The sequence below is a fragment of the Sphingomonas sp. Leaf25 genome (assembly GCF_001421635.1).
Taxonomy (GTDB): domain Bacteria; phylum Pseudomonadota; class Alphaproteobacteria; order Sphingomonadales; family Sphingomonadaceae; genus Sphingomonas.
Map to the genome: position 1 here is coordinate 150,842 of NZ_LMKU01000006.1, position 51,554 is coordinate 202,395.

Below are 51,554 nucleotides of genomic sequence, written 5' to 3' on the forward strand. Positions count from 1 at the left end.
CGCCGTCGGTGGCGATGCCCAGACCCAGCAGTCCGGCGGCGCGGGTCACGACGCGGGTCAGTTCCTCGACCGTATAGAATTGCAGGCGGACCGGGATGCCGAAGCGGTCGCGAAGCGGCGTGGTCAGCAACCCCTGCCGCGTGGTCGCGCCGACCAGCGTGAAGCGCGGCAGGTCGATCCGTACCGACCGCGCCGACGGCCCCTCGCCGATCATCAGGTCGAGCGCGCGGTCCTCCATCGCCGGGTACAGCACTTCCTCGACCGCCGGATTGAGCCGGTGGATCTCATCGATGAACAGCACGTCGCCATCCTCGAGGTTGGTGAGCAGCGCCGCCAGATCCCCCGACTTGGCAATGACCGGGCCGGAGGTGGCGCGGAACCCCACCCCCATCTCGCGCGCGACGATCTGCGCCAGCGTCGTCTTGCCGAGGCCCGGCGGCCCGAAGAACAGCACATGGTCCAGCACATCGCCCCGCCCGCGCGCGGCATCGATGAACACGCGCAGATTCTCGCGCGCCGCCTTCTGCCCGACGAATTCGTCGAGCGCCTTTGGGCGAAGGGCTGCATCGACGTCCTCGGGACGGCGAAGCGGGGTGGTCATGCGGTCGTCGGTCACAGGTGTTCCCTAGACGTTCGCGGGGTGGCGCGTCGAGGGGGTTGGTGGCGGGGGGAATGGCGGGAATTGGGTGGAAAGCGGACGTGGGTTATGCGCTCGATGAGGGAGTGTCGTATCCGCCAAATGGCCCGAACACGGTTCGGTAGTCAGCCATGCTCTCGTAGAACTCCGCTTGGCTGGGCATGGCCGCACGTTGCTCCGGCCAATGCGATGAAACGAACATATCGTAATCTGCGGCTGGCATCTGGTTAACCGTCGTGGGACCTTCAGGAACTGAATACCCCATCGCTTCAATGGCTTGGATTGCAGCCCACGCCGCCGTTGATGGATCGTCGCCACGGCAGAACACCTGAACGTATGCGCCAATCAGCGGTGTCGGGAGCTGCTCCGTTCCTGCCCGAACATCCAGCGGCACAATCCACACCGGCATGTCCGCCAGCGGATGCGGTCTTTCCTTCTTACCAAACAGCCGCATTACACCCCCGATCTCGCATTTGTGGCTGTGTTCGATGAACGTCCGCTATAGGCCATCCCGCCGTTCCCAACCTACCGCGACGCCTTCCTCAGCGCCAGCCGCACCAGCGCGTCCAGCGTCACGCCCGGCCCCAGTTCCTCCGCCGCCTTGCCGACCGCCGTGGCCGCTTCGGCGGGGCGGAAGCCGAGGTTGAGCAGCGCCGATACCGCGTCGCCTTCCACGCCGCCTTCGGCTGCCGCCGGGGCGATCGTGCCGGGGCCGAGCGCGATGCCGCCGACCTTGTCTTTCAGTTCCATCGCGATGCGTTGCGCGAGTTTCGGGCCGACGCCGTTGGCACGCGCGATGCTGGCCTTGTCGCCGCGCGCGATCGCGGTGCGGACCTCGTCGGGCGACAGCGTCGAGAGGATGCCGAGCGCGACGCGCGCGCCGACCCCTTGCACGCCGGTGAGCAGGCGGAACCAGTCGCGTTCGTCGGCGCTGGCGAAGCCGACGAGGCGGATGAAATCCTCGGCGACGAGCATTTCGGTGTGGATCGTGACGGAACCGCCGACCGGCCCCAGCGCCTGCAACGTGCGCGACGACGCGCCGACGAGATAGCCGACGCCGCCGACGTCGATGACGGCATGGTCGATGCCGGAGACGGACAGCGTGCCTTTCAGATGCGCGATCATGGTGTGCCTGTCTGGAATTTTTGGCGGTACGGGCGATGCGCTCGCATCCCTACCTCGTCACCCCGGACTTGTTCCGGGGTCCACGGTTCCGCGTACATGGCGGGGTGAGTATTTGCGGCGCGGTGGACCCCGGCACAAGTCCGGGGTGACGGTTGGGAGCGAGGCGCGGTTATCGTCCGCCTTCGGTCGGCAGCGGCCTGTCGCATCACGCCCCGATCCCAGTCGATCGCCGCGCGCGGGCGTGGGCGCTGGCCAGATGGTGGGCGTGGGTGATCGCCACCGCCAGTGCGTCGGCGGCATCCGGCCCGGTCAGCTTCACGCCGGGCAGGAGATGGCCGACCATCGCCTGAATCTGCTTCTTGTCCGCGCCGCCGGTGCCGACCACCGCCTTCTTGACGACGCTCGGATGATATTCGCCGATCGCGAGGCCGGCGGTCGACGCCGACAGCAGGACGACGCCGCGCGCCTGCCCGAGCTTGAGCGTCGACTGCGCGTTGCTGTTGCCCAGCACCTCCTCGACCGCCGCGCCGTCGGGGCGTTCGGTGCGGATCACTTCGCCCAGTGCCCCGAACAGCAATGCCAGCCGCCGGGGCAGTTGCATCGACGGGTCGGTGCGGATCTGCCCGTTGGCGACATGGCTGAGGCGATTGCCATCGGCGCGGATCAGCCCCCAGCCAGTGGTGCCGAGGCCGGGATCGAGGCCAAGGATCAGCATGGCAACCCTCCCCGTGAACCGGGGAGGATGGCGATGCTCAACCCAGCTTCTCCATCACTTCGTCGGAAACCTCGTAGTTTCCCCATACCGTTTGCACGTCGTCGTCGTCGTCGAGCGCGTCGATGAGCTTGAACAGCGTGGCGGCATCGTCCTCGCCGACCGAGACCATCGTCTGCGGCCGCCAGGCGAGCTTGGCGCCCTCGGCCTCGCCCAGCACCGCTTCCAGTGCCTTGGCGACTTCGTGCAGGTCGGCGACGGCGGTCCAGATTTCGTGGCCGTCCTCGCCCGACGTGACGTCCTCGGCACCCGCTTCCAGCGCGGCCTCGAACACCTTCTCGGCGTCGCCCACCTTGGCGGGATAGCTGATGAGGCCCACGCGGTCGAACCCGTGGCTGACCGATCCGGCGGTGCCGAGGTTGCCGCCGTTCTTCGACACGGCGGTGCGCACGTTGGTCGCGGTGCGGTTGCGGTTGTCGGACAATGCCTCGATGATGAGCGAGACGCCGGCCGGGCCGAAGCCTTCGTAGCGGATTTCCTCGTAATTCTCGAGGTCGCCCTTCGACGCCTTGTCCACCGCGCGCTGGATATTGTCCTTGGGCATCGACTGCGCCTTGGCAGCGTTGATCGCGGCGCGCAGGCGCGGGTTCATGTCGGGATCGGGCAGGCCCATCTTGGCCGCGACGGTGATTTCGCGGCTGAGCTTGCTGAACATGCCCGAACGCTTCTTATCCTGCGCGCCCTTGCGGTGCATGATGTTCTTGAATTTACTATGGCCTGCCATCGGTGCCTCTTGAGGTTTATCGCCCGCTCTAGCCCCGGGCGGCGTGTTGCGCCAGCGCGTCGATCTTCGCCTCCAGCGCGGCCAGCCGGTCGATCACGTCGGTGTCCAGCTTGGCGTGGAGCGCGAGGATGTCGATCTCGGCGCGCAGATTGGTTTCATAGTCGAGCCGCGCCGCCAGCCGGTCCTTTTCCGACTGCCGGTTCTGGCTCATCATGATGACCGGCGCCTGGATCGCCGCCAGCGTGGAAAGCATCAGGTTGAGAAAGATGTAGGGATAGGGATCGAACGCCAGCCCGAAATGCGACAGCACGTCGGAGTTGAGCAGCATCCAGCCGAGCAGCACCACGGTGAACGCGATGATGAAGCCCCACGACCCGCCGACCGCCGCCACGCGGTCGGCCAGCCGGTCGCCGAGCGTCGATCGCGCGTCCGATTCGTCGGCGGCGTCACGGCTGACCGGCGCGCCGCGTTCGATCGCGGACAGGACACGGGCCTCTTCCTCGCCATGCGGATCGCCATGCCCCTTGAGCAGACGGGTCGCGAAGTGAAAGACGCTGGCCATGGTCCCGCCCCCTTCCCTGCCTAGATGCCGAGCGCGGTCTTGTAGGTTTCGAGCAGCATGTCCGCTTCGTCGCGGTGATGCTTTTCCATGCGACGCAGGCGGATGATCGTGCGCATCGTCTTCACGTCGAACCCGGTCGACTTGGCTTCGCCATAGACGTCCTTGATGTCGTCGCTGATGCCCTTCTTCTCTTCTTCCAGCCGTTCGATACGCTCGATCAGCAGCCGCAGTTGTTCGGCGGAGACGTTGTCGGTCATGGGGTTCCCTTGGATACCGGAGCAAATGGTGAACGGGCGCGCCTAGCCGATCGGCGCGCGCGTCTCAATGGGGGCGTATTGGCGGTTACTTCGGCGGGGAAATCGCGGGCGGATCGCTCGCCGGGACGCTGTTATCGAGCGCCTCGTTCCGGGCCACGCTGGCCTTCATCCGCGCGATCTGTTCGTCACTGGCCGGCTGCTGATGGTCGGCCTTCCAGGTGGCATAGGGCATGCCGTACACCGCCTCGCGCCCCTCGTCCTTCGACACGCCGGCAGCTTCGCCCAGCCAGTCGCCGAGGCAGTTGCGGCAGAAACCGGCCAGCCCCATCAGGTCGACGTTCTGCGCGTCGGTGCGATGTTGCAGGTGGCGCACCAGCCGGCGGAACGCGGCGGCCTGTGCCGCTTCGTCGATGAAATCGATTGTTGCCATGACTCGGCCCTCCAAGGTTGATCGCGCCGCAATAACCCTTAGAGGCAGGCGCGCAAACGTCGGAGAGTGACAATGACCAAGGCCATCAGCCCCCGTTCGCGCAAGGTTCGCGTACTTGCCACGCTCGGTCCCGCCAGCAACACCCCCGAGATGATCGCCAAGCTGTTCGAGGCGGGGGCCGATGCCTTCCGCGTCAACATGAGTCATGGCGACCAGCAGTCGAAGGTCGCGGTGATCGCGGCGATTCGCGGGCTGGAGCGCGAATATGGCCGCCCGACGACGATCCTCGCCGATCTTCAGGGACCGAAGCTGCGCGTCGGCCGCTTCGCCGAGGGCCGGGTGACCCTCGAAACCGGACAGGTCTTCACCCTCGACCGGTCGAGCGAGCCGGGCGATGCCACCCGCGTCGAACTGCCGCATGACGAGATTTTCGCGGCGATCACGCGCGATGCGCGTCTGCTGCTCGACGACGGCAAGCTGGTGCTGCGCGTCACCGATCACAACGCGGACACGATCGTGACCGAGGTGGTCGTCGGCGGCGCGCTGTCGAATTCGAAGGGGCTGAACGTTCCCGACGTGGTGCTGCCGATGGCCGCGCTGACGCCCAAGGACATTTCCGACCTGCATTTCGCGGTCGATCAGGGCGTGGACTGGATCGCGCTGTCGTTCGTGCAGCGGCCCGAGGATCTGGCCGAGGCGCGCAAGCTGATCCAGGGCCGCGCCGCGCTGCTCGCCAAGATCGAGAAGCCCTCGGCGGTCGCGCGGCTTGAAGAGATCGTCGAACAGTGCGACGGCGTGATGGTGGCGCGCGGAGATCTGGGCGTCGAACTGCCGCCGCAGTCGGTGCCGCCGCTCCAGAAGCGGATCGTCGAGACCGCGCGCCGGCTGGGCCGGCCGGTCGTCGTCGCGACGCAGATGCTCGAATCGATGATCTCGTCGCCCTCGCCGACCCGCGCCGAAGTGTCCGACGTCGCGACCGCCGTCTATGATGGCGCGGACGCGATCATGTTGTCGGCCGAGAGCGCGGCGGGAAGCTGGCCGGTCGAATCGGTCGCGATGATGAACGACATCTCGCATGCCGTCGAACGCGATCCGGCGCATGGCGACCGCGTCCACTTCACCGTGCTGCGCCCCGACCCGACCACCGCCGACGCGCTGGCCGAAGCCGCCAAGAACATCGCCGCCACCGTCGATGCCAAGGCGATCCTGTGCTTCACCAAGTCGGGATCGACCGCGCGCCGCATCGCGCGCGAACGCCCGGCGGTGCCGATCATGGTGCTGACCCCGCAGATCGACACCGCGCGGCGGCTGGGGCTGCTGTGGGGCGTCCATGCCGTCCACACCCGCGACGTCGAATCGTTCGAGGAAATGGTTGCCAAGGCCAAGCGCATGGTGCTGCGCCACAAGCTGGCCAATGCCGGCGACCGGGTGGTGGTGTGCGCCGGCGTGCCGTTCGGGACGCCGGGGTCGACCAACGTGCTGCACGTCGTCCAGATCGTCGGCGACGAGCTGAAGAACTACGCCAACAACCACGAGGGTTGATTCGAACCGCGCCCCTCCCTGACAAGGGAGGGGTTGGGGGTGGGTTGGCCTGCGACGGTACGTATCGGTATCCCCGAAACCTACCCACCCCCGGCCCCTCCCTTGTCAGGGAGGGGAGCAATCCTGCCTTACGCCGCCTCGCTGCCCTCGACCCGGACGTCGACGTCGAGTGCCTCGTCGCCGGTGCCCATGCGCACCCCGGCGATCGGTGCGGCACCGGCGGCGTCGAGCGCCACCGCGACGCGGATATGGTCGAGCCCCGAGCGCCCGCCGACCGCCGGGTCGAACGCATACCAGCCGCCCGCGACATAGGCTTCGGCCCACGCATGCGGCGCGGGCGTGCGGCGTTCGTCGTCGCCCGACAGGCTGTAGCCCGAGACATAGCGCGCCGGCACGTCCGCCGCGCGCGCGGCCGCGACGAAGATCTGCGCCATGTCGCGCGGCGACAGCCGGTCGTCGGCGGCCGCTTCCGCCGCGCTGCGGATCGCGCGTGCCGGGCGACGGTCGAGCGGCCAGCGCGTGTGGATCGCGCCGGCGAGGTCGGTCATCGCCGCCACGCTGTCACCGCCGCCCAGCGCGAGGATCGCAGCGTCGGCGCGGGTGAGCGGCGTCTCCCGGCGAAACAGGTCGGCGGGGAAGGGTTCGATCGTCCCTTCGATCGCGCCATCGTCCTCGGTCAGCAGCACCTCGCCCGACACCGTCAGCAACAGCCCCTCGACCGGCCCTTCGGCATAGAGCATCCGCGTCAGATTGCCGTAGCCGTCGACGCTCTCGCGCAGCCGGGCGTCGCAATCGACATCGATCCGCCAGTGGATGACCGTCTGGTGCGTGGTGTCGCCGGGGAACAGCCGCAGCAACTGGACGATGCGCGCCTGCGGTTCGGAGAAGCGATAGCGCGTCTCGTGATGGACCGACAGCCGCATCAGATGAAGCGGAACTGGCGGGCGATGGCGGCGTCGAGCATCGCATTCTCCCGGATGAAGGCGGTCAGATATTCGTGCAGCCCGCTCACGATCACTTCATGCGCGCGGGTCTTCTGCATCCGCGCGAGGCGGGCGCGCGCCATGCGATCGGCCTCGCCCTGAAAGCCGGTGCGCTTGCCGAGCAGGTTGAGCATCTCGACCGTCTCGTCGACGCAGGCGGCTAGGCTGCGCGGCACCTCGCCCCGGCACAGCAGGAGTTCGATGACATGCGCGGGTTTCAGCCCCTCGCTGTAGAGCCAGCGATAGGCGGTGACGGCGGACACCGTCTGGAGGATCGTGGTCCACTGGTCACGATCGATCGCGCCGCCGACGCGCTCCCCCTCGGGCAGCAGCAGGTGATATTTCACGTCGATCAGCCGCGCGGTATTGTCCGCCCGTTCGATCGCGGCGCCGAGCTGGATGAACCACGTCGCCTCGTTCTTCATCATCCGCTGCACCGCGCCCTCGAAGCCGCGCGCCTCGGCCTTGATCGCTTCGACGAGGTTGAGAATATCCTCCTCGCCCTCCTCCGTCGGGCCGTTGAAGACGATCCATGCTCGATTGATCGCGGTCCATGCGTCGCGGGTCAGCGCGGTACGCACCGCCTTGGCATTGTTGCGCGCGGCGTCGAGGCACCACAGGATCGATCCGGTGTGGCTGCGGTCGCAGGTCAGGAAGCGCGCGACCGCCCCCTGCCCGACCGCCTGCCCGCTGGCGGCGAAACTTTCCTCGGTATAGCTGACCGCCAGTGCGCTGGCCCAAGCGGCATCGCCGGCGGGACGCGACGACAGCGCGTCGAGCCGTACCGTCGCCTCGACCAGCCGGGCGAGGAAATCAGCGCGCTCGACATAGCGGCCCAGCCAGTAGAGCGACGCGGCGGTGCGCGAGAGCATCGCCATCAGCGGCCTCCCTGACGTTGGGTCATGCCGCCAATCGACTGGACCTGTGCCGGTGGGCCGTCGTCGAGCAGGACAAAACTGTCCTTGGTGCCGCCGCCCTGGCTGGAGTTCACGACCAGCGATCCTTCCTTGAGCGCGACGCGGGTCAGGCCGCCGGGCACGACCTGCACGTCCTTCGCGCCGGTCAGCACGAACGGACGGAAATCGACGTGGCGCGGGCTGAGCCCCGCATCGGTCAGCGTCGGCACGGTCGAGAGCGCCAGCGTCGGCTGCGCGATATAGCGCTGCGGCTCGGCGATGAGCGCGCGGCGGAAGTCCTCGATCTCTTGTTTGCTCGCGGTCGGGCCGACGAGCATGCCATAGCCGCCCGATCCGTCGACCAGCTTCACCACCAGTTCGTCCAGATGGTCGAGGACATATTTGAACGCTTCCGGCTCGCGGCAACGCCATGTCTCGACATTGGGGAGCAGCGGCTCGCTGTCCGAATAGAAGCGGACGATCTCGGGCATGTAGCTGTAGATCGCCTTGTCGTCGGCGATGCCGTTGCCCGGCGCGTTGACCAGCGCGACATTGCCCGCGCGATATGCCGCGATCAGCCCGGGGACGCCCAGCAGCGAATCCGGGCGGAACACCACCGGATCGATATAATCGTCGTCGATCCGGCGATAGATCACGTCGACCCGCACCCGCCCCGATACCGTCTGCATATAGACGCAGTCGTCGTCGATCAGCAGGTCGGCCGGCTCGACCAGTTCGACGCCCATCGAATCGGCGATGAAGCTGTGTTCGTAATAGGCCGAATTGAAATGGCCCGGCGTCAGCACGACGCACACCGGATGCGCGCCCGCACGTTCGGGCGCGACCGAGCGCATCGTCTCCAGCAGTCTGTCGGGATAGCTGTCGACCGCCGCCACGCGGAAATTGCGGAACAGTTCGGGGCACAGCCGGATCATCGCCTCGCGATTCTCCAGCATGTACGACACGCCCGACGGGGTGCGGGCATTGTCCTCCAGCACGAAGAATTCGTCGGGGCCGGTGCGCACCAGATCGATGCCGCAGATATGCGCCCACACGCCATGCGGCGGACGGATGCCGGCGATTTCGGGGCGGAACTGGCTGTTGCCGAAGATCAGGTCGGGGGGGAGCACGCCGGCCTTCAGGATGCGGCGTTCGCCATAGATGTCGTCGAGGAAGGCGTTGATCGCCTGCGTCCGCTGAACCAGCCCCTTGGACAGCCGCGCCCATTCGTCGGGCATGAACACACGCGGCACGATGTCGAACGGGATGATCCGCTCCGCCGCCTCGCTGTCGCCATAGACGGCGAAGGTGATGCCCAGTTGGCGGAAGGTCGCTTCGGCCGCCTGCAATCGCCGGCGCAACTCGCGCGGCGGGACACCCTGCATCCACCGCGCCAGCCCGGCCAGTTCCTCGCGTGGCGAGTCCGGCCCGCCATGCCCCCAGATTTCGTCGAACGCCTGCCCCATCCATCCTCCAAAACGCCGACTGCGGCTTTGGTTGCATGCTGCATTGCGGCAGGAGCAACGGCAAGGCCTATTGCGTGACGAGGCCGGTCAATGTCGCCGGAGTCAAGACCTGCGGCAGCACGCTCGGCTGCGTCGCGCCTGCCGGATACCATAGATACAGCGGCACGCCGGCACGGTTGTGCGCTTCGATGAAGCGGCCGAGTGCGGGATCGCCGTCGGTCCAGTCACCGACCAGCACCGCGACCTTGGCCTTGCCGAAGGCATCGGCGACGGCGCGCGTCTCGATCGCGGCTTTTTCGTTCACCTTGCAGGTCAGGCACCAGTCGGCGGTAAAATAGGCGAATACCGGCCGGCCTTGCGCGCGCAACGCGGCGAGGCGCGCCTCGCTGAATGGCTCTGCCCCGGCGATCGTGGCCGAAGCACCGGGCGCGGCACGGCTGACGAGCAGCGCGAGGGGGAGCGCCAGCACCAGCGCGGCGGCGGTCGGCCACCACGCCCGCGTCAGACTACGAAGCTGACGCCGTCCGGTCCACCACAGACCCAGCGCGAAGAGCAGCAGCGCGGTGAGGCCCAGCGTCATGCCATCGACCCCCGCCTGCCGCCCGAGCAGCCATGCCAGCGCCAGCGCGGTCGCGAACATCGGCACCGACAGCCCCTTGCGCAACCGGTCCATCCACGCTCCGGGCTTGGGCAAGCGTCGGCGCAACGCGGGCACGAACCCGAGCAGCAGGAACGGCAGCGCCAGCCCCAGCCCCAGCCCGGCGAACACCGCCATCGCCGCGACCGGCGGCAGGATTAGTGCCGATCCCAGCGCCGCGCCCATGAACGGCCCGGTACACGGCGTCGCGACGAAGGCCGCCAGCGCGCCGGTGGCGAACGCCCCGCCGCGCCCGCTGCGCATGCCGACCTGCGGCGTCGGCAGTTCGAACAGCCCGGCGAGGTTCAGCGCGATCCCGCCGGTCAGCAGCAGCAGCAGCAGCACGATACGCGGATCGGTCAACTGAAACGCCCATCCCGCTGCCGCCCCGCCCGCGCGGATCGCCAGCAACATGCCGCCCAGCGCCATGCAGGTCGCGACTGCTCCGGCGGTATAGGCGACGCCCTCCGCCCGCGCCTTCGCATCGCTTTCGCCGGCGCGGGCGAGGCTCAGCGCCTTGAGGCTCAGGATCGGGAACACGCACGGCATGACGTTGAGCAGCAACCCGCCGAGCAGCGCCCCGCCGAACGCCAGCAACGCGGTCTGCCACCAGCCGCCCTCACGCGGAACGGCGACCACGCCCGGCGTGGCGCGGATCGCATAGCCCTGCCCGTCACCGGTCGCGAGCACGCCTTCGACCACCGGCGGCGTCCCTGCCCCCTTTGTGGAGAGGATGATCGCATCGCCATCGCGCACCACCGATTGCGGCGCGGCATAGTCGATCGCGCCTTCGGTCTGCGCGAAGAAATACGCATCGTCCGGGGCAACGTCCGCCGGAAACGGGATGCGCAAGCGGAAAGCGTCACCACCCTGAAACACCGCCGGCGATCCGATCGGCCGGGGCAGCGCGCGGCGCCAGCCGTCGAACGCCTGCCGCCGCTCCACGCTGACCGCGCCGTCGCCGACGATCAGGTCGGTCGCCAGTTCGGCCTTTTCGGGCACGCAGATTTCGCGGGTGCAGACCAGATAGTCGATCGACAGTCGCACCGGCAGCGGCGTTCCCGCCGACAGCCCGGCGGGTACGCGCAACTCGGTCAGGATCGTCCACGGCCGTTCGTAGACATAGTTCATCAGCCCGGCGACCAGCAGCCGTTCGGGCACCGGATAGCGCAGCGCCCCGACGCTTGCTCCGGTGGGCAAGGTCCAGTCGAGCCGCGACTGGCTGCCGACCGCGCCGGGGTTCTGCCAATAGCCGTGCCAGCCGGCATCGGGTTCGGACACCAGCGCCAGCGCGACGCTTTGTCCCGCCACCGGCCGATCGCTTTCCGCGACCAGCCGCATCGCGACGTGGCGCACCGGCGCGGTCTGTGCCGCCGCCGGCAGCGCCGGACCCAACAGCAAGAGCAACAGGATGATTCGCTGCCAGAGCGTTCTTGCCGGTGTCATGGACGCGGAGTAGCGGAAGTCACGGACGGATGCACCGTCCCCGGAGTTGTCGATGCGTCTCGTTCCCCTCGCCGCCGTGCTGCTGGCGACCGCCGCCCCCGCGCTTGCCCAGACGGCGGCCCCCGCCGCGCCGCTTGCCGATCCGGTGACGGTGCCGCCGGGCTATCCGGCGACGCCGCCCAAACTGATCGTCGCGATCTCGGTCGATCAGTTCTCCGCCGACCTGTTCGCCGAATATCGCGGGCGCTTCACCGGCGGCTTCACCCGGTTGATGCAGGGCGCGGTGTTCCCGGCGGGCTATCAGAGCCATGCCGCGACCGAGACGTGCCCGGGCCATTCGACGATCCTCACCGGATCGCGGCCGGCGCGCACCGGGATCATCGCCAACGACTGGATCGACCAGAAGAGCGGCCGCGCCGACGGCAAGGTCTATTGCGCCGAGGACGAGCGTATTCCGGGATCGACCTTCGATAATTACACCGTGTCCGACGTACATCTGAAGGTGCCGACGCTGGGCGAGCGGATGAAGGCGGCGGACCCGCGCACCCGCGTCGTCTCGGTCGCGGGCAAGGACCGCGCGGCGGTGATGATGGGCGGCCACAAGGTCGACGAACTCTGGTGGTTCGGCAAGACCGGCTTCGTCAGCTATGCCGGGCGCGCCATGCCGCCGGTGGTCGCGCGCGCCAACGCCGCCGTGGCCCGGCGGATCGCGACGGCGCAGGCCCCGCTCGACCTGCCCGATTATTGCCGCCCGCTCGCCCGCGCGGTGCGGGTCGGCGACAAGACCGTCGGCACCGGCCGCTTCGCGCGCGCGGCGGGCGACGTCGCCAATTTCCGGCGCTCTCCCGAATATGACGCGGCGGTGCTGGCGCTCGCTGCCGGGCTGATCCAGGACATGAAGCTGGGTCAGGGGCCGCAGACCGACATCATCTCGATCGGCGCGTCGGCGACCGACTATGTCGGCCACGGCTATGGCACCGAGGGCAGCGAGATGTGCCTGCAACTGACCTCGCTCGACCAGTCGCTGGGTGCGTTCTTCCAGATCCTCGATGCGACCGGCGTCGATTATCAGGTGGTGCTGACCGCCGACCATGGCGGCAGCGACGCGAGCGAGCGGCTGGCGGCGCATGCCGTGCCCGACGCGGTGCGGCTGGACGGCGAGCTGACGGTCGACGGCATCGGCAAGGCGATTGGCGCGAAGCTCGGCATCGCCGGCCCGGTGCTGCTCGGCGGGGTCAATGGCGATGTGTGGTATGACGTGAAGCTGAGCGCGGCGCAGAAGGCGGCGGTCGAGCGCGAGGCGATCGCGCGGTTCGCGGCACATCCCCAGACGCAGGCGGTGTTCACCCGGGCACAAATCCTCGCCACGCCGATGCCACAGCACACTCCCCCCGAAACCTGGTCGCTGCTCGAGCGGGCGCGCGCATCCTACAATCCCGAGCGGTCGGGCGACCTGCTGGTCGCGATGAAGCCGCGCGTGCTGACCGTGCCGCATCCGGTGGCGGGCACGTCGGTGGCGACGCACGGCAGCTTCTGGGACTATGACCGCCGCGTGCCGATCCTGTTCTGGCGCAAGGGCGCCGGCGGTTTCGAGGAACCGTTCGGCGTCGAGACGGTCGACATCCTCCCCACGCTCGCCGCGACGATCGGGCTTCGGGTTCCGGCGAGCGAGATCGACGGCCGCTGCCTCGACCTCGATCCGGGCGAACCGTCGATCTGTCGCTAAGGCCGGATCGACTTTCGACGAAGTGCCGACCCGACCTGCTCCCCTCCCTTACAAGGGAGGGGTTGGGGGTGGGTCGGCCGGTTGTGGCGCGCCTATTTTTCCTCGCGGGCCAAACCCCCCCCCCCCCCCCCCCCCCCCNAGGGAGGGGAGGTGCGATGGGCCGGCGTCAGGCTGAATATCGATCGGTCCTAATCGCGCAGCCAGCCAGTGTCGGTGCCGAAGAAGGCCGGCAGCCGCCACCGCGCGGCCTGCGCGGCGGTCAACTGGTGGGTGCGCGGTTCGCGCGTGGCGGGGGATGCGCCCTGCCCGCGCGAGCGATATTCGGCGAAATACGCGGTATCGAGCGTGGTCGTCTTGCCCGGCGTCCATTCGGTCCAGCCCGCCGGGATCACCGGCGCATCCAGCCGCGCGTCAAGCAGGATCACCCGCGCATGGGGCCGCCACGCGCGGCCGAGCGCAATGTTGCGTGCGCCCGGCGCGGCGGTGAAGCGCGACCGATCGAACACATAGGCGCTGCCCTCGTCATCGGGCGCGTTGCGGCTTTGCGCGGTGTACCACACGGTTTCATGCGCGAGTCCGTGGAGCTGGCAGCGATCGAAATAGGCGTTGGCGTCGCCAAAGATGAAATCGACATGCCCCTCGATATAACAGTCGCGGAAATACTGCCGCGTCGGCCGGCGGTTGGGGCCGCGATTGGCGTAGAGCGTGTCCTGATGGCCGAGCAGCCGGACGCGGCGCACCACCGCCCGGTCACCGGTGAGTGCCAGCGCCACCGCCTGCGACGGCAGATGCGCAGGGTTCAGCCAATAGTCGTTCTGGATCGTCAGGTTGGTCGCGCGGAACCCGTCACCGCTGACGGTCATCGACGCCGACTTGAGCGTGCCGCCGACCGTCGCCGACGCATCGCCGTACACCAGCACGACATCGGCGGGGGTGCGGCCGGTGCCGCGCAGCCGCACGTCGTTGCCCCGGATCACCAACTTCTCGCGGTATCGGCCCGGCGCGATCAGGATCGTGCCGCCGGTCGTCGCCAGCGCATCGATCGCGCCCTGCACGCTGCGATACGCCCCCGGCCGGTCGGGCGAGACATGGACGACCCGCAGGGCGGCGGGCTGTGCGGGCGCGGCGACGGCGATCGTCGCCAGCGTGAGGGCAAGCGGGGCAAGGCGCATCGTCCGCTCCCTCAGCGCAGCGGCAGCAGGGCGGGCTGCGTCGGGTAGAGCATCGGCCGCATCTCGGGCACCGCCCGTGCCAGCGCGCCGGCCATCAGCGCCGCGACATGGTCGGCACCGGCGCGACCCAGATGGGTGCGGTCGAACGACAGCTTGCGCTGGGCGAAGGGGGTATCGTTCGTCTCGGTGGTGGCGGCCACGGGCGGCGCGGCGGTGGGCGGCAGTTGCGCGAAGCGTTCGGCCCATCGTTCGCCGTTCCCGTTCAGCTCGGCCAGCGTAAGCGCGTTCAGATCGATCAGCGGCACGCGCATTTCCCGCGCGACGCGGCGGACGGCGTCGGCCCAGGGAGCAAGGTCGTTGTCGATCCTGCCGTCCTTGTAGATGCGGCGGCTGAGCGGCGTTACCAGCACCGGAACCGCGCCCGCCGCGCGCGTTTCGGTGACATAGGCGCGCAGGTTGGCGGGAAATTCGGTGGCGAGATCGGTCGAGCGGCCGGGTTTGCCCGGCTGGTCGTTATGGCCGAACTGGATCACCACCCATGTCCTGACGAACCCCGGCGTCCGCATCTCAGACAGCGCCAGCGCCCATGATCCTTCGGCGCGATAGCTGCCCGACGATCGCCCGCCGCGCGCGAGGTTCACGCAGGCGAGGAACGAGGCGACATGCTCGGCACAGAAGCTGCCGCCCCAGCCGCCGCTGACCGCCGTGGTCGAATCGCCGACGAGGATCACCTTCGACGCGCGGATCGGCACCACCGGCGGCGCGGCGGCGGGTGCGACCTGACCGGCGGTCAGCGCGGCGGCGATCAGCAGGGCAAGCATCGGCCAGCCCCTTCAGAGCGCGGTGAAGCGGAAGTCGCGGAAGCGCGCGGTGCCGCTGCCCGCCGAATACAGGCCGGGGCGCAGCATCAGGAACCCGCCACGGACATTGTGGTGATAACCCGATACCTCCATGCCGCGATCGAACCGGCTCCATGTCCGCCCGCCGTCGCCGCTGGTATGGAAGGAGACGATGTGCCGGTCGTTGGTCACGCGCATCCGCATCCGGCTGCCGTGCGGATTGGCGGGGCGGCCGCGTTCGATGCCGTACTGGTGGGTGACGAAGCGCTTCTCGTCGAAGCTCAGCCCGCAATAGAGCTTCTCGTCGTAGAACAGGATCAGCCCGGCGGTGCCGCCGGGCGCGATCTCGATGTCGCATTCGAAGCGATAGCCGGTGTCGCCGGCGATCAGCAGCAGCGGCGCGCCGTCCGACGGCGCCTTGCCCTTCGCGTCGAGTAGCAGCGCGCCGCCCTCGACCCGCGCCCGCGCGCGGTCCTCGGGCGTCGGCTTGAAGAAATTCCATTTGGTGCCGAGCGCCAGTTTCGCAAAATCGTCGGACAGCGGCTGGCCGTGACGGACCGCGCTGCCGCCCCGGGGCTTGGCGATCGGTTGCGACAGGTCGCCGCCCGTCATGCGGAACCAGCCGTCGGGCGTCCATTCGACCGGATCGAGCAGCGTCTGCCGCCCGAGCGTCCAATAGCCGTTCTCATAGCCGTGATAGACCGACCACCAGCTCGCGTCCGGCCCCTCGATCAGCGTGGCGTGGCCGCGCGACCACCATTTCTCGTCGAGCGAGGTCGTGCGGACGATCGGGTTGCCGGGATGATGTTCCCACGGCCCGTGGATCGACTTCGATCGCGCGGCGATCACCATATGGCCGGTCGGCGGCCCCGCCGTGCCGCCGACCGCCGTGACGAGATAAAAGTACTTACCGTGGCGCATCACCTTCGGCCCCTCGGGGCTGAACCCCTCGACATCCCAAGTATCCGGATAGCGCCATGGGTCATAGACATGCTCGACCTTGCCGACCGTCGCGAGGCCGTCGTCGGACAGGCGGATACGGTCGCCACCCGACAGGAACAGCCAGCGCGACCCGTCCTCGCCGACCGCATGGCCGGGATCGATATGATCGGTCAGTTTCAGGTCGACGGGTTCGGACCATGGCCCGTCGATCCGGTCGGCCCAGATCACCCAGTTGGTCGTCGGATTCTTGGTCGGGATATAGAGGTAATAGCGGCCCTTGTGCTTGGTCAGTTCGGGCGCCCAGACCGATCCGATGTTCGTGGTCAACGCGGCGGTGCGCGGAGTCCAGTTGATGAGATCGCGCGAATGCCAGATGACCAGTCCCGGATAGGAATCGAAGGTCGAGAAGGTCATGTAATAATCGCGACCGTCCTTCAGGATGGTCGGGTCGGGATGGTCGCCCGCCATCAACGGGTTGAGGAACCGCCCGTCGCCCAGATCGGCGATCCGCTGATGGTCATAGCCCCGTTTATAGTCCGGCGCGCGGCCCTGCGCCGATGCCGTGCCACCGATCGCGGTCGGCAGGCTGGCGACCGCCCCGGCCGCGCCGAGGGTGCGAAACGCATCGCGGCGTGAGATCATGAGACTACTCCTGACTGGAACGGACGTTCGGCGAAATTCGGGTCGCGACGGTGGATCCGTCGCCGGTGGACCCCGGGAAAGCCCCTCCGCCGGCGGGGCGCCGGCGGAGGGAAGGCAGTCTCCGGGGAGAGACATCAGAACCGCAGCCGGGCGCCGACGCGGTAGATCGGACCCGACGCGCTGTACTGCGTCACCGCGTCCTGACCCTGATAGGCGTAGCGCTGGCTCGGCTGGTTGGTCAGGTTCAGCCCTTCGGCGCTGACCGACAGCCAGTCGGTGAATTTGTAGCTCATCGACGCATCGACGTTGGTCGTGTCGCGGCTGAAGATGAAATCGTTGACCAGCGGTGAATCGCACGGCGTCCCCGCCACCGAAGGGTTGGCCGGGCTGTTCTGCAACCCCGGAGCGCACGATCCGCCGGCGATCGGATAGGTCTGCGAATAGCCCTTGCGATAGGCGACCGAGACGCGCGCGCGGAACTTTGCCGTTTCATAGGCGAGCGTGCCGTTGACCGACTGTGGCGAGACGCCGAGGAACGGGGCGGTGCCGGTGCTCGCCGGGATGGCGGCGAGGGTGCCCGACGCCGCCCGGCCCGGATCGAGGATATAGTTCAGCTCGGACTTGATGTACGTGTAGTTGAGCTGGAGGCCGAGGTTCTTGAAATACCACGGCAGGAAGTCGAGTTCCTGCTGATAGCTGATCTCGACGCCGCGCAGATAGCCGCCCGGCGCATCGGCGAACTGTCGGGCGACGAACGGGTTGTTGGCGTTCAGATAGGCGAGCTGGATCGGATCGGTGATCTGCGCGCGGATCGCCTCGATCGTGGCGGCGTCAGTGAATTGCGACAAGGGACCGGCGAACGAGATCGTCTGCGGGAAGCTGGAGATCTGTTTGCTGAACCCGGCGACGCTGACGAGGCCGCCCGGCGCGAAATACCATTCGATGCTGGCATCGAGGTTGGTCGAGCGGAACGGATTGAGGCGCGGGTTGCCGATCGTCAGCGTGGCGCCGACCGCATCGCCGGTGTTGGGGATGCTGAGGCCCGTGATCGACGGCGACAGATTGCCCAGCAGCGGCCGCGCCATCACCCGCGACGCGCCCAGCCGCACGAGGAGGTCCTCGACCGGTTCGTACACCACGTTCAGCGACGGCAGGAAATCGGTATAGCGGTTGGTGCCGACGATGCCGCGCCCGGCCGGGGTCGTCCCGTTCGACGTCACGTCGGTGATCGCGACGCGCGTGCCGGCGTTGCCGCGGAACGGCCGCCCGAACAGCTCGCTGGTCCAGTCGGCCTGGACGTAGAAGCCGGTATCCTTTTCGAGCACGTCGAAATTCTCGCGCCCGCCGTTGCGCCGGTCGGTAAGGCGCCAGTCGCCCCATTTGTTGACGCAGTTGCAGGTGAAGTCGAACAACTGGTCGAACGCGCCGATATTGGGCGTGTAGAAACTGGTGACGGTGCCTTCGGGCACGTCCAGCCCCTGCCCGAAGTCGATGACCTGTCCCACCGATGCCGCGCTGGCCCCCGCCTCGCGCAGCGTCGGGTTGAGCAGGTCGTTGTTGCGTTCGAACTGGCGCGTCGCAAAGGCATATTCGCGGTAATTGCCGCCGAAGCCCACGTTGAAGCTGTCGTTGACCCGCCAGTCGAAATCGATCTTGCCCTGTTTGTAGGTATTCTTGGTGAAGCGCAGATAGCGGCGGATGCCCGAGAAGCCCTTGACCGTATCCCAGTTGTTCGGATCGGCCGCATCGAAGCCGAAATTGACGAGCGGCATGTCGCCACCGTCACGCGCGTCGAACACATAGCGTTGCGGCGAATCCATCCGGTTGAATTCGACCAGCAGCCCTTCGGAATTGTTGGTCGATTCGGACGCGCCGCCGATGAACACCGCGCGGAAATTGTCGCTGAATTCATGTTCGAGCTGGAGCGAACCCTGCCGGAACTTGGTGGTATAGATCGACTGGTCGACCGCCGAGCGGAAGTCGACGTTGGTCGCGACCATGTAGTCGACGTTGCCGTTGGTGACGTTCACTTCCTCCAGCCGCACCGCCGGCCGCCCGATCAGCGACCCGCGATAGGCCAGCCGATTGCTCGACGCGATATAGCCGACCGAATTGGGGTTGTTGTAATAGTCATACGGGTCGAGGTTGAACGGATTGGTGCTGAAGATGTTCGACGTCGTCGGATTGTTGGCCGCGACCGTCCCCGGCACCACCGCCGAGGGGGCGAGCACCGATGCGACCCGCTGCCCCTGCGCATTGAGCGCGGTCGCGAACGCCGGGGTGGTGCCATAGAGTTGCTGGCCGCAATCCTGTGCGGGAACCAGGCTCGACCCCGCATTGGGCGTGCAGATGCCGGGATAGAGCGCGCGTGCCGCCTGCGGCGTCAGGGTGTTGCCGGCGGTGTTGTACGCGGCGTTGGTGTTGTTGCGGTTCAGCCCGACCGGCGACACCTGATAGATCGAACTGCGGTTCTTGAAGCGCGAATAGAGGCCATCGATGCTCAGCCGCGTCTTGTCGCCGATCTGCCACTGGTACGACGCGGTCAGGCCAAGGCGCTGATATTCGACGTCCTGCTGCTCGATCGAGGGCAGCGCGGGGAAGCGGACCGTCGAATTGTCGACGCGGCCCGGCGTGTTGAACGGCGCGCCGGGATAGAGCGCGGCATAGGCATTGGGGTTCGATCCGGTCAGCGCCGCGATCGCATCGGGGTTGGTGATGGCGGTGCCGAAGCCGGTGCCGGTAGGCGCGGCGAAGCCGGCGCGCTGCGGATTCTCGTTCCCCGCCCAGGTCGATCCGCGATAGACATAGTCCGACTGGCCGGCGCCGCGACGATATTGGTCGATCGCGTTGCGCGATTCGCTCCATGCCGCCGATACCAGCAGGCCCATCGTGCCATCGGCAAAGGTCTTGGAGGCAAGGCCGGCGAGGCGCGGCGTCCATTTGCCGATATTGTCCTGATAGCTGCCCTCCGCCGACAGCGCGAACGCGCCCTTTTTGTAATCGAACGGCCGGCCGGTCTGGAGATCAATCGTGGCGCCCAAGGACCCTTCGTCGGTTTCGGCCGAGGGCGTCTTCTGCACCTTGAGCGAACTGAACAGCTCGGAAGCGAAGGTGTTGTAGTCGAACGAGCGGCTGCGATTGGGGCTGGTGCCCGAATCGTTCGAGCCCGCCGTCGCCAGCGCTTCGAGGCCGTTCAGCCGGGTACGGTTGAAGTCGCCGCCGAGGCCGCGCACGGTGATCGACCGCCCCTCGCCATTGTCGCGGTCGATCGACACGCCGGGCAGGCGCTGGAGCGATTCCGCCAGATTATTGTCGGGGAAGTCAGCAATATCCTCGGCATTGATCGAATCGATCTGGACCGCCGCGTCGCGCTTCTCGACGATCGAGGTGCGCAGCGATGCGCGGTAGCCGGTGACGATGATCTCGCCGGCGTCGCCGCCATCGTCGAGCGCCTGCATCTCCTGCGCCTGTGCGCCCGGCGCGTTGCTCGCCTCGGGCGATCCGGGCGGCGGTGCCGGCCGGTCCTGCGCCGAGGGCAGTGGTGCCTGGGTCATCGGGGCGATGGCAGTGCCGTCCTGTGCGACGGCGGTGCCGGCGATGGCCAGCGCCAGTCCCGACGCGCCGAGGCGGAGCATCCTGCGTGCGATCATGATTCCAATCCTCCCCTTTTTATCTTTGGAAACCGGTGTCATCTGCGAACCATAAAATCGAGATAATCTTCGAGATTGGTGCGGCCGTCGCCGTTACGATCGGCGTTGCCGTCGGGTCGTTTCGGGTCGAGGCCATTGGCGCGTTCCCACCCGTCGGCCATGCCGTCGCCGTCGCTGTCCCTCGCCGCCGGTCCGCCGCGCAGGGTCGGCCAGCCGCCGGCATCGGCTTCGGTATCGATCTGCCGGCCGGTGCCACGGCGCACCCCGTCGATGATCGCCGCGTCGACGGAATCGCGCGCGCGGCTGGCCCCGGCATCGGCCAGCACCCGCTCGACCGCCGCCATCGCCGCGCCGGTCGCGACCGGCGGCATGTCGACCGGCGCGGACAAGCGGTAGGCCCCGCCGGTCTCGCCCGACACCAGCGACCAGGGATCGGCGGGCACCGCGCCCGCCATCGCATTGTCGGCGAACCATGCCTGCGCATGGCGGTTGCTTTCGGCAAAGGCGATCCGTCCCTTGCTGTCGGGGCCGGGTAGATAGGCGTTGGCGACGAAATTGTAGCGCGCGACGCTTTGCGTGTCGGCGTTGTAGCCCGAACGGCCGCCACCCCAGTTATAAAAGACGTTGTTACGGAAATCGAAGTCCGCGCCGCGCGGGTCGGCTTTGGCGGGGGCGTAATTGCCGGGGCGCGGCATCCGCGCGGCATGGTTGGCCCAGAGATTATGGTGGAAGCTCATCCGCGATCCGCGACCGCCGCGCACCAGGCTGCCATAGCCGTGCTCGCCCTTCACATGACCGGCACGGCGCAGCGAATCGGCGATCACGCTCCACTGGACGGTCAGGTCGCCGATGCTGTTGGCGGCATCGCGGTAATTGGCGGAGGCGGACAGGGTTTCGTCGACCGACCAGCTTGCCGAGACATGGTCGAGGAGGATGCGCGTGCCGCCGCTGATCCAGATCGCGTCGCCCTGCGACTTTGATTCGGCCCCCAGTCGCGAGCGGAGGTAGCGGACGATCACGTCGTCGGCCGCGATCTGCAACGTCTGGCCGCGCAGGGTGATGCCGTCGCCCGGCGCGGTCTGTCCGGCGATGGTGATCCGGCCGTGCCGCACGACCAGCGGCGTGCGGAGCGCGATGGTGCCGGCGATGTCGAACACGATCGTTCGCGGCCCTTCGGCCTCGACGGCGGCGCGCAGGCTGCCCGGTCCCGCATCCGACAGCGTGGTAACGCGCAGCACCTTGCCGCCACGCCCACCGGTGGAGAAGCGCCCGGCACCTTCCGCGCCGGGAAATGCCGGCACCGGCACCCCGGCCGGAGCGGACGCGGGCACGGTGGCCGGACCTGCGGCGAGCATGAGGATGGCGGACGCGAGCGTCATTGTCTCTCCCAATCGGTTCCACGCCCCATCGCATGGGGTCTATTGCTGGAAACCGGTGTCATTGCACCGGTAACCGGGGGAGTTGTCAAGGGCGACAATCGCTTACAATGTCATCTGGTCCGAATTTTTCCCGCCACCGGGCCATTCGCCAGCACGGCATAGCCGCCGACCTCGCGCTCGTCGTCGATCACGCGGCCCGTGCCCTCGCGCACCTCGGCGACGATCCGGTGGTCGACCGCATCGCGGTCCCACGGCCGCGCGCCGGCCTGTGCGATGACCAGCGCCTCGACCTGCCCGGCAGGGATCGCGCGCAGGCCGCTTGGCCAGACGACCGGGCGCGGCCGGTCGATCACCTGCGGCCGGCGGACGGTCGGCAGGATTGCGATGCGGTGCATCGGCTGGCCATCGGCATGGACCGCGCGATTGTCGGCCATGTGCAGCCCGAGATCGCCGTCGCCCTCGACGATCAGGAACGGCAGGCCGCGCCGGGTCGAGCGGCCGCCGCGCACGACATTGCCGACGATGCTCATCCCACCGGTGACGAACGCGCGGTCGCCCCATTCGACCCCGTTCAGCGCATAGTGGAGACAGCGGTTGCCGGGATCGTAGATCAGGTTGTTGACGCACGCCACCCGCGCCCCGCCCTTCACCAGCGGATGGCGTTCGTGATTATGCGCGTACAGGTTCTGCGCGACGAGGATGCCGGTGGTATTGTCGTGGATCAGCGACCCCTTGCTGTGTTCGCCCTTCGCGTGCGACGCATGCGACAGCCCCTCGGCGATGATGTTGCGGGTAAGCGTGATGTTGCGCGAGGTATGCGCGCGCCATGCGTCCGGTGTCGTGCCGCCGTCGAAACGCGGTCCCGAGGCCGACAGATTTTCGTCGGTCGCCCATGCGAACGAACAATGATCGATGACGACGTCGTGCGCGGCGGTGCAGGACAGGCCGTCGACTTCCCAGCCGCTTTGGGGGGCGGCACCGTCGGCACCGGCGCGAACGCGGATGTGGCGGACGATCACGTCATGCGTCGCGACCGAGATGCCGCCGCGGATGAGTGTGATGCCCGGCGACGGCGCGGTTTCGCCGGCGATGGTGACGAACGGTTCGCGGATGCGCAGCGTAGCTCGCTTCAGATCGATGATCCCGCCGACCGCGAACACGATCCGCCGCGCGCCGGGCACCGCCAGCGCGGCGGCCAGACTGCCCGACCCGTCGGCGGCCAGCGTCGTGACGGTGAGCGTCCGCCCGCCCGCCCCGCCGCGCGTGGCGGTCCAGCCGGGCAGCGGCGTTTCGGCCGGGCTGCCAGCGGGGAGTACGGTGCCGAGGGCGAGAAGCGGGACGCCACCGATCAGATGGCGGCGGCGGATCGGCAGCGCGGCGACCGACAGCGGCAGCGATGACATGGCGGGTTCCCCTCTGGCGACGTTGTTACTCGGATCGCCGTCCGGTTGCGTCACGCGGGGTTCAATATGTCCGTATCGTTCAGCTTGTCCACCGGTAGCAAAGGGTGCCACCTCTGACCCGTTATTGTAACGATTTGTTTCTACGCTAGGTTCGACCGATCGCGAAGAGACGGAGGAAGTAATCGACGAACCGTCTCGCTTCGGCATCCATGCCATCGACGCCGGCAGGCTCGACGCCCCACAGGCGGCGGTTCTGCTGCGCGGCGGTCATGCCGATCAGCATCCGCGCCATGTCGATCGCGCCTTCGTCGCGCAGTCGCCCCGCCTCGATCTGGCGGGCGATATAGTCGGCCAGCGCGCGTTCGATATGGTGGGCGGCCTGTCGGTAGAAGATGCGCCCGACTTCGGGAAAGCGCCCGCTTTCCGCCACGACCAGCCGCCATGCCGCGACGGCATCGGGGTGTGCGGTCTTGTTCATGAAGCTGCGACAAAAGTTGACGAGCGTCGCCTCCAGATCGCCGGGCGTCATCAACTCGCCCATCACCTGGCTACGGAACGCGGCGGTCACGTCCTCGATCACCGAGGCGAACAATTCCTCCTTGGAGGGGAAATAGCTCCACAGCGTCGCCTTCGATCCGCCGAGCGTCGTAAGCAGCGCCGACATCGACGTCGCGGCATAGCCATCGTCGAGGAACGAACGGCGCGCGGCGGCGACGATCGTGGCGCGGCGATCCTGTTTGCGCGCCTCGCGTCTGGTCGGAGGAATCTCGGAACTATCGGTCGTCATAAAACTGTACTATAGAGTACGGATATTCGTTGACAACCGATCGCCGCCGGATCATGCCGCGGACCGTACCCATTAGTACGGTTTTTCCGATGATGCGCCCGATTCCACGCGATGCCGCCCGCCCGATCGCGCTGGCGGCGGTCCTGTTCCTGTCCGCCTGCGCCAGCGTCCCGCGACTGGGGCCAGCCCCGGCCGTTGCCCCGCCCGGCGCCTATGCCGCAGCGCGCACGCTTGCCGCGACCGGCGATGCCGCATGGCCCGATGCGGCGTGGTGGCGCGCCTATCGCGATCCGCAGCTCGACACGCTGATCGGCGAGGCGCTGGCCGGATCGCCCGACCTTGCCGCCGCCCGCGCCCGGATCGCGCAGGCCGACGGCTATGCGCAGCAGGCCGGGGCGACGCGGTTGCCGAGCCTCGACGTGGCCGGCAACGCGGGGCTGACCAAGCAGAGCTACAACAACGGCATCCCGGCAGACTTCGTGCCCAAGGGCTGGAACGATACCGGCCGGATCGAGGGGCAGTTGGGCTTCGACCCAGACTTGTGGGGTCGCAACCGCGCGGGCTATGCGGCGGCGCGGTCGGACGCCGATGCGGCGCGGCTCGATCTGGCACAGGCGCGGCTCACGCTGTCGACCACTGTCGCCGATGCCTATGCCGACCTCGCGGCGTTGTACGCCGGCCGCGCGGTGCAGGCGAGCGCGCTGGGCGTGCGGCAACAGACCGAGCGGTTGACCACCGACCGCGTCACCGCCGGGCTCGACACCCGCGCCGAACTGAAACAGGCGCAGTCGGCGGTGCCCGCCGCACGCGCCGATCTGGCGGCGACCGACGAACAGATCGCGCTGACTCGCAACCGCATCGCTGCGCTGCTGGGGCAAGGGCCGGACCGGGGCCTTGCCATCGCCGCGCCGCGCGCGACGATCGGCGTGCGCGGCCTGCCCGCCGACGTCACCACCGACCTGATCGGCCGCCGCCCCGACGTGGTCGCGGCGCGCACCCGCGTCGAGGCGGAAGCGAGCCGGATCAGGATCGCGCGCGCCGACTTCTACCCCTCGATCCGCCTGTCGGCGGTGTTCGGCGTCGTATCGCTCGGCCTCGACAATCTGCTCAAGGGCGGGTCGACCGCCGGCACGGTCGGCCCCGCGATCAGCCTGCCGATCTTTCGCGGCGGCGAGTTGGCAGGCCGCTATCGCGTCGCGCGCGGCGGGTATGACGGTGCGGTCGCGGATTACGACCGCACCGTCGCGCAAGCCTATCGCGCGGTCGCCGATGCGATCGTCAGCCAGCAGGTGCTGACCACGCGCCTTACCGAATCGCGCCGTTCGCTGGCCGATTCCGAAGCAGCCTATCAGGTCGCACGGCTGCGCTACGAAGGCGGGCTGTCGCGCTTCCTCGACGTGCTGACCGCGCAGGAGCGGGTGTTGCAGGCGCGCTCGATCGTCGCCGGGCTGGAGGCGCGCGCCTTCACGCTCGACATCGCATTGGTGCGGGCGCTGGGTGGCGGGTTCACCGCGCCCGCGACCGCCGGACCGACCGACAAGGACCTACCCCATGGCTGATCTGGAACCCGCCTCCTCCGCCACCGATGCCCCGGCCAAGAGCAAACGCAAGAAACTGCTGACCGGGATCGCCGCCATCGTTCTGGTGGGCGGCGCGAGCTATGGCGCGTGGCACGTGCTGGTCGGCAGCCACTATGTCGAAACCGACAATGCCTATGTCGGCGCGGACACCGCGCAGGTGACGCCGATGGTCGCCGGACAGGCGATCGCGGTCGGCGCGGCGGATACGCAGGCGGTGAAGCGCGGCATGATGCTCGTCCGGCTCGACGACAGCGACGCGCGGATCGCGCTCGCCACCGCCGAGGCCGAACTGGCCAAGGCGCGGCGCGCGTTCGGCCAGACCGCCGCGACCAGCACCGCGCTGTCCGAACAGGTGCGCGCACGCGCCGCCGATGTGGCGAGCGCGCGGGCGCAACTGGCAGCGACCGAGGCGTCGTTCGCCAAGGCGCAGGTCGATTTCGACCGCCGCCGCCGGCTGGTGCCGGCAGGGGCGGTATCGGGCGACGAGCTTACCGCCGCCACCAACGCACTGGCCGCCGCCCGCGCCGCACGCGAACAGGCGCGTGCCGCCGTCGCGCAGGCGACGTCGCAGCGTGGCGCTGCGGCGGGCACGCTTGCCGCCAATCAGGCGCTGATCGAGGGCGCCAGCGCCGCAACCGCGCCCGACGTGCTGGCCGCCGAGGCGAAGGTGCGACAGGCGCGACTCGATCTCGACCGCACCATCATCCGCGCGCCGATCGACGGGGTGGTCGCCAACCGCACGATCCAGGTGGGGCAGCGCGTCGCCGCCGGCACCACGGTGATGCGGATCGTGCCGGTGGGGCAAGTCTATGTCGATGCCAACTTCAAGGAAGGCCAGTTGACGAAGGTCCAGCCGGGCCAGCCGGTGACGCTCACGTCCGACCTGTATGGCGACGACGTCGAATATCACGGGCGGGTCATCGGCTTTTCGGGCGGGACCGGATCGGCGTTCGCGCTGATCCCGGCGCAGAACGCGACCGGCAACTGGATCAAGGTCGTCCAGCGCCTGCCGGTGCGCGTCGCGCTCGACCCACGCGAGCTGGCGGCGCATCCGCTTCGCGTCGGCCTGTCGATGACCGCGACCGTTGACATCTCCGGGCGGTAGGGAGTTCGGCACATGGCCGGGAAAGACGATTTCAAGCCGTTCACCGGGCCGACATTGTGGTTCGCCGGGATCGTGCTGGCGCTGACCAATTTCATGGTGGTGCTCGACACGACGATCGCCAACGTGTCGGTCGGGCATATCGCCGGGTCGCTCGGCATCTCGACCAGTCAGGGGACGTGGATCATCACCTCCTATGCGGTGGCGGAGGCGATCTGCGTGCCGCTCACCGGCTGGCTGGCCGGACGGTTCGGGACGCTGCGCACCTTCGTCGTGGGCATGATCGGCTTCGGTATCTTTTCGGTGCTGTGCGGGCTGTCGACCAGCCTGACGATGATCGTCGCCGCGCGGATCGGCCAGGGGCTGTGCGGCGGGCCGCTGATGCCGCTGACGCAAACGATGCTGCTGCGCATCTTCCCCAAGGAACAACATGGCCAAGCGATGGGCATGTGGGCAATGACCACCGTCACCGCGCCGATCCTCGGGCCGATCCTCGGCGGGACGATCAGCGATAGCTGGTCGTGGCACTGGATCTTCTTCATCAATATTCCAGTGGCGATCTTCTGCGTGTTCGGCGCGCTGCGGCTGCTGAAACCCGCCGAGACCGAGCGTCAGCCGCTCAAGGTCGACAGGATGGGTCTCGCCCTGCTGGTGCTGTGGATCGGCGCGCTCCAGATCATGCTCGACATCGGACGCGAACACGACTGGTTCGAGGACCCGACGATCGTAATCCTAGGGCTGGTCGCCGCCGTGGGCGCGGCGGTGTTCGTCGTGTGGGAACTGACCGAGCGGCAGCCGATCGTCGACCTGCGCGTGTTCCGCCACCGGGGGTTCACCGTCGCGGTCGCCGCGCTGTCGTTCGCGTTCGGGACGTTCTTCGCCTCGGTCGTACTGATCCCGCAGTGGTTGCAGGCGAGCCTTGGCTACACCTCGACCTATGCCGGCTATGCCACCGCGTTCAACGGGATGGGCGCGGTCATCATGTCGCCGATCGTCGCGCAGTTGATGAAGAAGCACGATCCGCGCGCGCTGGTGTGTTTCGGCATCCTGTGGATCGCCGGGGCGACGCTGATCCGGGTGGGCTGGACTACCGGGGCCGATTTCTGGACGCTGGCGTTTCCGCAGATCGTGCAGGGGTTCGGCATGCCGTTCTTCTTCATTCCGCTGACCACGATCGCGCTGGGCGCGGTCGAGCCGCACGAAACGGCATCGGCGGCAGGCGTGATGAGCTTCCTGCGCACCATGGCGGGGGCGATCGGCACGTCGGTGTCGACGACGCTCTATGCCGACAGCATGATCGTCGCGCGCAGCGAGATGGTGTCGCGGCTCAACGCCGATCCGACTACGACCGCGCTGATGGCGCAGGGCTTCTCGCTCGATCAGGTCCGGGCCACGGTCGAGATGACGGTCGCGCGCGAAAGCAGCACGCTGGCGATCAACCACCTGTTCCTGTTGTCGGCGATGGTGTTCGTCGCGGCGGCGCTCATCATCTGGCTGGCCCCCCGGCCCAAACGGATGGCGAAGCCGGGGGAAGCGCATTAGGACCGATCGACATTCAACCGGCCGTGACGCCGGCAAAGACCATCTCCGTCACCCCGGACTGGTTCCGGGGTCCATAGTGCAGCGATCGATGTCGTTCGAGGCACTTGCGACAGCGTTCGCGGCCAGATGGACCCCGGAACAAGTCCGGGGTGACAAAGGAGGGTGGTGTTTTCGACCACGAGTTGCACCGGAATAGCTGAATGTCGATCGGCCCTAGAGGATAACCGGCACGCGACTGGTTCCGGTGCCCGCGAACAGGGCGTTCGCCACCCGTTGCGGATCAAGGTCGTAGGCATGGGCCACGGCGGCCGAGATCAGCGCGTCGAGCTGCATCGTCGGGCGCAGGTCACGCCCTTCGTGAAGCTGCGCGGTGGCCAGCCCCGGCCAGTCGGCGAGAACGCGGCCACCCTTGATCCGCCCGCCGAACAGCATCGCCGCCGCGCCGGTGCCGTGATCGGTGCCGCCGGTGCCGTTGACCGCCACCGTCCGCCCGAATTCGGTCGCGACCAGCACCGTCGTGTCGCGCCATGCCGCGCCGAGGCCAGTCTGCAACGCGCCGACCAGCGCGTCGAGCCCCTTCAGATTGGCGGCGAGCCGGCCGCGCTGCTGGCTATGGGTGTCCCAGCCGCCGGTTTCGATCATCGCTATCCGCGCGCCTTCGGCCGGGGCGAGGAGTTTCGCGGCGAGCGCGCCGGTCGCCGCAGCGTCGCGCCCGCCGTTGCCGGTCAGGTCGCCGGCAAGCGTCCGGGTCGACAGTGCCTCGCTCCACAGCGAATGGAGCTGGGCATCGCCCTGATAGAGCATCGCGACCCGCTGGAGCAGGTCGTCGGACGCATCGGGCAGCGTCGAGGGGGCGTAGCTCGACACCTCATGCCGCCCGCGCAGCGCCAGCGGCACGGTGGCCGACACCGCAATCGCCTTCGCATTGCCTGACGGGATCAGGCCGAGCATCCGGTTGAGCCAGCCGTCCTTCACCTGATAGGCCCCTGCCCCGCCGGTTTCGAGGACGTTCTGCCCGTCGAAATGCGACCGGTCGCGATAAGGCGAGGCGACGGCATGGGCGAACAGCGCCTGCCCCTGTCGATACAGTTCCGCCGCCCCGGTCATCGCCGGGTGCAGCGCGAAGGTCGTATCGAGGCGCGGCGCGGTCGCGAAATCGGCGGCGAGTTGCCCGCGCTGCGCCGCGAAGGCCGGATCGCCGACCGGCGCGACGATGCCGAGGCCGTCGGCCGCGCCGCGCTGGATGACGAACACGAAGCGGCGATCGGTTTCGGCGCGGGCGAACGCCATGCGCGGCACCACCCCCATTGCCAGCGCGGTAAGCCCTGAGCGGACCAGCAGGGTACGACGATCGATCATGGTCATCTCCGCATCATTTCCGGGCTGACCAGCAACAGCGCCAGCCCCTGCGCCGGGCTTTCGGCGCGAGCGATCGCCTGCGTCGTGGCGGCCGACAGCCCATCGGGGAAGAGTTTCGCGCCGAGCGTCCGGGCGTCGGTCGCGGGGGTCCGGCCGGCCATGCGCTCGGCCGCCTCGACCCGGCGCATGATCGCATCCGGCCCGGCCCAGCTTGCCGCGACATCGTCATAGCCGATCGGCTGGCCCGGTTTCCACGCCGGCTGGCCGAGCTGGTTGAGCAGGCCGACGATCGCGCCGGGCTGCACCTCGCGCGTGCCGACCGCGCGGAAGGTGGCGACCGACCATTCCCATGGCGTGCGGAACTTGACCGGTGCCGGCACCCACGCCTCGGGCGAGGCGATGATCGCGCGGTACATTGTCGGCAGATCGCCGTTCGACGAGCGATACGCCTGTTCCAGCCGGGCGATCATCGCCGGCGGGGGCACGTCGCCAGCGAAATGGCGGGCAAGCTTGGTCGCGAGATGCCGCGCGGTGGCCGGACTGGCGGCAAGATCGGCCAGTATCTTCATCGCCTGCGCCTCGCCCGCCGCCGGGTAGCGTGTGCCGGTGATGATGCGGTCGCCGGGTTCGTGCAGCGCGGGGGCGAACACGAAGCTGCCCGGCACGGCATCGCCCGCAGCACGCTGGGCGGGTCGCCGGGCAAGGCCGGCGACGGTCCAGCCGGTGAGCGCGCGGGCCAGTTCGGTCACGTCGCCCTGGGTATAGCCGGTGCGGACGCCGAGCGTGTGCAATTCCAGTATCTCGCGCGCCAGATTCTCGTTCAGCCCCGCCCGGCGTCCGCCGCGCTGGCCGACGATGCTGTTCGGGCCGACCGATACCGCCTGATCGAGATAGACGAGCATCGCCGGATGCCGTTCGACCGCCAGCAGCATGTCGGCGAAGCGGCCAAGGACGTGCGGCCGGATCGCCTCGAACTCAAGGGTGTGGGCAAGGCCGACCATCTCCAGCTTATCGGCGGAGACGGCGAAGTGATTGGCCCAGAAATGCACCAGCCGCTCTACGAACGGCGTGGCCGTGGTGAGCGCGATGCCGGTTCGCGCGGCGAGCGCGGCGGCATAGCCCTGTCGCAAATCGCGCGCCGCCGCCTGCCGCGCGTCGCGATACGGATCGGCTGGCGGCGCGGCGGTCGTCCCCGGACTCATTGGCGGCGGCACCGGGGCTGGGGCGGCGGGCTGCTGTTGGCGGCGCGGGCCATTTTGTTCGCGCAGGTCGCGGCGTTGATCGTAGAACTCGGTCAGGCGCGCCGCGACCGCGCCGCTGGTGGGCACGGCGGCGATCCGCGCCGGGGCGACGGTGTAGCGATCCAACTGGTCGAGCAGCCAGCGCCGGGGGTCGCCGGGTGGCGTTTCGTCGGGCCGCGCGCCCAAACCGAAGCGTGTCAGCGCGATGGTGGTGTCGGGCGTGGTCATGATCCGGTTCCTTGCGTACCGCGCAGCATGGTGGTCCGCAGCCCGGCGGCGAGCGCGGCGCGGTCGTCGGGGGACAGCGTCGCGGCGAAGCGGATGATCGCCGCTTCGCGCGCCTGCCGCAACGTGAGATCGGCGACGCGGGCGCGATCGAGCGCGGCGGCGAGTGCCGCTTGGTCGAACGGCTGTGCGACCAGCGCCGCCGCCGCATCGGCCCGCGCCCGTCGTGCCCGGTCGAGCAGCGGCCGGTTGGCGCTTCTCGCCTGCCGCAGCATCGCGCGGAACCGGGGCTGCTGCGCTGTGCTCAGCGCATTGCCCGCGTCGCGCAGCCGGGCAATGGGCGCGGGTGCCGGCGACCGGGCAAGCATCCAGCCGCCGCCGAGCAGCGCCCCCAGCAGCAGCGCGTTGAGTGCCAGCGACACCATCAGCCAGCGCCATGTCGATCGCGTCATCGTCCCGCCTCCCATCCGCCGAACGCGGTATCGGCATAGCCGCCATCGTCGCTGACGATCGGCGGCGGTGGCAGCAGCGTGACGGCCAGCGCCCCCGCCGCCGCGCCCGCCAGCGTCAGTCCGGCCAGTCCCGACCACCACAGCGCGATCGGCCCGCGACCGCGCGGTTTGGGGGCATGTCGCAGGATCGAGTCGGCCAAGCCGTGCGGTGCCGCCACCGGCAACCAGTCGGCGAGTACCGCATCCAGCCGATCGGCCTGTGCCAGCAGCATTTTCCCTTCCACCGACGATGCCAGCCGGATCGCCGCCGCCCGCTCGTGCGCCGGCCAGCGGGCGATCGTGCCGCCATGGGCGTCGCACAGCGCCGAAAACCGCTGCAAATCCATGTCACCCCTCCCCGTCATCGACCAACGCCGCGCGCAACGTCCGGCGCGCGCGGGCCAGCAGGCTTTCGACCGCCTCGACACTGGTGCCCAGCAGCGTCGCCACCTCGGCATTGGGCAGGTCCTGATAACAGGTGAGCAGCACCGCCTCGCGCTGGCGATCGGGCAGGCGGGCGATCGCCGCCGCTACCGCCGCCGCGCGCTCGGTTGCCAGCAGGTCCGCCTCGGCACCCGGTGCCGGATCGGGCCGCTCGGGCGGATCGGCCATCACGATCGCGTGGGGCCTTCGCAACCGGTCGCGGCACAGGTTGAGCGTGACGAGATGGACCCAGGTATCGAACCGCGCCGTCCCCGGCCGCCAGCGTGGTGCCTGTCGCCAGATGCGCGCGAACACCTCCTGCGCGACATCCTCCGCCTCGCCGGAGTCGCCGAGCATCCGCCGGGCGAGCGACAGGATGCGGCCAAGCTTCGCCGTGACCATCGCCCGGGGCGCGCCCGCCTCCCCCGCCGCCAGCCGGCGCAGCAGCGCGGCATCCGGGTCGGCGTCCGCGGTCACGCGGTTCCGGTCGGGGAAAGGGTCCGGCGGTGGTTCGGCATGGGCGTTTCATAGCATCCTTGTCCCCGTTCAACGCGGCGGCGCGGCCGATCCGTCGCGATCCCGATCGATTTTTCGCCGCGCGACCCTTCGCCGAAAAGCTGATACGCCGTGCGCGGCCACGACGTTGGATGAGGGCAGGATGCGCTCGGGAACATGGTTGCAGGCGTTTTCCGGCAGGTTCCTGCACCTGCGCTTCCGCTCGGGCGTCACGCACCGCGTCGAGATCGTCGAGCGGCCGCGCCGGACGCTGTCGCCAGCGGACTTCGCCGCACTGGAGGCGGCATGTCGCGACGTGGTTGCCGCCTGTCTCGACGGGCGGCAGCTCGATTATGGCCTGTTCGCGCCCGACGGCCTGGCATGGGACCGCAGCGTGGTGACACTGATCCGCGATGCCTCAAGCGGCGCGCCGGTCGCGTTCAACGCCATGCCGCTGCTGCCGGTCGAGCGCGGCGGCGTGCGCGAGGAGGTACTGCATCTGGGGCTGGTGATGGTCGACCCGGCGGCGCGCAGCGGCGGGCTGTCGTGGATATTGTACGGCCTCACCTGCTTCGCGCTGTTCGTGCGGCGTGGGTTGCGCCCGCTGTGGATCAGCAGCGTGACTCAGGTGCCCGCCGTCGTCGGCATGGTCGCCGAGACGTTCGACGACGTTTATCCGGCGCAGGCGGCCACGCGGGCGAGCTTCGCGCACCGCCATTTGGCGCATCAGATCATGCGCGGCTCTCGCGCGGCGTTCGGCGTGGGGGCGGAGGCCGGGTTCGATCCCGTCGGCCATGTCATCACCGACGCCTATACCGGCGGGTCCGACCATTTGAAGAAGCGCTTCGACGCGGCGCCGAGGCACCGCGACGAACGCTACAACCGCTTCTGCGCCGAGACGCTCGATTACGACCGAGGCGATGACGTGTTGCAGATCGGGCGGATCGACCTTGCGACCGCGCGGCGGTTCCTGTCGCGCAGCGTGCCGCGCCATGCCGTCCCGCAACTGGCGGTGCAGGGCGCGATCATCGCGCTGCAGGCGGTGGTCGCGCCGTTGCTGCAATGGCTTGCCGCCGACCGGCCCCTTGGCAGATTGAGACCCGTGCGATGACCGGCTTCGACTATGACGAGATGACCACGCGCAATCGCGGCTTCGTGAGCGAGGCGGAACAGGCGCGGCTGCGCGAGGCGTGCGTGCTGATTCCCGGTGTCGGCGGCATGGGCGGCGCGGCGTTCATGGCTTTAGTGCGCGCCGGGGTCGGGCGGTTCGTAATTGCGGACATCGATACATTCGAGATGTCGAACCTCAACCGGCAGTTGTTCGCGACGCTCGACACCGTTGGCATGGGCAAGGCCACCGCCGCGCGTGACGGGGCGTTGCGGATCAACCCGCAGGCACAGATCGAGGTGCTGGGCGGCGAATGGCCGCACGCGCTCGACCGGCTGGTCGCGGTGGCCGACGTGATCGTCAACGGGATGGACGATGCGGCGGCGGGGGTCCACCTGTACCGCCGGGCGCAGGCGGGTGGCCGCACCGTGATCGACGCCTATGCCTCGCCGCTGCCATCGGTCACGGTGGTCCGCCCCGATGCGCCCCGGCCCGAGGTGCGGTTGCGCTACCCGACGGTCGGGGTGGCATGGACCGAGATCGACGCGGACATGCGCGTCGCCTGTCTGCAACGCGAGATCGAATATGTGCTGACCCACAGTTCGTCGCACGCCCATGTCGACCTTGGCGTCGCGGCGGAGGTGGCGGCGGGCAAGCGGTCGCGATTCTCGTTCGCGACGATGGTGACGATGGCGGGGACGATGATGGCGGAGGAGGCGATCCGCGTGATCCTCGGCCGGCCGGGCGGGACCGATCATCGCGGTTACTTCTTCAATCCGCACCGGGTACGGATCGAACGTCCGCTGCCCGCTCCGATCGCGGCGGTGCGCGGCATCGTGGTCCGGCGGTTCCTGCGGCGGATGATGGCGTGATCGATACGATCATCCTCGGCATCGCACTCGTCGCGCTGCTGATCGCGCGGCAGGGCGTTGCGGTGGCCGCCGCGCGATCGGCGGTCGCGGCGCGGTTGCGCGCGCTCTATACGCTCACCGCGATGCTGGCGGGGTTGCGGCTGCTGACGCCGGTCGTCCCCGCGACGCCGATCGTCGTGGCGTTGATGACCGTCGCGGCATGGCTGCCGTTCGCAGCACTCCGGCTGGTCGAGGAACTGTGCCGCCGCCATGCCCGGCGCAGCGTCAAGCTGCTGGCGCTGGGCGGCGGTTTGGGCTTTTCGGCGCTGGCGGTGACGCTGGGGGTGGTGTGGAGCGCGGCGGCGCTGCTGGCGCTGGCCGGGTTTCAGGCGATGATGCTGGTGCTGATGATTGCGCAGATGGCGCGAGCGCGCCGCGATCTCCGCCCGGCCGAGCGGCGGACGCTCGACAGTTTCCTGCTGGCGCTGGCGCTGACGATCCCGCTGGCGCTGACCGATTTCACCGCGCTGCTGCCCGACGCGCCGGTGCGCGGCGGGGCGATCGCTGCGCTGGTGATGGTGCTCGGATCGTCGCGGCTGGCCGAGGATCGCGGCACGCCGCTGGGGCTGGTCGCCGATCTGATGGTGGCGATCGGCGCGGGCGGCGTGCTTGTGGCGATCGGCCGGGCGGTGCTGCCCGACGTCGACCTCGCAAGCGGATTACGACTGACCGCCGCCGGTGGCGCGCTCGCCGCGCTGCTGCTGCTGATCGAGCGGACGCGCGATCTGGCGGGACAGGGATCGGGCCTGACCGCCGCGCTCGCGCGGGTCGCGGGCGACGACATGGGCGCGATCCTGTCGGCGCATCCGCTGCTCGACCATGCGCGGATCATCGAGGGCGACGCGCTTGCCGCCTATCCCCCGGCGAGCGTCGCCCGGCTGCTCGACCACCGCGTCGTGCGGGGCGATCTGGCCGATGCCGAGGCGCGCGATGCCGCGTGCGACCTGCTGCTCGCGACCCAGGCGACGCATCTGATCCGCCTGTCGCGCGATCCGCCACGGCTGCTGGCGGTGGCGGCGGGGGGTCTTGCCGGACGGAGCCTCGACGATGAGATCGCGCTGGCCGCCCGGCTGATCGAGCGGGCGGCATGACGATCGAGCTGCGCCCCGGCGACCGCAATGCGTTCTTCGACGCGCCGTTCCACGCTTATCGCCCGCAGGACGGCTATGTCTCGCCGCTCAGGAGCGACATCCGGCGGATGCTCGATCCGGCGGCCAATCCCTTGTGGCGGGCGGGCAATCGCTTCGCCTTCTGGACCGCGCATCGCGACGGCAGACCGGTCGGGCGGATCGTCGCCCATGTCCACGCCCAGTCGAACGAGCGCCACGGCACCGCCCGCGCGCAGTTCGGCTTCTTCGACTGCGCCGACGATGACGAGGCGGCGGGTGCGCTGCTGGGCGCGGCGGAGGATTTCGCGCGCGATGCCGGGCAGCGCGAGTTGATCGGCAACTTCAACCTGACAGCGATGCAGCAATGCGGGGTGATGACCGACGGTTATGGCGTGCCCGGCTATACCGACATGGTCGTCAACCCGCCGCACGTCCCACGCCTGCTCGAAGCGCATGGTTTCACCCGCTGTTTCCCGATGCGCACGTTCGAGCTGGACCTGCGCGATGCCCGGATCGACGGCCTGCGCGTGCCCGCGGCGGACCGGGGCTTCCGTTTCGCACCCATCGAAAAGGCGAGCTTTGTCGAACGGATGGAGGAAGCCCGCGCGGTGCTGAACGACGGGTTTGCCGACAATCCGATGTTCGTACCGCTGACCGCCGACGAGTTCCGCTTTCAGGCGGGCGAAATGATGTCGATCCTCGACCCCCGGCTGTCGTCGGTATTACTGCATCACGACCGCCCGGTCGGCACGATCGTCTGCATCCCCGACCTGAACGGGTTTCTCGCCGCGACGCGGTCACGGATCGGGCTGACCACGCCGTTCCACTATCTGCGCTATCGGTTGCGGCGCAGGCGGGCGGTCATCATCTTCTATTCGGTGGTACAGGATCAGCATGGACAGGGGCTGATGGGCGGCATGCTGGCGCGCACCGTCACCGCGCTGCGGGATGCGGATTATGATCGGCTCGGCATCACCTGGATCGCCGATGGCAATGCCGCCAGCCTGCGACAGATGGAAAAGCTCGGCGCGCGGCCGCTGCACCGGCTGCACCTGTTCCGCAAGGATGTCGCAGGATGACGATCGACCGGAGGACGCTGATCGCCGAGGCGGCGCTCGCCCCCAGCGTCCACAATGTCCAGCCCGCCCGCTGGCGCTGCGTCGGCGACGACGGCATCGCGCTGTTCGAGGATGTCGCGACCCGGCTCTGCGTCGGCGATCCGACGGGCAACGATGCGCGGATCAGCCTTGGCGCGGCGGCGGAAGGGTTGCGGTTGGCCGCCGGACGGGCCGGGTTTGCGCTGCGCGAGGCGGAGCCTCCCCTGGCCGAACCGGGTCTGGTGCCGGTCGCGGGCTACCGGCTCGTGTCCGACGCCGCTGCCGCCGATCCGCTCGCTGGGGCGGTCGATGCCCGTCGGTCGTGGCGCGGTGGCTTCGCGACGGTGGAAGATGCCGATCGTGGCGCGGCGGCGGCGCTGGCCGGGGCGGATGCGAAGGTCGTGACCGATCGGGCGCTGCTCGCCGAACTGGCGCGGGTCTATGATGCGGCGAGCTATGACTTTCTGCGCGATGCCGGGTTCCGCCGCGAACTGCTGTCGTGGATGCGGTTGCGGCGGAGCCATCCGCGCTGGGCGACCGATGGGCTGAATGCCGGGGCAATGGCGATGGGCGCGGTCGAGGCGCGCGGTGCCGGGGTAGTGCTGGGCAAGGGCTTCGCGCTGCTCGACCGGGTCGGGCTGGCCCGGCCGTTGCTGGCGGAAGGAAGCAAGGTCGCCGCGGCGGCGGGGCTGGTCGTGTTCCACCGCCCCGCCGGTGAAGCGCCGTTCGAGAGTGGGCGCCACTTCTACCGCCTGTGGTTGCGGCTGGAGGCGGCGGGGTTCGGCGCGGCGGTGCTGGCGGCACTCGCCGACGACCCTGCGGCGGCGCGGACGGTGGCGGCGACGGCCGGGGTGCCGGCGGGCGAGCGGGTGGTCAGTGCCTTCCGGATCGGGCGGCGTCCGGCGGGGGCGGCTCCCCTGCCCCGCGCGCGCCGCTCGCTCGATGATCTGCTGGTGTGAGGATCAAAGGAGTTTGAGGAAGGCGATCAGCGCCGCCTTGTCCCGCGCCCGCAGATCGGCACCGAAGCCGTGGCCGCCGTTGCCACGTCCCGGCTGGCGCGTATCGATCCATACGCCTCGCGAAAACGGGCGATAGCCGCGCGGATAGCCGCCGTCGGTGCCCAGCCGCAGCCCGACCCGGTCGAAATCGAGCGCATGGCCGCCGACCTGAAACCGCGCCGGTCGCCGCTCGGGCGACAGCAGCGCGTCGAGCGTCGGCACCGATCCGTTGTGGAGATAGGGCGCCGAGGCCCACAGCCCGGTCAGCGGCGGCGCGGCATAGCCCTGCCCCGCCGTCACCGCGATCCGGCTGCGATAGGCGGTGCGACCGACCGCATCGGCCAGCGGTTTGGCGAAAGTGGCGGCGCGCAGCGGATCGGTGCCGACCTCGCCGATCCAGTTGGGATAGCGCTCCAGCCGCGCGCCCCGCCCCGACAACCGATAGTCGCCGTGGCAGGCGGCGCACGCCTGGGCATAGACCGCTGCCCCGGCCCGCGCTTCTCCCGGATCGACCACGCCCGGAAACGGCTGCGGACGATAGGTTTCGAGGAACGCGACGACCGCCGTCGCATCGCCGAGGCTGTCGAGCGCGGCATCGGGATGCACGCCCATGCTGGGCACGGTGAAGAAGGTCGTGATCGCCGCCAGCGCCCGGCGATGGTCGGGGGTCAGGTCGACGCGGGTCGTCGCGCGCCGCGCCGCGCCCGGCACGCCATAGGCACCGTCGACGAGCAACCGGGTCCGCAACACCCGGTCGCCAAGGTCGGGAATCGAGACGGTGCCGACGTCGCCCGTCCCGCCGTCGATCAGCGGCAGGCCGAGCGCCGCCTTCAGCGCGGCGACGCCGTTGGTGGTGCCCGGCGTGCCGTTGGGAAAGGGCAACGGCCGCGCCGCATCGCCCAGTGCCGCCAGCCGCCGCCGGACCAGCGGCAGGACGAGCAGCCGCAGCGTCGCGCGCTCGCGCAGGCTCATGTCGGGGAACAGCGCATCGGCGGCGGGGAGCAGCCGTTCGCTGGCGGCGAAGCGGCGCAGCGCGGCGAACACCGTCATGGTATAGGCTTCGAGATCGAGCGAGGTGTTGGGCATCCCCAGCACCGCCCGCGCCGGATCGGGCGTACCGTCGGGGCGATAGGCGACGCCGGCATGGCAGGCGGCGCAGCCGAGATTGGCGACGCGTACCACGCTGCCGCCGACCGGCGCGACATCGCCGGTGGTCAGCCCAAGCGGCATGGCAGTCGCGGTCGCCGCGACACCCGGCGGGCGGTTGACGACGGCGGCACCGTTCAGGAACCCGAAGCGGGCGAGGACCCGTGCCAGCGTCGCCGCGTCGATGCGCACGGCAGGATCGCGGGCCTGCTCGTCAAGGACCAGCGCGGCGGCGACCAGCCGCCACGGCACGGCATTGCGCGACAGCGCGGCCATGCTGATCCCGCCGAACCCGGCCCCCTCGAACGCCGCCGCGCCTCGCGCCACCGCATCCGCCTGATCGGCGACGCGGGGGCGGGTCAGCGACTCTCCGACCGGACGCGCGCCACCCCATAGCAGCGCGGCGAGCAGCAGCAGCGCCGACACTACCAGCGCGCGCCGGCCCCAGCGTCGTGGCAGGGTCATCGCCCTCTGCCGATCATCGGTCCGGCGTGCAGGCGTGGAGGATCGTCGTACCGGCAATCGCGCTCGCCCGGCGACAGTTCAGCGTGATGCTCGCGCCGCGTGCCATATCGGCCAGCGCCGCCCGATCGGCGAGATTGGCGACGACGTAGTTGAACCGGGTCCGCCCTTCGAGCGACAGCGACGGGCTGGCACCGCCGGTCGCCGAGACGATCGTACCGGTCGCGGTGACCGGCTGGTCATAGCGCGCGCTGGCGGCTGCCGGATCGTCACGGAACGCCGTGTCGATCGCGGCGACGGTGGTTCGGGTCGCCTGGACGTCGCGTCTGTCCGTGGCCGGCGTCGGTTCGGATGCGGCGATCGGGCGGGCTGCGTCACGCTGGCTCCACAGGAAGACGCCGATGATGACGAGCGCGACGACGATCATCGCCGGCAGGATCAGCCCGCCCCGCCCTTCACGTTGCACCTTCGCCGGCGCGACGGAATCGGCTGCCGCTGTTCCGCATGCGGGACAGAAGCGCGCGTCGGCGGGGAGATCGGCCCCGCACCTGGTACAAAAGGCCATGGAGTTTCTCCTTGGGTCTGCGTCGAAGCGACGGTCCGTCACGGCAGGAACGGCAGCGATTCGATCACGCTCTCGCCGGTGTAGCGCTTGCACAACCGGTCGATCGCGAACATCGTGGCAATCGCGGCGACCAGACCGGCGATAGCGGCGACGGCATCGCCCCAGCCGTCCAGCAGGCCGGCGACGACCACCAGCGCAACGATCGCCCCGATTCCTTCCGCGACGAGATAGCCGACGAACAGCAACCGCTTGCCCCACGTCATCGGCGGAGCGGCGGTCGCTTTCGCGGCGCGGCGCGGAGGTGGCGGCGCGGTCGACGGCGCATCGATCGGCGCTTGGCCGGCCAACGCCCGCGCGGGTGCCCGCATCGCCCAGACCAGCGAGCGATAGAGCGCGACGCCGATCAGCAGCAGGAAGCCGCCCATCATCACCATCCCGCCCGCTTCGCCGCCCCGGGGAAAGACCAGCGAGGTCAGCATCGCCGCCGCGACGATCGACAGGCAGAGGGCGATGACGTGCAGCAGGAAGCTGACCCCGGCGCGGCGGACGAAGCGGACATAGTCGTGCTGCGTCACCGGCCACGCCGGCCCCTTGCCGTTCACGCGGTAGAGATAGCCTTCGGGCCGCTTCTCGAACTGCATCGCCATGAAGCCGCCGCATAGCGTGAGGATACCCATCACCCTGTCTCCCGATGGCGGTTACAGCGCCTTGTAGAACAGCTTGCCGGTGCGCGGCGTCGCGTCGGCCGAGGCGCTGAGCGCCTGCAACGCGGTGACGAGCCCGCGCGGGGTGCGCGTCAGCGTGAACAGTGCCTGCCCCCGGCGATAGCCGCTGTCGAACATGTTGTCCGCGCCATAGCCGTGGAATTTGACGACGATCGACCTGCCCTGCGGCGTGACGGTGCAGCGGATACGCTTGTTGGTCTGAAACCCCTGCCCGTTCAGCGTGCAACCGGTCGGGCCGTTGCCGGGGCCGACGCCGAGCGTGTAGGTGATGAATGCGACCATGCTGTCGGCCGGGGTGGTGCCGCCGTGTCGCCCGACGTTTTCTTCCCAGACATACCGGCCGTTCCAGCCGGCGTCCTGTGCCGAGGCCGGGGTGGCAAACGTCGCTGCCATGGCGGCGAGCGACAGGGTGATCGTTGTGGTAGCCGCAAGACGGGTTCGCATGACGAGTCTCCTCAAGGCTTGATAGTGAAGGGAATAGCGTTCGGGCGTCAACGCGCGGTCAGCGGCAGGCGACCGGTAAGCGGGGTGATGGCGAAATCGGCACCGCCTCGCGGCGAGGGCCACATCGCGATCTGAAACCGTTGCCGGGCGGCGCAGACGTTCATCGTCCACACTTCGAAATGGCCGCCGAGCGTGTGCGCCGGCCGGGTCGGCTGACGCGGCACATAGCTGCGCGGCATGATCGCCCGGTCGGCGGAATAGATCATCCGGCAGCCGCCGGTGCGGCTGGAATAGTCGGCGATCGCGGTCAGCACATCCGCCTGGAGCCGGGGGCTGGCCATGCTCGCTCCGGTGATTTTGAGCGGATAGGCGGCAGCGGGCGTCGCGCCGGCGATCGTGGCAGTGACGAGAGCGGCGGCGATGAAAGACGTGCGTTTCATGGTCCTTACTCCTTCATGGCGCCCGTCATGAGGGCACGAAGCAGTAATTAGGCACCGTTCAATTAACCGCAATTGAACATCGATCAATTGTTAGCCGGTTGCGACGAACCGAGCTACACCGCCCCCGACCGGGCGGGCGCGGTGCTGTGCCGCAGGACTAGTTCGTGCGGCAACGTGACCTGTCGTTCGATCGCGACATCGCCGTTCAGGATGCCGATCAGCAGGTCGACCGCGCGCGCGCCGATGACCGCCTTGGGCTGGGCGATGGTGGTGAGCGGCGGATCGAAGTAGCAGGCGAACGGCAGGTCGTCGAAACCCGTCACCGACACGTCGGCCGGACACGACAGGCCGGCGGCGCGAATCGCGCTGATCGCGCCCAACGCCATCTCGTCGCTGAAACAGGCGATAGCGGTGATGCCCCGCGCTACCAGTTCGGCCGCCTGTTCATACCCCGACCGGGCTGAATAGTCGCCCGCGCGCACGATCGCCTTGTCCTCCAGCCCGTGCCGGCGTGCCGCCGCCAGTGCCCCGGCCAGCCGGTCGCGGCTGATCGGGCTGGCGGCGGGACCGGTGACGATGCCGATCGCGGTGTGGCCGAGGGCGACGAGATGCTCGATCGCTTCGGCGCTGGCGGCGGCATTGTCGATATGGACGCTCGGCACCGTCAGGCTCTCGCTATATTCGCAGCCGTTGACGATCGGCGCGGTCGCGCCGTTCCGTGCCAGCAGCGGAGCGAGCGTGGCGGGCAGGCGGTGGCCGAGGAAGATCAGCCCGTCGACCTCACGCCTCGCGAGCATCTCGGCATATCTATCCTCGATTTCCGGGTCGTGCCGCGTGTCGCCGACGATCACGGTATAGCCGGCATCGCGCGCCGCTTCCTCGACGCCACGGATCACGCTGGCAAAGAAGGGATTGGAGATATCCGGCACGGTCAGCAGGATCTTGGCGGCGCGCAGCGTCCGCAGCGACCGCGCGGCGATGTTGGGGGAATAGCCCAGCGCCTCGACCACCGCCAGAACGCGGCGGCGCGTGGGTTCGGCCACCCGGTCGGGCTGGCTGAACACCCGGCTGACCGTCGCGATCGAAACACCCGCACCGGCCGCGACATCGATGATCGTCGGCATGTTGCCTGTGTGGATCGGTTCGGCGACGTTGTCGATGTAAAGCTTTACATCGACAATCGTTCGACCTAGCCTCCGACCCAACGAAGCAGCAAAGCTGCACGAGGAGAGGATGGCGAATGGCCATGGCCGACGATAGCGCGCACGCGATGCGCCCCGCGACGGGCGGCAGCCTGACCGCGCGGTTGAGCGTGTTGATGTTCCTGCAGTTCTTCATCTGGGGGGCGTGGACCGTCACCCTCGGCCTCGTTATGCAGACGCGCGGGCTGGGGTCGCTGATCGCCAACGCCTTTTCGGTCGGGCCGATCGCGTCGATCGTCGGATCGTTCCTGCTCGGCATGGCGGCGGCGCGCTATCTGGCGCCACGGCTGTTGATGGCGATCCTGCACCTGATCGGTGGCGTGCTGTTGTTCGTGCTGCCGGCGATGCTGACGCCGGCGCGCGGCGACACCTTCGTCCTCGTGCTGCTTTGCTACATGATCCTGTATATGCCGACGGTCGGCCTCGCGAATACCATTGCGCTGAAAAGCCTTGGCGACCGGGTCGACCGTTTCCCGTTCGTCCGCGCGTTCGGCACGATCGGGTGGATCGTGGCGGGGATGATGATCGGCTGGGCCGGGCTGTCGGCCGATCCGCAGATTTTCCGCGTGGCCGCCGTCGTCTCGGTCGCGCTCGGCCTCTACAGCTTCTCGCTCCCCCACGTCGCGCCCGATGCGCCCAAGGGCGACAGCATCGTGCGGCAGGTGCTGTGCGTCGAGGCGTTCGGGCTGATGCGCCAGCGATCGTATCTGGTGTTCATCGTCTGTGCCACGCTGATCTCGATTCCCTTGGCGATGTATTATGCCTATGCCTCGGCCTATCTCGGCACGGTCGGCATCGAGAATGTCGGCGGCACGATGGCGATCGGGCAGATGTCCGAACTGGCGTTCATGTTCTCGATGCCGCTGCTCTATCGCCGCTTCGGGGTGAAGCCCTTGCTGCTGGTCGGCATGGCGGCATGGGCGCTGCGCTATGCGCTGTTCGCGGTCGGTGACGGCGGCGACGGGCTGTGGGCGGTCTATCTCGGCGTCGCGCTGCATGGGGTGTGCTACGACTTCTTCTTCGTCGCCGGCGCGATCTATACCGGCACGATCGCCAGCCCCAAGGGCGTGAATGCGCAGGCGCAGGGGATGCTGACGCTGTTTACCTATGGGGTCGGCATGCTGCTCGGCTCGCAGATCGGCGGGCTGCTTTATGCCGCGCTGCCGGCGACCCCGTCGGTCGCCGACTGGCATCAGCTCTGGTGGTATCCCGCCATCGCCGCCGCGATCATCGCCGTGCTGTTCCAGTTCACCTTCCGCGACACCACCAAGGGGACCATGGCATGATGAAGGGTCCGGGCATCTTCCTCGCCCAGTTCAAGGGCAGCGAACCGCCGTTCGACACGCTGGAGAACCTTGCCGAATGGGCGGCGGGATTGGGCTATGTCGGGGTGCAGATTCCGTGCGATCCGCAGTTGATCGACGTGAAGCTGGCCGCCGAGAGCAAGGAGTATTGCGACGACCTGCGCGGCACCCTCGCCCGCCATGGTATCGAGCCGACCGAATTGTCGACGCATCTGCAAGGGCAGTTGGTCGCGGTGCATCCGGCCTATGACACGCTGTTCGACGGCTTCGCGCCGCCGGAAGTCCACGGCAAGCCCGCCGAACGGCAGGCATGGGCGGTCGAACAGGTCACATATGCCGCCCGGGCCAGCGCTAATCTGGGCTTGAGCGCGCATGCGACCTTTTCGGGCGCGCTGGCATGGCCCTATGTCTATCCATGGCCGCAGCGTCCGGCGGGGCTGGTCGAGGAAGCGTTCGCCGAACTAGCGCGGCGCTGGCGACCGATCCTTGACGTGTTCGCCGACCATGGCGTCGCCTGCGCCTATGAAGTGCATGCCGGCGAGGACCTCCACGACGGCGCGACGTGGGAGCGCTTCCTCGACGCGGTGGACGAACATCCGGCGGCGCGGCTGTTGTTCGATCCGTCGCATTACGTGCTGCAACAGCTCGACTATCTCGACTTCATCGATCGCTATCACGACCGGATCGCTTGTTTCCACGTCAAGGACGCCGAGTTCAACCCGACCGGACGGTCGGGGGTGTATGGCGGCTATCAGGACTGGGTCGACCGTGCCGGGCGGTTCCGCTCGCTGGGCGATGGGCAGGTCGATTTCTCCGCGATCTTCAGCCGCATGGCGCAATATGGCTATGACGGCTGGGCGGTGCTCGAATGGGAGTGCGCGCTCAAGCGCGGCGAGGACGGCGCGCGCGAGGGTGCGCCGTTCATCCGCGATCACATGATCCGCCTGACCGATCACGCCTTCGACGATTTCGCGCAGAGCGGCGTCGATCGCGGCGCGATCCGCAAGCTGATGGGGCTGTCGCCCGATGGAGCCGCGGAATGAGCCGGCGTCTGCGTCTGGCGATGGCCGGCGGCGGCGAGGGCGCGTTCATCGGCGCGGTCCACCGCATGGCCGCCGCGCTCGACGGCGACTGGGAACTGGTCGGCGGCGCGTTCAGCACCGATGCCGGGCGCAGCCACCGTTCGGGCGCGACGCTGGGACTCGACCCGACGCGGGTGCATCACGATCTGGCGGCGTTGCTGGCTGACGAAGCCTCCCGCCCGGCGGACGAACGGATCGACGCGCTGGCGATCGTGACGCCCAATCACCTGCATGCGCCGATGGCGATCGCCGCGCTGGAGGCGGGCTTCCACGTCTTTTGCGAAAAGCCGATGGCGATGAGCGTCGAGGAAGCACGCGCGATCGCCGCTGCGGCGAAGGCGAACGGACGGCACTTCGCGCTCGCCTTCACCTACAGCGGCTATGCGCTGGTCGCGGAGGCGCGGGCGCGGATCGCGCGGGGCGACCTGGGCGAGATCCGCCGGGTGCAGGTCGAATATCTGCAAGGCTGGCTGAGCGCGCCGATCGATGCCGATGGCAACAAGCAGGCGGCATGGCGCACCGATCCGGCCAAGGCCGGGATCGGCGGGTGTCTCGGCGATATTGGCACCCATGCGTTTCATCTGGCGGAACAGGTGTCGGGCTTGCCGGTCGCGGCGGTGTCGGCCGATCTGGCGACGCATGTCGCCGGGCGGCGGCTCGACGACGATGTCGGCGCGCTGCTCCGGTTCGACAATGGCGCGCGCGGCACGCTGGTCGCGAGCCAGGTCGCGGCGGGCGAGGAGAACGGCCTCCGGCTGCGCGTCCACGGATCGCTCGGTGGTCTGGAATGGTCGCAGATGGAGCCGAACACGCTGACCCTGCGCTGGCTCGACCGGCCGGCGGAGATCGTTCGCGCAGGCGGACCGGGGATGGACGCGCAAGCGGCGGCGCTGCTTCGTACACCGGCGGGTCATCCCGAGGGGTATATCGAGGCGTTCGCCAACCTGTATCGCGGGTTTGCGGCAATGATCCGTGGCGACGAGGAACCGGCTATTCCGGGAGTTGGCGACGGCCTGCGAACGATGGCCTTTATCGAGGCGATGGTCGCGAGTGCGGCGGGCGCCGACAAATGGACGCGGATCGACATGGGAGAGACGGCATGATTCGATGGATCGCGGGAACGGCGGGCGCGGTGGTCGCGGTGACGCTGGGCGGCATGGCGCTGGCGCAGATCGCCCCGGCCCCGGCGGCACCGCCCGCCTTCGCCGCCTGCCGCGCCTGTCATACGGTGAACGCCGGCGGCAGGAACGGCATCGGCCCCAACCTCAACGGCGTCGTCGGACGCGCGGCGGCGAGCGTGGCCGGCTTCAACTATTCGCCGGCGATGAAGAAGGCGAACCTGCGCTGGGACGAAAAGACGCTGAACGAGTATCTGGCGGCCCCGGCCAAGAGAGTGCCAGGCACGCGCATGCCGATCGCCACGCCCGATGCGGCGAAGCGCGCGGCGATCATCGCCTATCTCAAGGTCGCGAAATGACCCTGTCGCGTCGCACCGTCCTCGCCGGTGGCGCGGCCGTTACCGCCGCCTCGGGCGTGCTCGCCGCGCAGCGCCCGGCCGCATCGAACGCAGCGAAGTTCGGTCTGCATTTCGCACCGCACGAGGGCAGCTTCGCCAGTCGTGGCGGGCGGATCGAGCAGATCGCCTATGCCGCCGACCAGGGCTTTACCGCATGGGAGGACAATGAGGCGGCGACCCGCCCCGTCGCCGAACAGGAAGCAATGGCGAAAGCGCTGTCGAGCCGTGGCATGAAGATGGGCGTGTTCGTCGCCAGCATGCCGAAATGGTCGCAGTCGCGCCCGCTGCTCGGCGGCAACGACGATGCCGAGCGCGAAGGCTTCCTCGCCGATCTCCGCGCCTCGGTCGAGGTCGCAAAGCGGCTGAACGCCGACCGGATGACCATCGTCACCGGCTTCCTCGACCCGAAACTGCCGATCGATATTCAGACCGCGCGGGTGATCGACGTGATGCGCCGCGCCGCCGAGATCATCGCGCCGACCGGCGCGGCGATGGTGATGGAGCCGCTCAACACCCGCACCAACCATCCCGGCGTCTATATGCAGACGATCGCGCAAGGCTATGCCGTCGCGCGCGGCGTCAACAGCCCGGCGGTCAAGGTGCTGGCTGACCTCTATCACGAGCAGATCCAGTCGGGGAATCTGATACCGACGCTGGCAACATGCTGGAACGAGATCGGCTATATCCAGTTCGGCGACAATCCGGGACGCAACGAACCCGGCACCGGCGAAATCAACTATGCCACCATCGTCCGCTGGCTGAAGAACAAGCGCTATGCCGGGGTGATCGGCATGGAACACGGCAATTCGGTGAAGGGCCGCGCGGGTGAGGAACGGCTGATCGCCGCCTATCGCGCGATCGATGTCGCCGCAGGAGAAGGTGCATGACGATCCGTACCGCAGCGCTGATCGCCTCGGCGCTGGTGATTGCTCCCGCCGGGGCGCAGGACAAGCCGGGGTTCCGCGATACGCCGACGCTGCCCGATGGCAAGTGGCGCGTTCACGATGCCGACCGTCCTGCCCCGACGGTCGTCGCTCCCGCCGCGACGCCGGGCGGCGCGCCGGCCGATGCCATCGTGCTGTTCGACGGGCGCTCGACCGCCGCATGGGTGGCGGAACGATCGATGTGGCCGGTCGCGGGCGGTGCGCTGACCATCCCCGCGCGGGCGACCAGCGGTGGCGAGAACAACCTGCGTACGAAGCAGGCCTTCGGCGACGTTCAACTCCATCTGGAGTTCCGCTCGCCCAACCCGCCGACCAAGACGTCGCAGGATCGCGGCAACAGCGGCATCTGGTTCATGGACCGGTACGAGGTGCAGATTCTCGATGGCTGGCGCAACCCGACCTATGCCGATGGCACCGTCGGCGCGGTCTATGGCTGGAAGCCGCCGCTGGTGAATGCGGCGCGGGCGCCCGGCGAATGGCAAAGCTACGATGTCGTGTTCGAACGCCCCCGCTTCGCGGCCGACGGTACGCTCGTCCGCCCCGCCTATGTCACCGCGTTCCTGAACGGCGTGCTGGTGCAGAACCATCAGGCGATGCTGGGGGAGACCGCGTGGCGGCAGGTCGCGCGCTATACCGCCCATCCCGACACCGCGCCGATCCGGTTGCAGGATCACGACTCGCCGGTGTCGTACCGCAACATCTGGGTCCGTCCGTTGCCGCCTGAGGCGGTTGCGCAGGACCTGCCGGAGAAGGCCCGATGATCGATCGCAGACATGCCCTTGCCGGGATCACCGCCATGTTCGGCACCGCCCTGTTCGCGCCGATCGCCCGCGCGGCGCAGGCGGTCAGCGCAGTGCGCGGCACGGCGGCGCTACCAGTCATCAGCGACGGTCCGCCGAGCGTCGCGGTATTCACGCCCGCACAGCGCGCGTTGATGACGAGCTTAAGCGAACGGGTGATCCCGACGACCGACACCCCCGGCGCGATCGCCGCCGGCGTGCCGGCGTTCATCGAAAAGCTGCTGGCCGACTGGGCGAAGCCGGAGGACAAGGCACCGATCCTCGCCGGGCTGGATGCCGTCGAGGCGCGCAGCCTCGCCGACTACAAGGTGTCGGCGGTGAAGGCGACGCCGGCGCAGCAGGACGCCCTGCTGACGCTGGCGATGAACAAGGCGCTCGGCGACGACGGGCGCTTCTTCGAGAATTTTCGCCAGCTCGTCATCACCGGCTATTACACGTCGGAAATCGGGATGACGCAGGAACGCGAATATCTGCCGGTGCCGGGCGAATATAACGGCGCCTTTCCCTATGCCCAGGTCAACAAGGTCTACAGCGCATGATCCTTTCCCGTCGCCATATGCTGGCCGGCGCTGGCGGTTGCGCCGCGCTGACCCTTGCCGGAACGCCGGCCTTCGCCGCACGGCTGGGGCCGATCGGCCTGCAACTCTATACGGTGCGCGAACTGTTCCAGAAGGACCCGGTCGCCACGCTGCGATCGGTCGCGAAGATCGGCTACCGCGAGGTCGAATATGGCGGTGGCGGCTACGACGCCATGGACCATGGCCTGCTGCGCCGGACAATGGACCGGCTGGGGCTGCGCGCGCCGTCGATCCATGTCGGCTATGACGCGCTGCTCGGCAATTTCGACAAGTCGGTGGCGATGGCCAAGGCGCTGGGCGCGGACACGATCGTCCTGCCCTACATGACCGACGAGCATCGCACCGAGGTGGGCTGGCAGGCGGCGCTGCCCAATTTCAATCGCTTCGGCGAACAGTTGCGGCGTGCCGGCTTGGGCTTTGCCTATCACAACCATGATTTCGAATTCACCATCCGCCCCGGCGGCGTCAGCCTGTACGAACAATTGCTGACGCGGACCGACCCGGCGCTGGTGAAGGTCGAACTAGATCTCTACTGGGTCGCCTTCGCCGGCGAGGACCCGGCGGCGCTGATCGAGCGGCTGGGGTCGCGCATCTACGGCTATCACGTCAAGGACATGCGCGCCGACCGCAGCATGACCGCGGTCGGTGCCGGACGCACCGATTTCGCGAAACTGTTCGCGCTGAAGGGCAGCGCCGGCGTCCGCCATTTCTATGTCGAGAACGACCAGGCACCCGCCCCCTATCTCCCCGACATCACCACCAGCTTCCGCACTTTGCGTAGCCTCCGGTACTGAGGATTCATCATGGCAGCGACCAACCGTTTCGACGCGATCGTCATCGGCTCCGGCGTCAGCGGCGGGTTCGCCGCCAAGGAACTGACCGAAAAGGGCCTGCGCGTGCTGATGCTCGACCGTGGCAAGATGGTCGAGCATGGCGAGGGCTATCCGTACGACGGCAAGCCCGCCTATGAGGTGCCCGCGCGCAATATCATGCCGCAGCCGCTGATCGAGAGCGATTATTTCATCGCCAAGCACGGCTATGTCGGCCCGAGCAACATGGGCTTCTACAACAACGACCGGCTGAACCCCTATGCGTTCGACGAGGGCGACAAATTCTACTGGATCCGCCCCGGCGCGGTCGGTGGCAAGTCGCTGATCTGGGGCCGCTGGACGTTCCGCTGGAGCCCGGACGATTTCGCGGCGAACCAGCGCGAGGGCGTCGATGGCGCATGGCCGATCGGCTATGACGATGTCGCCCCATGGTACAGCTATGTCGAGAAATACATCGGCGTCTCGGGATCGCGCGAGAATCTGCCCTATCTGCCCGACAGCGAATTCCAGCCGGCGATGCCGATGAACGTCGCCGAGAAATGGCTCAAGGGCCGGCTGGAAAGCGGGTTTCCGGGACGCAAGCTCATCAACACCCGCCTGTCCAACATGACCGAGGACAAGCCCGACCAGAACCGCACGAAATGCCAGTTCCGCAACCAGTGCGGCAATGGCTGTTCGTTCGGCGCCTATTTCTCGACACAGGCGGTGACGCTGCCCGCCGCGCGCGCGACCGGTCGGCTGACGCTCCAGTCCGACGCAGTCGTCACCAGCCTCGACTATGACGCGGCACGCAAGCGCGTAACCGGCGTGCGCTATATCGATGCCAAGACCGGACAGGCGCAGACTGTCAGTGCCGATCTGGTGTTCCTGTGCGCCTCGGCGATGGGATCGGTGCAGATCCTGATGAATTCACGCGCGCCGGGCAGCGAGCGCAGCCATTTCGACCGCAGCGGTACGCTCGGCCGTTATGTCATGGACCATATCTTCCGCGTCGGCGTGTCGGGTGAAATCCCCGGCATGGAGGAGTTCATTGAATATGGCCGTCGCCCCGGCGGCGTCTATGTCCCCCGCTTCCGCAATCTGAATCCGACCGAGGATGTCGGCTTCAAGCGTGGCTATGGCTATCAGGGCAGCGCCCGCCGCGATCCCGCCGCCCCGGTCGGGTTCGGCGCGAGCATGAAGCAGGGCATGCGACGCTATTCGCCGTGGAAGTTCAGCATGGGCGCGTTCGGCGAATGCCTGCCCTATGCCGACAACCGTGTCTCGCTGAAGGCCGACAAGCTCGACCGGTTCGGCGTTCCGCTGATGCGTTTCGACGTACGCTTCCGTGAAAACGAGCTGCGCATGATGCGCGACGCGCGCGAACAGGGCGAGGCGATGCTCAAGGCGGCGGGCATGCGCAACGTCACCAGTTACGAGGGCGAGCACGTCCCCGGCGACGCGATCCACGAAATGGGCGGGGCGCGGATGGGGGCTGACCCCGGCAAGTCGGTACTGAACGGGTGGAGCCAGGCGCATGACGCGGCCAATCTGTATGTGACCGACGGCGCACAGATGGCATCGGTGTCTTGCGTCAACCCGTCGCTCACATTCATGGCGCTGACGGCACGAGCCGCGGATCATGCGGTCAAGACGATGCGGCAGGGATAAAGCGTGCATCTGGCGATCGGCAGGCATCGAGCCACCGATCGCCGGGCTTATGCGTGCGGCCATATACGCGCTGACGGAGCGTTATGGCGCAAGACGAACGCGTAGTGGCCCGCGGTCCTGACGGACGCGGGCTATGTGATGTGTGGCGTTGTGTAAGTATGGTTGCGG

General features: G+C 68.6%; 49 protein-coding genes. 19 read left to right on the forward strand and 30 right to left on the reverse strand.

All coding sequences use genetic code 11. The annotated features are described in order from the left end of the window. The 8 genes from ruvB to ASE78_RS03530 all read right to left on the reverse strand — a co-directional run. A partial coding sequence (gene ruvB / locus ASE78_RS19360) for a Holliday junction branch migration DNA helicase RuvB (RefSeq protein WP_235514859.1) occupies positions 1-616 on the reverse strand: 616 nt, incomplete at its 3' end. A gap of 88 nt (positions 617-704) precedes the next feature. Then, positions 705-1,091, reverse strand: a complete 387-nt coding sequence (locus ASE78_RS18525; RefSeq protein WP_156351270.1) for a hypothetical protein — start codon at positions 1,089-1,091, stop codon at positions 705-707. Between the two features lie 71 nt (positions 1,092-1,162). Then, positions 1,163-1,762 (reverse strand): Holliday junction branch migration protein RuvA, encoded by a 600-nt coding sequence (gene ruvA / locus ASE78_RS03505; RefSeq protein WP_056493265.1) that lies wholly within the window; start codon positions 1,760-1,762, stop codon positions 1,163-1,165. Positions 1,763-1,967: 205 nt separating this feature from the next. Then, entirely contained in the window at positions 1,968-2,477 is a 510-nt protein-coding gene (gene ruvC, locus ASE78_RS03510; RefSeq protein WP_056493269.1) for a crossover junction endodeoxyribonuclease RuvC, read from the reverse strand. 37 nt (positions 2,478-2,514) lie between these two features. After that, positions 2,515-3,258 (reverse strand): YebC/PmpR family DNA-binding transcriptional regulator, encoded by a 744-nt coding sequence (locus ASE78_RS03515; RefSeq protein WP_056493272.1) that lies wholly within the window; start codon positions 3,256-3,258, stop codon positions 2,515-2,517. A gap of 28 nt (positions 3,259-3,286) precedes the next feature. Further along, on the reverse strand, positions 3,287-3,820 hold the full coding sequence (locus ASE78_RS03520) for a DUF1003 domain-containing protein (protein WP_055755284.1): 534 nt from the start codon (positions 3,818-3,820) through the stop codon (positions 3,287-3,289). A 20-nt stretch (positions 3,821-3,840) separates the two neighbouring features. Beyond that, entirely contained in the window at positions 3,841-4,077 is a 237-nt protein-coding gene (locus ASE78_RS03525) for a DUF2312 domain-containing protein (protein WP_055755283.1), read from the reverse strand. An 85-nt stretch (positions 4,078-4,162) separates the two neighbouring features. Further along, on the reverse strand, positions 4,163-4,507 hold the full coding sequence (locus ASE78_RS03530; RefSeq protein ID WP_056493275.1) for a DUF1244 domain-containing protein: 345 nt from the start codon (positions 4,505-4,507) through the stop codon (positions 4,163-4,165). 72 nt (positions 4,508-4,579) lie between these two features. On the opposite strand from ASE78_RS03530, the gene pyk reads away from it, so the two are divergent. Further along, on the forward strand, positions 4,580-6,049 hold the full coding sequence (gene pyk / locus ASE78_RS03535; protein ID WP_055755281.1) for a pyruvate kinase: 1,470 nt from the start codon (positions 4,580-4,582) through the stop codon (positions 6,047-6,049). Between the two features lie 128 nt (positions 6,050-6,177). On the opposite strand, the gene ASE78_RS03540 is transcribed toward pyk, so the two are convergent. From ASE78_RS03540 to ASE78_RS03555, 4 genes are all read right to left on the reverse strand, one after another. Beyond that, positions 6,178-6,972: a transglutaminase N-terminal domain-containing protein gene (locus ASE78_RS03540; RefSeq protein ID WP_056493278.1), complete on the reverse strand. Its 795-nt coding sequence runs from the start codon at positions 6,970-6,972 to the stop codon at positions 6,178-6,180. Then, positions 6,972-7,904, reverse strand: a complete 933-nt coding sequence (locus tag ASE78_RS03545) for an alpha-E domain-containing protein (RefSeq protein WP_200909694.1) — start codon at positions 7,902-7,904, stop codon at positions 6,972-6,974. The genes ASE78_RS03540 and ASE78_RS03545 overlap by 1 nt, the downstream gene beginning before the upstream one ends. 5 nt (positions 7,905-7,909) lie before the next feature. Continuing rightward, entirely contained in the window at positions 7,910-9,394 is a 1,485-nt protein-coding gene (locus ASE78_RS03550; RefSeq protein WP_056493281.1) for a circularly permuted type 2 ATP-grasp protein, read from the reverse strand. Positions 9,395-9,461: 67 nt separating this feature from the next. Further along, entirely contained in the window at positions 9,462-11,477 is a 2,016-nt protein-coding gene (locus ASE78_RS03555; protein ID WP_056493284.1) for a protein-disulfide reductase DsbD family protein, read from the reverse strand. Positions 11,478-11,529: 52 nt separating this feature from the next. Between ASE78_RS03555 and ASE78_RS03560 the strand changes: the two genes are divergently transcribed. Continuing rightward, the gene (locus ASE78_RS03560; protein ID WP_056493287.1) at positions 11,530-13,203 is read left to right on the forward strand and encodes an alkaline phosphatase family protein; all 1,674 of its coding nucleotides are present in this window, start codon (positions 11,530-11,532) and stop codon (positions 13,201-13,203) included. Between the two features lie 188 nt (positions 13,204-13,391). Here ASE78_RS03560 and ASE78_RS03565 read toward each other — a convergent pair whose 3' ends face one another. The 7 genes from ASE78_RS03565 to ASE78_RS03595 all read right to left on the reverse strand — a co-directional run bounded on the left by ASE78_RS03565 (position 13,392) and on the right by ASE78_RS03595 (position 24,017). Continuing rightward, positions 13,392-14,375 carry a pectinesterase family protein gene (locus tag ASE78_RS03565; protein WP_082466983.1) on the reverse strand — a complete coding sequence of 328 codons (984 nt, stop codon included), beginning with the start codon at positions 14,373-14,375 and terminating at the stop codon, positions 13,392-13,394. An 11-nt stretch (positions 14,376-14,386) separates the two neighbouring features. Next, positions 14,387-15,196: a rhamnogalacturonan acetylesterase gene (locus ASE78_RS03570; RefSeq protein WP_056493290.1), complete on the reverse strand. Its 810-nt coding sequence runs from the start codon at positions 15,194-15,196 to the stop codon at positions 14,387-14,389. A 12-nt stretch (positions 15,197-15,208) separates the two neighbouring features. Continuing rightward, the gene (locus ASE78_RS03575; protein WP_056493293.1) at positions 15,209-16,798 is read right to left on the reverse strand and encodes a family 43 glycosylhydrolase; all 1,590 of its coding nucleotides are present in this window, start codon (positions 16,796-16,798) and stop codon (positions 15,209-15,211) included. A gap of 134 nt (positions 16,799-16,932) precedes the next feature. Then, positions 16,933-20,448: a TonB-dependent receptor gene (locus ASE78_RS03580; RefSeq protein ID WP_156351271.1), complete on the reverse strand. Its 3,516-nt coding sequence runs from the start codon at positions 20,446-20,448 to the stop codon at positions 16,933-16,935. A 38-nt stretch (positions 20,449-20,486) separates the two neighbouring features. Then, complete coding sequence (locus ASE78_RS03585) at positions 20,487-21,827, reverse strand: hypothetical protein (RefSeq protein WP_056493296.1); 1,341 nt, start codon at positions 21,825-21,827, stop codon at positions 20,487-20,489. A 110-nt stretch (positions 21,828-21,937) separates the two neighbouring features. After that, positions 21,938-23,230: a polysaccharide lyase family 1 protein gene (locus ASE78_RS03590; protein WP_056493299.1), complete on the reverse strand. Its 1,293-nt coding sequence runs from the start codon at positions 23,228-23,230 to the stop codon at positions 21,938-21,940. 145 nt (positions 23,231-23,375) lie between these two features. Continuing rightward, positions 23,376-24,017, reverse strand: coding sequence for a TetR/AcrR family transcriptional regulator (locus ASE78_RS03595; protein WP_056493302.1), 642 nt, complete (start codon positions 24,015-24,017; stop codon positions 23,376-23,378). 89 nt (positions 24,018-24,106) lie between these two features. Here ASE78_RS03595 and ASE78_RS03600 point away from each other — a divergent pair, with 89 nt between their 5' ends. From ASE78_RS03600 to ASE78_RS03610, 3 genes are read left to right on the forward strand one after another with little or no spacing between them, the layout of a single operon-like run. Beyond that, complete coding sequence (locus ASE78_RS03600) at positions 24,107-25,576, forward strand: efflux transporter outer membrane subunit (RefSeq protein ID WP_235514860.1); 1,470 nt, start codon at positions 24,107-24,109, stop codon at positions 25,574-25,576. Next, positions 25,569-26,702 carry an HlyD family efflux transporter periplasmic adaptor subunit gene (locus ASE78_RS03605; protein ID WP_056493305.1) on the forward strand — a complete coding sequence of 378 codons (1,134 nt, stop codon included), beginning with the start codon at positions 25,569-25,571 and terminating at the stop codon, positions 26,700-26,702. Before ASE78_RS03600 ends, ASE78_RS03605 begins: the two co-directional genes overlap by 8 nt. 12 nt (positions 26,703-26,714) lie before the next feature. Then, complete coding sequence (locus ASE78_RS03610; protein ID WP_056493308.1) at positions 26,715-28,241, forward strand: DHA2 family efflux MFS transporter permease subunit; 1,527 nt, start codon at positions 26,715-26,717, stop codon at positions 28,239-28,241. Positions 28,242-28,454: 213 nt separating this feature from the next. Here the strand turns inward: ASE78_RS03610 and ASE78_RS03615 are convergent, their stop codons facing one another. The 5 genes from ASE78_RS03615 to ASE78_RS03635 are packed head-to-tail and all read right to left on the reverse strand — an operon-like array spanning position 28,455 to position 32,457. Further along, positions 28,455-29,600 carry a DUF1501 domain-containing protein gene (locus ASE78_RS03615; RefSeq protein WP_056493311.1) on the reverse strand — a complete coding sequence of 382 codons (1,146 nt, stop codon included), beginning with the start codon at positions 29,598-29,600 and terminating at the stop codon, positions 28,455-28,457. A 2-nt stretch (positions 29,601-29,602) separates the two neighbouring features. Continuing rightward, a complete protein-coding gene (locus ASE78_RS03620) occupies positions 29,603-31,069 on the reverse strand; it encodes a DUF1800 domain-containing protein (RefSeq protein WP_200910987.1) in 1,467 nt (488 codons plus the stop codon). Further along, positions 31,066-31,518, reverse strand: coding sequence for a periplasmic heavy metal sensor (locus ASE78_RS03625; protein WP_056493314.1), 453 nt, complete (start codon positions 31,516-31,518; stop codon positions 31,066-31,068). Before ASE78_RS03625 ends, ASE78_RS03620 begins: the two co-directional genes overlap by 4 nt. Further along, positions 31,515-31,904, reverse strand: coding sequence for a hypothetical protein (locus ASE78_RS03630; RefSeq protein WP_056493317.1), 390 nt, complete (start codon positions 31,902-31,904; stop codon positions 31,515-31,517). Before ASE78_RS03630 ends, ASE78_RS03625 begins: the two co-directional genes overlap by 4 nt. A gap of 1 nt (position 31,905) precedes the next feature. After that, positions 31,906-32,457, reverse strand: a complete 552-nt coding sequence (locus ASE78_RS03635) for an RNA polymerase sigma factor (protein WP_056493320.1) — start codon at positions 32,455-32,457, stop codon at positions 31,906-31,908. A gap of 199 nt (positions 32,458-32,656) precedes the next feature. Between ASE78_RS03635 and ASE78_RS03640 the strand changes: the two genes are divergently transcribed. The 5 genes from ASE78_RS03640 to ASE78_RS03660 are packed head-to-tail and all read left to right on the forward strand — an operon-like array spanning position 32,657 to position 37,659. Further along, positions 32,657-33,586, forward strand: coding sequence for a hypothetical protein (locus ASE78_RS03640; RefSeq protein ID WP_200910988.1), 930 nt, complete (start codon positions 32,657-32,659; stop codon positions 33,584-33,586). Continuing rightward, positions 33,583-34,455, forward strand: a complete 873-nt coding sequence (locus ASE78_RS03645) for a HesA/MoeB/ThiF family protein (RefSeq protein WP_056493326.1) — start codon at positions 33,583-33,585, stop codon at positions 34,453-34,455. The genes ASE78_RS03640 and ASE78_RS03645 overlap by 4 nt, the downstream gene beginning before the upstream one ends. After that, a complete protein-coding gene (locus ASE78_RS03650) occupies positions 34,452-35,585 on the forward strand; it encodes a hypothetical protein (protein ID WP_056493328.1) in 1,134 nt (377 codons plus the stop codon). Before ASE78_RS03645 ends, ASE78_RS03650 begins: the two co-directional genes overlap by 4 nt. After that, a complete protein-coding gene (locus tag ASE78_RS03655) occupies positions 35,582-36,682 on the forward strand; it encodes a GNAT family N-acetyltransferase (protein ID WP_056493331.1) in 1,101 nt (366 codons plus the stop codon). The genes ASE78_RS03650 and ASE78_RS03655 overlap by 4 nt, the downstream gene beginning before the upstream one ends. Then, on the forward strand, positions 36,679-37,659 hold the full coding sequence (locus tag ASE78_RS03660; RefSeq protein ID WP_056493334.1) for a hypothetical protein: 981 nt from the start codon (positions 36,679-36,681) through the stop codon (positions 37,657-37,659). The genes ASE78_RS03655 and ASE78_RS03660 overlap by 4 nt, the downstream gene beginning before the upstream one ends. Positions 37,660-37,662: 3 nt before the next feature. Here ASE78_RS03660 and ASE78_RS19840 read toward each other — a convergent pair whose 3' ends face one another. From ASE78_RS19840 to ASE78_RS03690, 6 genes are all read right to left on the reverse strand, one after another. After that, on the reverse strand, positions 37,663-39,309 hold the full coding sequence (locus ASE78_RS19840; RefSeq protein ID WP_056493338.1) for a c-type cytochrome: 1,647 nt from the start codon (positions 39,307-39,309) through the stop codon (positions 37,663-37,665). Between the two features lie 13 nt (positions 39,310-39,322). Beyond that, on the reverse strand, positions 39,323-39,871 hold the full coding sequence (locus ASE78_RS18890; RefSeq protein ID WP_162236460.1) for a zinc ribbon domain-containing protein: 549 nt from the start codon (positions 39,869-39,871) through the stop codon (positions 39,323-39,325). A gap of 38 nt (positions 39,872-39,909) precedes the next feature. Next, a complete protein-coding gene (locus ASE78_RS18895; RefSeq protein WP_056493344.1) occupies positions 39,910-40,548 on the reverse strand; it encodes a hypothetical protein in 639 nt (212 codons plus the stop codon). A gap of 21 nt (positions 40,549-40,569) precedes the next feature. Continuing rightward, the gene (locus tag ASE78_RS03680) at positions 40,570-41,040 is read right to left on the reverse strand and encodes a DUF5991 domain-containing protein (protein ID WP_156351272.1); all 471 of its coding nucleotides are present in this window, start codon (positions 41,038-41,040) and stop codon (positions 40,570-40,572) included. Between the two features lie 47 nt (positions 41,041-41,087). Next, on the reverse strand, positions 41,088-41,480 hold the full coding sequence (locus tag ASE78_RS03685) for a hypothetical protein (protein WP_056493350.1): 393 nt from the start codon (positions 41,478-41,480) through the stop codon (positions 41,088-41,090). Positions 41,481-41,593: 113 nt separating this feature from the next. Then, complete coding sequence (locus tag ASE78_RS03690; protein WP_056493353.1) at positions 41,594-42,604, reverse strand: LacI family DNA-binding transcriptional regulator; 1,011 nt, start codon at positions 42,602-42,604, stop codon at positions 41,594-41,596. 122 nt (positions 42,605-42,726) lie between these two features. On the opposite strand from ASE78_RS03690, the gene ASE78_RS03695 reads away from it, so the two are divergent. From ASE78_RS03695 to ASE78_RS03735, 9 genes are read left to right on the forward strand one after another with little or no spacing between them, the layout of a single operon-like run. Then, a complete protein-coding gene (locus ASE78_RS03695) occupies positions 42,727-43,968 on the forward strand; it encodes an MFS transporter (RefSeq protein WP_056493450.1) in 1,242 nt (413 codons plus the stop codon). After that, positions 43,968-45,029 (forward strand): sugar phosphate isomerase/epimerase family protein, encoded by a 1,062-nt coding sequence (locus ASE78_RS03700; protein WP_082466985.1) that lies wholly within the window; start codon positions 43,968-43,970, stop codon positions 45,027-45,029. The genes ASE78_RS03695 and ASE78_RS03700 overlap by 1 nt, the downstream gene beginning before the upstream one ends. Beyond that, positions 45,026-46,171, forward strand: a complete 1,146-nt coding sequence (locus ASE78_RS03705; protein WP_056493359.1) for a Gfo/Idh/MocA family protein — start codon at positions 45,026-45,028, stop codon at positions 46,169-46,171. Before ASE78_RS03700 ends, ASE78_RS03705 begins: the two co-directional genes overlap by 4 nt. Beyond that, positions 46,168-46,545 carry a c-type cytochrome gene (locus ASE78_RS03710; protein ID WP_056493363.1) on the forward strand — a complete coding sequence of 126 codons (378 nt, stop codon included), beginning with the start codon at positions 46,168-46,170 and terminating at the stop codon, positions 46,543-46,545. The genes ASE78_RS03705 and ASE78_RS03710 overlap by 4 nt, the downstream gene beginning before the upstream one ends. Next, a complete protein-coding gene (locus ASE78_RS03715) occupies positions 46,542-47,471 on the forward strand; it encodes a hydroxypyruvate isomerase family protein (RefSeq protein WP_056493366.1) in 930 nt (309 codons plus the stop codon). Before ASE78_RS03710 ends, ASE78_RS03715 begins: the two co-directional genes overlap by 4 nt. After that, positions 47,468-48,289 carry a DUF1080 domain-containing protein gene (locus ASE78_RS03720; RefSeq protein ID WP_056493369.1) on the forward strand — a complete coding sequence of 274 codons (822 nt, stop codon included), beginning with the start codon at positions 47,468-47,470 and terminating at the stop codon, positions 48,287-48,289. The genes ASE78_RS03715 and ASE78_RS03720 overlap by 4 nt, the downstream gene beginning before the upstream one ends. Further along, positions 48,286-48,867, forward strand: coding sequence for a gluconate 2-dehydrogenase subunit 3 family protein (locus ASE78_RS03725; RefSeq protein WP_056493371.1), 582 nt, complete (start codon positions 48,286-48,288; stop codon positions 48,865-48,867). The genes ASE78_RS03720 and ASE78_RS03725 overlap by 4 nt, the downstream gene beginning before the upstream one ends. Then, on the forward strand, positions 48,864-49,700 hold the full coding sequence (locus tag ASE78_RS03730; RefSeq protein ID WP_056493374.1) for a sugar phosphate isomerase/epimerase family protein: 837 nt from the start codon (positions 48,864-48,866) through the stop codon (positions 49,698-49,700). Before ASE78_RS03725 ends, ASE78_RS03730 begins: the two co-directional genes overlap by 4 nt. Before the next feature lie 9 nt (positions 49,701-49,709). Further along, on the forward strand, positions 49,710-51,386 hold the full coding sequence (locus ASE78_RS03735; RefSeq protein WP_056493377.1) for a GMC family oxidoreductase: 1,677 nt from the start codon (positions 49,710-49,712) through the stop codon (positions 51,384-51,386). Positions 51,387-51,554: the final 168 nt, after the last annotated feature.

Coding starts and splice junctions, on each gene's coding strand:
- ASE78_RS18525 (WP_156351270.1), bottom strand. CDS start 1,091: ATGCGGCTGTTTGGTAAGAAGGAAAGACCGCATCCGCTGGCGGACATG.
- ruvA (WP_056493265.1), bottom strand. CDS start 1,762: ATGATCGCGCATCTGAAAGGCACGCTGTCCGTCTCCGGCATCGACCAT.
- ruvC (WP_056493269.1), bottom strand. CDS start 2,477: ATGCTGATCCTTGGCCTCGATCCCGGCCTCGGCACCACTGGCTGGGGG.
- ASE78_RS03515 (WP_056493272.1), bottom strand. CDS start 3,258: ATGGCAGGCCATAGTAAATTCAAGAACATCATGCACCGCAAGGGCGCG.
- ASE78_RS03520 (WP_055755284.1), bottom strand. CDS start 3,820: ATGGCCAGCGTCTTTCACTTCGCGACCCGTCTGCTCAAGGGGCATGGC.
- ASE78_RS03525 (WP_055755283.1), bottom strand. CDS start 4,077: ATGACCGACAACGTCTCCGCCGAACAACTGCGGCTGCTGATCGAGCGT.
- ASE78_RS03530 (WP_056493275.1), bottom strand. CDS start 4,507: ATGGCAACAATCGATTTCATCGACGAAGCGGCACAGGCCGCCGCGTTC.
- pyk (WP_055755281.1), top strand. CDS start 4,580: ATGACCAAGGCCATCAGCCCCCGTTCGCGCAAGGTTCGCGTACTTGCC.
- ASE78_RS03540 (WP_056493278.1), bottom strand. CDS start 6,972: ATGCGGCTGTCGGTCCATCACGAGACGCGCTATCGCTTCTCCGAACCG.
- ASE78_RS03545 (WP_200909694.1), bottom strand. CDS start 7,904: ATGCTCTCGCGCACCGCCGCGTCGCTCTACTGGCTGGGCCGCTATGTC.
- ASE78_RS03550 (WP_056493281.1), bottom strand. CDS start 9,394: ATGGGGCAGGCGTTCGACGAAATCTGGGGGCATGGCGGGCCGGACTCG.
- ASE78_RS03555 (WP_056493284.1), bottom strand. CDS start 11,477: ATGACACCGGCAAGAACGCTCTGGCAGCGAATCATCCTGTTGCTCTTG.
- ASE78_RS03560 (WP_056493287.1), top strand. CDS start 11,530: ATGCGTCTCGTTCCCCTCGCCGCCGTGCTGCTGGCGACCGCCGCCCCC.
- ASE78_RS03565 (WP_082466983.1), bottom strand. CDS start 14,375: ATGCGCCTTGCCCCGCTTGCCCTCACGCTGGCGACGATCGCCGTCGCC.
- ASE78_RS03570 (WP_056493290.1), bottom strand. CDS start 15,196: ATGCTTGCCCTGCTGATCGCCGCCGCGCTGACCGCCGGTCAGGTCGCA.
- ASE78_RS03575 (WP_056493293.1), bottom strand. CDS start 16,798: ATGATCTCACGCCGCGATGCGTTTCGCACCCTCGGCGCGGCCGGGGCG.
- ASE78_RS03580 (WP_156351271.1), bottom strand. CDS start 20,448: ATGATCGCACGCAGGATGCTCCGCCTCGGCGCGTCGGGACTGGCGCTG.
- ASE78_RS03585 (WP_056493296.1), bottom strand. CDS start 21,827: ATGACGCTCGCGTCCGCCATCCTCATGCTCGCCGCAGGTCCGGCCACC.
- ASE78_RS03590 (WP_056493299.1), bottom strand. CDS start 23,230: ATGTCATCGCTGCCGCTGTCGGTCGCCGCGCTGCCGATCCGCCGCCGC.
- ASE78_RS03595 (WP_056493302.1), bottom strand. CDS start 24,017: ATGACGACCGATAGTTCCGAGATTCCTCCGACCAGACGCGAGGCGCGC.
- ASE78_RS03600 (WP_235514860.1), top strand. CDS start 24,107: ATGATGCGCCCGATTCCACGCGATGCCGCCCGCCCGATCGCGCTGGCG.
- ASE78_RS03605 (WP_056493305.1), top strand. CDS start 25,569: ATGGCTGATCTGGAACCCGCCTCCTCCGCCACCGATGCCCCGGCCAAG.
- ASE78_RS03610 (WP_056493308.1), top strand. CDS start 26,715: ATGGCCGGGAAAGACGATTTCAAGCCGTTCACCGGGCCGACATTGTGG.
- ASE78_RS03615 (WP_056493311.1), bottom strand. CDS start 29,600: ATGATCGATCGTCGTACCCTGCTGGTCCGCTCAGGGCTTACCGCGCTG.
- ASE78_RS03620 (WP_200910987.1), bottom strand. CDS start 31,069: ATGACCACGCCCGACACCACCATCGCGCTGACACGCTTCGGTTTGGGC.
- ASE78_RS03625 (WP_056493314.1), bottom strand. CDS start 31,518: ATGACGCGATCGACATGGCGCTGGCTGATGGTGTCGCTGGCACTCAAC.
- ASE78_RS03630 (WP_056493317.1), bottom strand. CDS start 31,904: ATGGATTTGCAGCGGTTTTCGGCGCTGTGCGACGCCCATGGCGGCACG.
- ASE78_RS03645 (WP_056493326.1), top strand. CDS start 33,583: ATGACCGGCTTCGACTATGACGAGATGACCACGCGCAATCGCGGCTTC.
- ASE78_RS03655 (WP_056493331.1), top strand. CDS start 35,582: ATGACGATCGAGCTGCGCCCCGGCGACCGCAATGCGTTCTTCGACGCG.
- ASE78_RS03660 (WP_056493334.1), top strand. CDS start 36,679: ATGACGATCGACCGGAGGACGCTGATCGCCGAGGCGGCGCTCGCCCCC.
- ASE78_RS19840 (WP_056493338.1), bottom strand. CDS start 39,309: ATGACCCTGCCACGACGCTGGGGCCGGCGCGCGCTGGTAGTGTCGGCG.
- ASE78_RS18890 (WP_162236460.1), bottom strand. CDS start 39,871: ATGGCCTTTTGTACCAGGTGCGGGGCCGATCTCCCCGCCGACGCGCGC.
- ASE78_RS18895 (WP_056493344.1), bottom strand. CDS start 40,548: ATGGGTATCCTCACGCTATGCGGCGGCTTCATGGCGATGCAGTTCGAG.
- ASE78_RS03680 (WP_156351272.1), bottom strand. CDS start 41,040: ATGCGAACCCGTCTTGCGGCTACCACAACGATCACCCTGTCGCTCGCC.
- ASE78_RS03685 (WP_056493350.1), bottom strand. CDS start 41,480: ATGAAACGCACGTCTTTCATCGCCGCCGCTCTCGTCACTGCCACGATC.
- ASE78_RS03690 (WP_056493353.1), bottom strand. CDS start 42,604: ATGCCGACGATCATCGATGTCGCGGCCGGTGCGGGTGTTTCGATCGCG.
- ASE78_RS03695 (WP_056493450.1), top strand. CDS start 42,727: ATGGCCGACGATAGCGCGCACGCGATGCGCCCCGCGACGGGCGGCAGC.
- ASE78_RS03700 (WP_082466985.1), top strand. CDS start 43,968: ATGAAGGGTCCGGGCATCTTCCTCGCCCAGTTCAAGGGCAGCGAACCG.
- ASE78_RS03705 (WP_056493359.1), top strand. CDS start 45,026: ATGAGCCGGCGTCTGCGTCTGGCGATGGCCGGCGGCGGCGAGGGCGCG.
- ASE78_RS03710 (WP_056493363.1), top strand. CDS start 46,168: ATGATTCGATGGATCGCGGGAACGGCGGGCGCGGTGGTCGCGGTGACG.
- ASE78_RS03715 (WP_056493366.1), top strand. CDS start 46,542: ATGACCCTGTCGCGTCGCACCGTCCTCGCCGGTGGCGCGGCCGTTACC.
- ASE78_RS03720 (WP_056493369.1), top strand. CDS start 47,468: ATGACGATCCGTACCGCAGCGCTGATCGCCTCGGCGCTGGTGATTGCT.
- ASE78_RS03725 (WP_056493371.1), top strand. CDS start 48,286: ATGATCGATCGCAGACATGCCCTTGCCGGGATCACCGCCATGTTCGGC.
- ASE78_RS03730 (WP_056493374.1), top strand. CDS start 48,864: ATGATCCTTTCCCGTCGCCATATGCTGGCCGGCGCTGGCGGTTGCGCC.
- ASE78_RS03735 (WP_056493377.1), top strand. CDS start 49,710: ATGGCAGCGACCAACCGTTTCGACGCGATCGTCATCGGCTCCGGCGTC.